This window comes from Serratia sp. HMSC15F11 (assembly GCF_001808215.1).
GTDB classification, from domain to species: Bacteria; Pseudomonadota; Gammaproteobacteria; order Enterobacterales; family Enterobacteriaceae; genus Serratia; species Serratia nevei.
The window spans coordinates 13,392-62,604 of the sequence record NZ_KV792390.1; the positions used below are offsets into that span (position 1 = coordinate 13,392).

40 protein-coding genes and 2 tRNA genes (1 of these 42 running past the window's edge) are annotated in these 49,213 nt (G+C 60.1%); 12 read left to right on the forward strand and 30 right to left on the reverse strand.

The window, feature by feature from the left end:
- The 18 genes from HMPREF3138_RS26925 to rpsB all read right to left on the reverse strand — a co-directional run.
- Positions 1–675: Orn/Lys/Arg decarboxylase N-terminal domain-containing protein (locus HMPREF3138_RS26925; protein ID WP_038882096.1), on the reverse strand; the 675-nt coding region annotated here is incomplete at its 3' end.
- 111 nt (positions 676–786) lie between these two features.
- The gene (gene accA, locus HMPREF3138_RS00920) at positions 787–1,746 is read right to left on the reverse strand and encodes an acetyl-CoA carboxylase carboxyl transferase subunit alpha (protein WP_004931972.1); all 960 of its coding nucleotides are present in this window, start codon (positions 1,744–1,746) and stop codon (positions 787–789) included.
- Between the two features lie 12 nt (positions 1,747–1,758).
- Positions 1,759–5,247, reverse strand: a complete 3,489-nt coding sequence (gene dnaE / locus HMPREF3138_RS00925) for a DNA polymerase III subunit alpha (protein WP_038878792.1) — start codon at positions 5,245–5,247, stop codon at positions 1,759–1,761.
- An 82-nt stretch (positions 5,248–5,329) separates the two neighbouring features.
- On the reverse strand, positions 5,330–5,923 hold the full coding sequence (rnhB, locus tag HMPREF3138_RS00930) for a ribonuclease HII (RefSeq protein WP_019455763.1): 594 nt from the start codon (positions 5,921–5,923) through the stop codon (positions 5,330–5,332).
- Positions 5,920–7,068: a lipid-A-disaccharide synthase gene (gene lpxB, locus HMPREF3138_RS00935; RefSeq protein WP_038878789.1), complete on the reverse strand. Its 1,149-nt coding sequence runs from the start codon at positions 7,066–7,068 to the stop codon at positions 5,920–5,922. The genes rnhB and lpxB overlap by 4 nt, the downstream gene beginning before the upstream one ends.
- Positions 7,069–7,071: 3 nt before the next feature.
- Complete coding sequence (gene lpxA, locus HMPREF3138_RS00940) at positions 7,072–7,860, reverse strand: acyl-ACP--UDP-N-acetylglucosamine O-acyltransferase (protein ID WP_038878788.1); 789 nt, start codon at positions 7,858–7,860, stop codon at positions 7,072–7,074.
- Between the two features lie 3 nt (positions 7,861–7,863).
- Entirely contained in the window at positions 7,864–8,319 is a 456-nt protein-coding gene (fabZ, locus tag HMPREF3138_RS00945; RefSeq protein WP_004931962.1) for a 3-hydroxyacyl-ACP dehydratase FabZ, read from the reverse strand.
- Between the two features lie 160 nt (positions 8,320–8,479).
- Positions 8,480–9,502, reverse strand: a complete 1,023-nt coding sequence (gene lpxD / locus HMPREF3138_RS00950; protein WP_038878785.1) for a UDP-3-O-(3-hydroxymyristoyl)glucosamine N-acyltransferase — start codon at positions 9,500–9,502, stop codon at positions 8,480–8,482.
- Positions 9,503–9,505: 3 nt separating this feature from the next.
- Positions 9,506–10,003 (reverse strand): molecular chaperone Skp, encoded by a 498-nt coding sequence (gene skp / locus HMPREF3138_RS00955; protein WP_004931958.1) that lies wholly within the window; start codon positions 10,001–10,003, stop codon positions 9,506–9,508.
- Between the two features lie 156 nt (positions 10,004–10,159).
- A complete protein-coding gene (gene bamA / locus HMPREF3138_RS00960) occupies positions 10,160–12,586 on the reverse strand; it encodes an outer membrane protein assembly factor BamA (protein ID WP_038878782.1) in 2,427 nt (808 codons plus the stop codon).
- 35 nt (positions 12,587–12,621) lie between these two features.
- On the reverse strand, positions 12,622–13,977 hold the full coding sequence (gene rseP, locus HMPREF3138_RS00965) for a sigma E protease regulator RseP (protein WP_038878816.1): 1,356 nt from the start codon (positions 13,975–13,977) through the stop codon (positions 12,622–12,624).
- Between the two features lie 27 nt (positions 13,978–14,004).
- Complete coding sequence (cdsA, locus tag HMPREF3138_RS00970; protein ID WP_038878779.1) at positions 14,005–14,847, reverse strand: phosphatidate cytidylyltransferase; 843 nt, start codon at positions 14,845–14,847, stop codon at positions 14,005–14,007.
- Between the two features lie 9 nt (positions 14,848–14,856).
- A complete protein-coding gene (ispU, locus tag HMPREF3138_RS00975) occupies positions 14,857–15,615 on the reverse strand; it encodes a (2E,6E)-farnesyl-diphosphate-specific ditrans,polycis-undecaprenyl-diphosphate synthase (RefSeq protein ID WP_038878777.1) in 759 nt (252 codons plus the stop codon).
- 277 nt (positions 15,616–15,892) lie between these two features.
- Positions 15,893–17,089 carry a 1-deoxy-D-xylulose-5-phosphate reductoisomerase gene (gene ispC / locus HMPREF3138_RS00980; protein WP_038878776.1) on the reverse strand — a complete coding sequence of 399 codons (1,197 nt, stop codon included), beginning with the start codon at positions 17,087–17,089 and terminating at the stop codon, positions 15,893–15,895.
- 157 nt (positions 17,090–17,246) lie between these two features.
- A complete protein-coding gene (gene frr, locus HMPREF3138_RS00985; RefSeq protein WP_004931943.1) occupies positions 17,247–17,804 on the reverse strand; it encodes a ribosome recycling factor in 558 nt (185 codons plus the stop codon).
- A 119-nt stretch (positions 17,805–17,923) separates the two neighbouring features.
- On the reverse strand, positions 17,924–18,649 hold the full coding sequence (pyrH, locus tag HMPREF3138_RS00990; RefSeq protein WP_004931940.1) for a UMP kinase: 726 nt from the start codon (positions 18,647–18,649) through the stop codon (positions 17,924–17,926).
- Positions 18,650–18,797: 148 nt separating this feature from the next.
- A complete protein-coding gene (tsf, locus tag HMPREF3138_RS00995; protein WP_033632247.1) occupies positions 18,798–19,649 on the reverse strand; it encodes a translation elongation factor Ts in 852 nt (283 codons plus the stop codon).
- Between the two features lie 129 nt (positions 19,650–19,778).
- Positions 19,779–20,504, reverse strand: a complete 726-nt coding sequence (gene rpsB / locus HMPREF3138_RS01000; protein ID WP_016929891.1) for a 30S ribosomal protein S2 — start codon at positions 20,502–20,504, stop codon at positions 19,779–19,781.
- 345 nt (positions 20,505–20,849) lie between these two features.
- Here rpsB and map point away from each other — a divergent pair, with 345 nt between their 5' ends.
- The 4 genes from map to HMPREF3138_RS01020 all read left to right on the forward strand — a co-directional run bounded on the left by map (position 20,850) and on the right by HMPREF3138_RS01020 (position 25,767).
- The gene (gene map, locus HMPREF3138_RS01005) at positions 20,850–21,644 is read left to right on the forward strand and encodes a type I methionyl aminopeptidase (protein WP_004931936.1); all 795 of its coding nucleotides are present in this window, start codon (positions 20,850–20,852) and stop codon (positions 21,642–21,644) included.
- 73 nt (positions 21,645–21,717) lie between these two features.
- The gene (glnD, locus tag HMPREF3138_RS01010; RefSeq protein ID WP_038878814.1) at positions 21,718–24,381 is read left to right on the forward strand and encodes a bifunctional uridylyltransferase/uridylyl-removing protein GlnD; all 2,664 of its coding nucleotides are present in this window, start codon (positions 21,718–21,720) and stop codon (positions 24,379–24,381) included.
- A 42-nt stretch (positions 24,382–24,423) separates the two neighbouring features.
- Positions 24,424–25,248, forward strand: coding sequence for a 2,3,4,5-tetrahydropyridine-2,6-dicarboxylate N-succinyltransferase (gene dapD / locus HMPREF3138_RS01015; RefSeq protein ID WP_038878773.1), 825 nt, complete (start codon positions 24,424–24,426; stop codon positions 25,246–25,248).
- A 129-nt stretch (positions 25,249–25,377) separates the two neighbouring features.
- The gene (locus tag HMPREF3138_RS01020) at positions 25,378–25,767 is read left to right on the forward strand and encodes a DUF3461 family protein (RefSeq protein WP_004931929.1); all 390 of its coding nucleotides are present in this window, start codon (positions 25,378–25,380) and stop codon (positions 25,765–25,767) included.
- Positions 25,768–25,824: 57 nt separating this feature from the next.
- Here HMPREF3138_RS01020 and HMPREF3138_RS01025 read toward each other — a convergent pair whose 3' ends face one another.
- The 5 genes from HMPREF3138_RS01025 to HMPREF3138_RS01045 all read right to left on the reverse strand — a co-directional run bounded on the left by HMPREF3138_RS01025 (position 25,825) and on the right by HMPREF3138_RS01045 (position 35,989).
- A complete protein-coding gene (locus HMPREF3138_RS01025) occupies positions 25,825–26,277 on the reverse strand; it encodes a flavodoxin (RefSeq protein ID WP_038878771.1) in 453 nt (150 codons plus the stop codon).
- A gap of 34 nt (positions 26,278–26,311) precedes the next feature.
- Positions 26,312–27,082: a tRNA pseudouridine(65) synthase TruC gene (gene truC, locus HMPREF3138_RS01030; protein ID WP_038878769.1), complete on the reverse strand. Its 771-nt coding sequence runs from the start codon at positions 27,080–27,082 to the stop codon at positions 26,312–26,314.
- A 60-nt stretch (positions 27,083–27,142) separates the two neighbouring features.
- Positions 27,143–29,491 (reverse strand): penicillin-binding protein 1C, encoded by a 2,349-nt coding sequence (gene pbpC / locus HMPREF3138_RS01035; protein ID WP_038878767.1) that lies wholly within the window; start codon positions 29,489–29,491, stop codon positions 27,143–27,145.
- Positions 29,492–29,540: 49 nt separating this feature from the next.
- Positions 29,541–35,516: an alpha-2-macroglobulin family protein gene (locus HMPREF3138_RS01040; RefSeq protein WP_070558743.1), complete on the reverse strand. Its 5,976-nt coding sequence runs from the start codon at positions 35,514–35,516 to the stop codon at positions 29,541–29,543.
- Between the two features lie 146 nt (positions 35,517–35,662).
- Complete coding sequence (locus tag HMPREF3138_RS01045; protein WP_033638567.1) at positions 35,663–35,989, reverse strand: YqcC family protein; 327 nt, start codon at positions 35,987–35,989, stop codon at positions 35,663–35,665.
- Positions 35,990–36,167: 178 nt separating this feature from the next.
- Between HMPREF3138_RS01045 and HMPREF3138_RS01050 the strand changes: the two genes are divergently transcribed.
- The gene (locus HMPREF3138_RS01050; RefSeq protein ID WP_038878764.1) at positions 36,168–37,406 is read left to right on the forward strand and encodes an MFS transporter; all 1,239 of its coding nucleotides are present in this window, start codon (positions 36,168–36,170) and stop codon (positions 37,404–37,406) included.
- 609 nt (positions 37,407–38,015) lie between these two features.
- On the opposite strand, the gene syd is transcribed toward HMPREF3138_RS01050, so the two are convergent.
- The gene (gene syd, locus HMPREF3138_RS01055) at positions 38,016–38,564 is read right to left on the reverse strand and encodes a SecY-interacting protein (RefSeq protein WP_038878762.1); all 549 of its coding nucleotides are present in this window, start codon (positions 38,562–38,564) and stop codon (positions 38,016–38,018) included.
- Positions 38,565–38,627: 63 nt separating this feature from the next.
- On the opposite strand from syd, the gene queF reads away from it, so the two are divergent.
- From queF to xni, 3 genes are all read left to right on the forward strand, one after another.
- The gene (gene queF, locus HMPREF3138_RS01060) at positions 38,628–39,473 is read left to right on the forward strand and encodes an NADPH-dependent 7-cyano-7-deazaguanine reductase QueF (protein ID WP_038878761.1); all 846 of its coding nucleotides are present in this window, start codon (positions 38,628–38,630) and stop codon (positions 39,471–39,473) included.
- Positions 39,474–39,665: 192 nt separating this feature from the next.
- Complete coding sequence (ppnN, locus tag HMPREF3138_RS01065; RefSeq protein WP_038878760.1) at positions 39,666–41,030, forward strand: nucleotide 5'-monophosphate nucleosidase PpnN; 1,365 nt, start codon at positions 39,666–39,668, stop codon at positions 41,028–41,030.
- Positions 41,031–41,084: 54 nt separating this feature from the next.
- Complete coding sequence (xni, locus tag HMPREF3138_RS01070; protein ID WP_038878759.1) at positions 41,085–41,843, forward strand: flap endonuclease Xni; 759 nt, start codon at positions 41,085–41,087, stop codon at positions 41,841–41,843.
- Positions 41,844–41,882: 39 nt separating this feature from the next.
- Here xni and rlmM read toward each other — a convergent pair whose 3' ends face one another.
- The 4 genes from rlmM to HMPREF3138_RS01090 form a co-directional block, all read right to left on the reverse strand.
- Positions 41,883–42,986 (reverse strand): 23S rRNA (cytidine(2498)-2'-O)-methyltransferase RlmM, encoded by a 1,104-nt coding sequence (gene rlmM, locus HMPREF3138_RS01075; RefSeq protein ID WP_038878746.1) that lies wholly within the window; start codon positions 42,984–42,986, stop codon positions 41,883–41,885.
- Positions 42,979–43,374: a DUF423 domain-containing protein gene (locus tag HMPREF3138_RS01080; protein WP_004931896.1), complete on the reverse strand. Its 396-nt coding sequence runs from the start codon at positions 43,372–43,374 to the stop codon at positions 42,979–42,981. Before HMPREF3138_RS01080 ends, rlmM begins: the two co-directional genes overlap by 8 nt.
- 51 nt (positions 43,375–43,425) lie before the next feature.
- Positions 43,426–44,343 carry a transcriptional regulator GcvA gene (locus HMPREF3138_RS01085; protein WP_025304049.1) on the reverse strand — a complete coding sequence of 306 codons (918 nt, stop codon included), beginning with the start codon at positions 44,341–44,343 and terminating at the stop codon, positions 43,426–43,428.
- 385 nt (positions 44,344–44,728) lie between these two features.
- Positions 44,729–44,953 carry a YgdI/YgdR family lipoprotein gene (locus tag HMPREF3138_RS01090; protein ID WP_025304050.1) on the reverse strand — a complete coding sequence of 75 codons (225 nt, stop codon included), beginning with the start codon at positions 44,951–44,953 and terminating at the stop codon, positions 44,729–44,731.
- Between the two features lie 196 nt (positions 44,954–45,149).
- Here HMPREF3138_RS01090 and csdA point away from each other — a divergent pair, with 196 nt between their 5' ends.
- Both csdA and csdE read left to right on the forward strand, forming a co-directional pair.
- Positions 45,150–46,355 carry a cysteine desulfurase CsdA gene (gene csdA / locus HMPREF3138_RS01095; protein WP_070558744.1) on the forward strand — a complete coding sequence of 402 codons (1,206 nt, stop codon included), beginning with the start codon at positions 45,150–45,152 and terminating at the stop codon, positions 46,353–46,355.
- 19 nt (positions 46,356–46,374) lie between these two features.
- Positions 46,375–46,809 (forward strand): cysteine desulfurase sulfur acceptor subunit CsdE, encoded by a 435-nt coding sequence (csdE, locus tag HMPREF3138_RS01100; protein ID WP_038878734.1) that lies wholly within the window; start codon positions 46,375–46,377, stop codon positions 46,807–46,809.
- On the opposite strand, the gene tcdA is transcribed toward csdE, so the two are convergent.
- Together tcdA and mltA are read right to left on the reverse strand one after the other, a co-directional pair.
- Positions 46,800–47,606, reverse strand: a complete 807-nt coding sequence (tcdA, locus tag HMPREF3138_RS01105; protein ID WP_004931886.1) for a tRNA cyclic N6-threonylcarbamoyladenosine(37) synthase TcdA — start codon at positions 47,604–47,606, stop codon at positions 46,800–46,802. The genes csdE and tcdA overlap by 10 nt on opposite strands.
- A gap of 84 nt (positions 47,607–47,690) precedes the next feature.
- Entirely contained in the window at positions 47,691–48,827 is a 1,137-nt protein-coding gene (gene mltA, locus HMPREF3138_RS01110; protein WP_038878731.1) for a murein transglycosylase A, read from the reverse strand.
- A 216-nt stretch (positions 48,828–49,043) separates the two neighbouring features.
- Between mltA and HMPREF3138_RS01120 the strand changes: the two genes are divergently transcribed.
- Positions 49,044–49,120: transfer RNA gene (locus HMPREF3138_RS01120), tRNA-Met, on the forward strand.
- Positions 49,121–49,186: 66 nt separating this feature from the next.
- A tRNA-OTHER gene (locus HMPREF3138_RS01125) sits at positions 49,187–49,213 on the forward strand; it runs 62 nt beyond the window's last position.

The window sequence follows — 49,213 nt, forward strand, 5'->3', positions numbered from 1 at the left end:
CTTGTTGGCGGTGGAGGTGCCGTTGGTGACCAGATAGCTCTGCTCGGCGTTGAAGGTGCGCGCGATATACTCTTCGGCCTCCAGGTGCGGCCCGGTGTGATCCAGCAGCGAACCGAGCTCGGTAACCGAAATCGAGATGTCGGCCTTCAGGGTATTGGCGCCGAAGAAATCGTAGAACAGGCAGCCCACCGGGCTTTTTTGAAACGCGGTGCCGGCCATGTGGCCCGGCGTGCAGAAGGTGTACTTCCCTTCGCGCACATAGTTGAACAGCGCCTTGGTCAGCGGCGGCGTAATGGTGTCGATGTATTCCGCAGTGTACTGCTGGATGCGCTGCGCGATATCATCGGCCGCATTCAGGCCATACTCGAAGAAATAGAGCACCATGCGCATTTCATGCAGGCTGACATCGAAGGTGGAGTGGGTATTGATAAAGGCGTACAGCGGCAGGTATTCGTTCAGCTCGTTGATCTCGCTGCACAGCTCCAGGCTGTAGTCGTCCCAGTCGAAGATCACCCCGCAGATGCGGGCGTTGGCTTCAATCAGCTTCAGCAGGTCGCCGCTGTTTTTGGGGTACACCAGCTGGAATCCCATGGAGGCCAGCGCAGCGTGGAGCTCGCGGATCGGCTCATCTTTATAGTAGACGCCCGTCGGGCCCATGATGGCGATGATATTCATCGGCAGCTCCTGTCAGTTAACGGCCAAGTCTCTATAACACCACGAAAATCCGGCGGTGTGTAGCCAAAAAAAAACCGCCCGAAGGCGGTTTCTTGCAGCGAAGAACAGAACTCAGCAGTAGCCGTAGTTCATCAGACGCTGATAGCGGCGGTTGAGCAACTCTTCGTCGTTCAGACCATCCAGATCTTTCAGATCGGCCAGCAGCTGCGCTTTCAGCGCGGCGGCCATCGCCGGCACATCGCGGTGGGCGGAACCCAGCGGCTCCGGGATCACCGAGTCGATCAGCTTCAGCTCTTTCAAACGCGGCGCGGTGATGCCCATCGCTTCTGCGGCCAGCGGCGCCTTGTCGGCGCTCTTCCACAGGATGGAAGCACAGCCTTCCGGCGAAATCACCGAGTAGGTGCTGTACTGCAGCATGTTCACCTTATCGCCCACGCCGATCGCCAGCGCGCCGCCGGAGCCGCCTTCGCCGATAACGGTGCAGATGACCGGTACGTTCAGACGCGACATCTCACGCAGGTTGCGCGCGATGGCTTCGGACTGGCCGCGCTCTTCCGCGCCCACGCCCGGATACGCGCCTGGGGTATCGATAAAGGTGATGATCGGCATCTTGAAGCGGGCGGCCATTTCCATCAGGCGCAAAGCCTTGCGGTAGCCTTCCGGCGCCGGCATGCCGAAGTTACGGCGGATCTTCTCTTTGGTTTCACGACCTTTCTGGTGCCCGATGATCATCACCGGGCGGCCATCCAGGCGCGCAATACCACCGACGATCGCTTTGTCATCGGCGTAAGCGCGATCGCCCGCCAACTCTTCGAAGTCGGTAAAGATGTGTTTGATATAATCCAGGGTATAAGGACGGCGCGGGTGGCGTGCCAATTGGGCAATCTGCCAGGCCCCAAGATCGGCAAAAATCTTGCGCGTCAGCTCAACGCTCTTTTCACGCAGGCGCTGAACCTCTTCGTCCAGATTAATATCTAATTTTTCGTCTTGACGGCTGACTGCAGTCAGCGAGTCAATTTTCGCTTCCAGCTCTGCAATCGGCTGTTCAAAATCAAGAAAATTCAGACTCATAGCATTCCTATTTTAGTCAAATTCCAAGTCCACCTGCTCATTGCCTACCAACGTCCGCAAGTCGATCAACAAGCGGTCGGTGGGCGTCACGCGCCAGGTTGCGCCAAAACGCAGCTTGGCTCGCGCATCTTCCCGTTGATAGTAGAGATGCACTGGAATCGTCCCCGATCGATGGGGTTCCAACGACTGACGGAGACGGTTCAAAAGCTGGTCATCAATTTGCCTGTCAGTCAGCGAGATAGCAAGCCCGCGAGCGTATTTTTCCCGGGCTTCACTGATGTCCATTACCTCGCGGGCCATCATTTTAAGCCCGCCGCTAAAGTCATCAAAGCTGACCTGTCCACTGGCGATAAGGATACGGTCTTTTTCCAACAAATGCTGGTATTTTTCTAACGCTTCGGTGAATAACATCACTTCCAGGCGGCCCGAACGGTCATCCAATGTACAGATACCGATGCGGTTGCCGCGCTTGGTCACCATCACCCGCGCGGCGACCACCAGCCCGACGGCGGTGGTCATTTTGCCCCGATCCGTCGGGTGCATGTCTTTCAAACGCTGGCCACCGGCGTAACGTTCGATCTCCTTCAGGTACTGGGTGATCGGGTGGCCGGTCAGGTACAGCCCCAGCGTCTCCCGTTCACCGTCCAGCACCACCTGCTCCGGCCAGGGGGCGATATTGGCGTAGGATTGCTCCACCTGCTCCGGCGCCTCCGCCAGCACGCCGAACATATCTACCTGGCCAATAGCTTCGGCTTTCGCATGCTGATCCGCCGCTTTCAACGCGTCGCCGAGCGAATTCATCAGCGCGGCGCGGTGCGGCCCGAGGCGATCGAACGCGCCGGACATGATCAGTTTTTCCAGAATGCGGCGATTCAGTTTCTTGATGTCGGAGCGCGCGCACAGGTCAAACAGGTCTTTGAAGTAACCTTGTTCGCCGCTGTTGCGCGCCTCGATAATGGCCTCGATCGGCCCTTCGCCCACGCCCTTGATGGCGCCGATGCCGTAAACGATCTCGCCGTCGTCGTTGACGTGGAAGTGATACAAACCGCTGTTGATGTCCGGCGGCAGGATCTTCAGCCCCATGCGCCAGCATTCGTCCACCAGCCCCACCACTTTGTCGGTGTTGTCCATATCGGCGGTCATCACCGCCGCCATAAACTCGGCCGGATAGTGCGCCTTCAGCCACAGCGTCTGATACGAAACCAGCGCATAGGCGGCGGAGTGCGATTTGTTGAAGCCGTAACCGGCGAACTTCTCCACCAGGTCGAAGATTTTCACCGACAGTTCGCCGTCGATACCGCGCGCTTTCGCGCCGTCTTCAAAGCCGCCGCGCTGCTTGGCCATTTCGACCGGGTTCTTTTTACCCATCGCACGGCGCAGCATGTCCGCGCCGCCCAGGGTATAGCCGGCCAGCACCTGGGCAATCTGCATCACCTGTTCCTGATACAGGATGATGCCGTAGGTCGGTTCCAGCACCGGCTTGAGCGACTCATGCTGCCACTGAATGTCCGGGTAGGAGATCTCTTCGCGGCCGTGTTTGCGGTCGATGAAGTTATCCACCATGCCCGACTGCAGCGGCCCCGGGCGGAACAGCGCCACCAGTGCGATCATGTCTTCGAAGCAGTCGGGCTTCAGACGTTTGATCAGGTCTTTCATGCCGCGCGATTCAAGCTGGAACACCGCCGTGGTTTCCGAGCGCTGCAGCATGTCGAAGCTTTTCTTGTCGTCGAGCGGAATGGCGGCGATGTCGATCGGTTCCAGCCCGGTCTTGGCGCGCCGGGCGTTGATCATCTCCAGCGCCCAGTCGATGATGGTCAGGGTACGCAGACCGAGGAAGTCGAACTTCACCAGCCCGGCGTATTCCACATCGTTCTTGTCGAACTGGGTCACCGGATGGTGCCCTTCGGCGTCGCAGTACAGCGGCGCGAAGTCGGTGATCTTGGTCGGCGCAATCACGACGCCACCGGCGTGTTTACCGGCGTTGCGCGTCACCCCTTCCAGCTTGCGCGCCATGTCGATCAGCGCCTTGACCTCTTCGTCGGCCTCGTAAATTTCCGGCAGCTGCGGTTCGGCGGCGAAGGCTTTTTCCAGCGTCATGCCCGGATCCGGCGGCACCAGCTTGGAAATGCGATCGACGAAGCCGTACGGATGCCCCAGCACCCGGCCCACGTCGCGGATAACCGCTTTCGCCGCCATGGTGCCGAAGGTGATGATCTGCGATACCGCTTCGCGGCCGTACATCTCCGCCACGTGCTCAATTACCTGGTCGCGCTTCTCCATACAGAAGTCGACGTCGAAGTCGGGCATCGAGACACGTTCCGGGTTCAGGAAGCGTTCGAACAGCAGGTCGAATTCCAACGGATCGAGGTCGGTGATTTTCAACGCATAGGCCACCAGCGAACCGGCACCGGAGCCACGCCCCGGCCCCACCGGTACGTTGTTGTCCTTCGACCACTGGATAAATTCCATCACGATCAGGAAGTAGCCGGGGAACCCCATCTGGTTGATCACCTTCAGCTCGACGTCCAGACGCTCGTCGTATTCCGGGCGGCGCTGCGCGCGCACTTCAGGGTCGGGGAACAGGAACTCGAGACGCTCTTCCAGCCCCTCTTTCGATTTGAGTACCAGGAAGTCCTCGGTGCTCATATCGCCGGTCGGGAACTGCGGCAGGAAGTATTCGCCGAGGCGAATGGTGACGTTGCAGCGCTTGGCGATCTCGACGCTGTTCAGCAGCGCTTCCGGGATGTCGGCGAACAGCTCGCACATCTCGTCTTCGCTGCGCATATATTGTTGCGGGCTGTAGTTGCGCGGCCGCTTGGGATCGTCCAGCGTAAAGCCGTCGTGAATGGCGACGCGAATTTCATGGGCGTCGAAGTCGTCTTCCACCAGGAAGCGCACGTCGTTGGTGGCCACCACCGGCAAACCGCGCTCGGTGGCCAGCGCCACCGCCGCATGCAGGTAGTTCTCTTCATCCGGGCGGCCGGTGCGAATCAGTTCCAGGTAGTAACAGTCCGGAAAGTGCTGCTGATAGAAGTCCAGGCACTGATCCACCTGCACCTGGTTGCCGCGCAGCAGAAACTTGCCGACGTCGCCCTGACGCGCGCCGGAGAGCAGAATCAGCCCTTCACGATGTTCAATCAGCCAGTCGCGATCGATGGTCGGGCCGGCGGCCCCGTAGCCACGCTGATAGGCACGGGAAATCAGCAGCGTCAGGTTCTGGTAGCCTTCGTTGTTGCTGGCCAGCACCGTCAACTGAGCCAGTTCGTCGCCCAGTTCTTCGCTTTGCACATGAAAATCCGCGCCGATGATCGGTTTGATCCCGGCGCCGTGCGCGCTGCCGTAGAACTTCACCAGCCCGCACAGGTTGGTGAAATCGGTGATTGCCAGAGCAGGCATGGCTAACGCGGCGGCTCTTTTCACCAGCGGCGCCGTCTTGGCCAATCCATCAATCATGGAGTAGTCACTGTGGACGCGCAGGTGAATAAAACGAGGTTCGGCCATCTCCAGATACCTGATTGAAGGGGCTCAGCAGGCTGAGCCCGGGTTAATGCTATCGTCGAGCCTGGTCAACCAGGCCCGCAGACTACAGCGCCAGCGCCCTTTTCACCGGCGCGAAGCTGCGGCGGTGGTGCTCGGTGGCGCCCAGCGCGGCCAGCCGTTCCAGGTGGAAGGCGGTCGGGTAGCCTTTATGCTGCGCGAAACCGTAGTCCGGGAACTCGCTGTCCAGCTCGGCCATTTCGCGATCGCGCGTGACCTTCGCCAGAATGGACGCCGCGCTGATCTCCGCCACGCGGCTATCGCCCTTCACCACCGCCTGCGAACGCATCGGCAGGCTCGGGCAACGGTTACCGTCGATTAAAACCATGTCCGGCGCGATATGCAACCCGGCCACCGCGCGCTGCATCGCCAACATGGTGGCGTGCAAAATGTTCAGCTGGTCGATTTCCGCCGGTTCGGCGCGCCCCAGGCTCCAGGAAAGCGCCTTGGCGACGATTTCGTCATACAGCGCCAGGCGGCGTTTTTCACTGAGTTTCTTGGAATCCGCCAGCCCGACGATCGGCTGTGCCGGATCGAGGATCACGGCGGCGGTGACCACCGCGCCGACCAACGGGCCGCGGCCCACTTCGTCCACACCGGCAATCAGCGTGGCAGCGGGATAGATAAAGGGTTCAATCATGCTTTCGCCAGCTCCAACACAGCCTGAGCGGCCTGTTCGTCCGCACCGCAACGGATGCTTTGGTGCAAGGTAAGGAAAGTTTGTTTCAGCGCTTCGGTTTCCGGGCTCTCTTCGAGCAGCGGCATCACGGCGGCGGCCAGTTTGTCCGGCACGCAGTCATGCTGCAGCAGCTCGGTGACGATCTCGCGCCCCGCCAGCAGGTTCGGCAACGAGACGTAAGGCGTTTTCACCAGCTTCTGCGCCAGCCAGAAAGTGAACGGCTTCATGCGATAGCCCACCACCATCGGGCACTTGGCCAACATACATTCCAGCGCCGCCGTGCCGGATGCCAGCAGCGCCGCATCGCTGGCGATCATCGCCTCGCGCCCCTGGCCGTTCAGCAGGTGCACCGTCAGATCCGGCGCCACTTCCGCCTTGATGCGCTCAAACTGCTCGCGCCGCTTGGCGTTAACCAGCGGCACCACCACTTCCAGCTCGGGATAACGCGTGCGCAGCAGTTGCGCAGTTTTGAGAAAGTCGGCGCTCAGCATCTCGACTTCGGCGCCGCGGCTGCCCGGCAGCAAGGCCAGACAGCGCGCCTGCGGAGCGATGCCAAGCTGGGCGCGCGCCGCCAGCCGATCGGGCTGCAGCGGCATGGCATCCGCCATGGTATGGCCGATAAACCGGCAAGGCACGTTGAAACGATCGTAAAACGCTTTTTCGAAAGGGAGAAAGGCCAGCACCAGATCGGTGGCTTTGCCAATTTTGAAAACGCGCTTTTGCCGCCAGGCCCACACGGAGGGGCTGACGTAGTGGATGGTGCGAATACCGCGCTGCTTGAGGCGGCCTTCCAGCGTGATGTTGAAGTCCGGCGCATCGATGCCGACAAACACGTCCGGCCGCAGTTCGCCGAAGCGGCGGGTGAGATCCTTGCGGATCTTCAACAGGCGTGGCAAACGCTCAAGCACTTCCACCACGCCCATGACCGCCAGCTCTTCCATTTCGTACCAGGCTTCGCAGCCTTCGGCCTGCATCAGCGGGCCGGCGACGCCAACAAAACGCGCGTCGGGGATCTGCGCCTTGAGCGCGCGGATCAAACCGGCGCCGAGAATGTCACCGGAGGTTTCTCCGGCGACCAATCCGATAGTCAATGGACGATTCGACATAACTCAGCGAATGATGCCGCGGGTAGAACGGGTGAAGAAATCGAGGTACTGCTGCACCACCGGCTGCTCTTTGGCCAGGGCTTCGATTTCCGCTTTCGCTTCATCCAGCGTTTTCTCGCTGCGATACAGGATCTTGTAGGCATTGCGGATCGCCTGCATTTCATCCTTGTCAAAACCGCGACGCTTCAGGCCGACCGCGTTGACGCCGAACGGCGTCGCGTGGTTACCCTGAGCGATGACAAAAGGAGGTACGTCCTGAGCAACGCCGGAGCAACCGCCTACCATCACATGCGCGCCGATAATGCAGAACTGGTGGATCGCCGTCATGCCACCGATGATGGCGTGATCGTCGATTTCCACATGCCCCGCCAGCGTGGCATTGTTGGCCAACACGCAAGAATTGCCGACCACGCAGTCATGGGCAACGTGCACGTTGACCATCAGCAGGTTGTCGCTGCCCACTTTGGTCAGGCCGGTGCCCTGCGCGGTGCCGCGGTGAATGGTGACGCTCTCGCGAATGCGGTTGCGATCGCCTACTTCAACGCGCGTCGGTTCACCCGCGTATTTCAGATCCTGGTTCACTTCACCGATGGAAGCGAACTGATAAATCTGGTTATCGCAGCCAATCTTGGTAATGCCGTTCACCACCACGTGGGATTTCAGCACCGTGCCGGCGCCGATTTCCACCTGGGAGCCGACGTAGCAGAAAGGGCCGATATGCACGTTGGCGCCGATGACGGCGCCCTCTTCGACTATCGCGCTAGGATGGATAAAGGCGGTTTGGTCAATCACGGATTAAGCCTCCCGGCTGCGGGCACACATCATGGTTGCTTCGCAGACAATTTTACCGTCAACGGTCGCTACGCCTTTGAAGCGGGTCAGGCCGCGGCGCGTTTTCTCGAAGGTGACTTCCATGACCATCTGATCGCCTGGTACCACAGGGCGCTTGAAGCGAGCTTCATCGATACCAGCGAAGTAATACAGCTCGCCCGGCTCCAGTTTGCCGACGCTTTTAAACGCCAGGATACCGGTGGCCTGCGCCATGGCTTCCAGGATCAATACGCCTGGGAAAATCGGTTTGCCAGGGAAGTGGCCCTGGAAAAACGGTTCGTTCACCGATACGTTCTTCACCGCACGCAGATATTTGTGCTCTTCAAACTCGAGGACGCGGTCGACCAGCAAGAACGGGTAACGGTGAGGAAGCAGATCCAAAATTTCTGCAATATCCAGAGTATGAGTGTCAGTAGTCAAAATACTCTTCCTGTCTCTAAAAACTGATGGCATCAACAACACGGCCTGCGCTGACCCCAAAAGGAGATCATCATGCAGGCCGCAAATTAACATCTCTTTGCGCTTTTGGTCTTACGACCAACGCGTTTCGTTTTGTACCCACCAAGGCGGGCGGCAATGATTAGTCTTTTCCGACTTTACGTTCGACAGCTTTCAAGCGCTTGCTGATCTCATCGATATTCATCACCAACGCAGCGGTTTTACGCCAAACCTTGTTAGGCTGCAACGGAATGCCCGAAGAGTATACCCCAGGTTCGGTGATTGGTCGCATAACCATTCCCATTCCGGTAACAACAACCTTGTCGGCAATCTCCATGTGACCGTTGATCACGCTGGCACCGCCGATCTGGCAGTAGCGGCCGATTTTCAGGCTGCCGGCCATGATCACGCCGCCGGCGACGGCGGTATTGTCGCCAATCACGACGTTATGTGCAATCTGACATTGGTTGTCGATGATAACACCATTCCCGATTTGGGTGTTATCCAAAGCGCCGCGGTCAATGGTGGTGCAAGCGCCGATTTCGACGCGATCGCCGATAATCACCGTGCCCAACTGAGGGATTTTGATCCACTCGCCGCGCTCATTCGCATAGCCGAAACCGTCCGCGCCGATCACGGTGCCGGACTGGATCAGGCAGCGCTGGCCAATTTCAACCGCATGATAAATTGTGACGTTCGCCCACAGACGCGTTCCCGCGCCGATGCGTGCGTGTTTGCCAATGAAGCAGCCCGGGCCGATAACCACGTTATCGCCCAGCACCGCACCCGACTCGATCACCGCGTTCGCCCCAATGGCGACGTTGTGCCCCAGCTGCGCCTCAGGCGAGATCACCGCGCTTGGCGCGATATCCAGCGCCGGTGCCGGCGTGGTGTCCATCAGCTGCGCCATGCGCGCGTAGGTCAGGTAAGGGTTCTTAACCACCAGCGCCGCAGCACGGCAGTGTGGTAAATCCGCTTCGGTAAGCACCACGGCGCTTGCCTGGCAGGAAGACAGCTGCTCTTGATAGCGGCTGTTTGACAAAAACGTGATTTGGCCAGGCTGTGCCGAATGCATAGAAGCAATGCCGGTGATGACAAGATCGCCATCACCGTGCAATTGTGCATCCAACTGCTGCGCTAAATCAGCCAGTCGAATTGAAAGCATGTGTTATTTAACCTGTTTCAGCACGTCAGCAGTGATATCTTTGGAAGAGTCTGCATAGGCAACGGCGTTAGCGTCGATCACCACGTCATAGCCGCCTTTGCTGGCGACAGATTTCACAGCGTCCTGGATACGGCTCAGGATTTTGTTACGCTCTTCCATCTGGCGACGACGGTTGTCCTGCTCGAAAGCCTGCGCTTTCTGAGAGAACTGCTCGCGCTGTGCCATCACGTCTTTTTCCAACTTGCTGCGGTCACTGGCTTTCATGGTAGCGCCGTCACGCTGCAGACGTTGCATTTTGGTCTGCAGGCTACGTTCCATGTTCTGGAGTTCGCTTGCACGGCCCTTAAACTCGTTTTCCAGCTGTTTAGCGACCGCTTCGCGGGCCGGCAGCTGTTGGAAAATGCTGGAGACGTTAACGACAGCGATCTTATCTGCTGCCTGAACGCCAGCTGAAGCAGCCATTGCTAAACCGAGGCCTGCGGCACACAACCACTTTTTCACTATAAACTCCTTACCATCACCCATTTGTGTCATATGACACTGAAGTACACAATTTGCCAGACTTATCCCACCAAACAATGAGAATCATCTCCCTCTGCCGGCGGGCGCCTGGCCATTGCGATTCTTAATAACTGTTATGCCCAGAGGCGAGACCCGTTACCAGGTCTTACCGATGTTAAACTGGAACTGTTCGGACTTGTCGCCTTCGTATTTCTTGATCGGGTTGGCGTAGGAGAACACCAACGGCCCCAGCGGTGACATCCACTGCAGCGCGATACCGGCGGAGGAACGAATATTGCCCGCTTTACTGTAGTCCGGCACGCCGTACATCAGCGTCTCGTTGGTATTCTTCCACTTGGTATCCCACACGGTACCGGCATCGATGAACAGCGACGTCCGCACGGAGTTGGCGTATTTATCGCTGATGAACGGCGTCGGGGTAATCAACTCCAGGCTGGCAACCGCCATGGCGTTACCGCCCACCGCGTCATTCGAGCTGCAGATGTTCTGACGATCGGTCGTGCTGCCGGCTTTGAACTGGCACCGGTACGAGTTGGAGTTGTAGTACACCGCCTTCGGACCGATGGTGTTGGACTGGAAGCCACGCACGGTGCTCGAACCACCGGCATAGAAGTTCTCATAGAACGGCATTTCCTTGCCGCCCAGCCCATCCGCGTAACCCAGACGGCCACGGCCCAACAGCACCCAGGTGCGATCGTCGTTGATCGGCACGTACTGAACGCTGTCCAGCGTCACCTTATAGTATTCGTTGTCCGAGCCCGGAATGGTGACCTTGCCGTTCAACGTGGTGCGGTTACCCGACGTCGGGAAGTAGCCGCGGTCCAGGTTGTTGTAGGTCCAGCCCAGGTTCAAGGTAAAGTCGTCCGTCGAGTAGCTGGCGCGATCGGTTTTGTTCGCATTCACGCCCATCGAGTCGAGATAACGCCACATGGCGATCTGCGGCTGCATTTTCGACAGGCCGTTGTGGACGTAGCCCAGACCGGTGCGCAACGAGTTGTTTTCGTTGATCGGGAAGCCCAGCGTGCCGTCAACACCGTAACTCTTGTTGGTGTAGTCCGACAGATCCGCGTTATCCGCTTTAAAGTCGTTGTAGAACACGCGGCCGCCCAGGCTCACACCGTCAACGGTGAAGTACGGGTTGGTGACCGACAGTTCGGTATAGGTTTGGTAGTCGTTTTTGGTGCCGCTGATGCCGACCGAGTAGCCGGTACCCAACCAGTTGTCCTGCTGCACGCCGGCCTGGAAGCTGACGCCGCTCTCGGTGCCGTAACCGACGCCGAAGTTGAAGGTACCGGTGTTGCGTTCTTTCACCTTGTAGGTCACGTCGACCTGATCGGCGGTACCCGGCACGCGCTGGGTTTCCACGTCAACCGTTTCGAAGTAGCCCAGACGGTTCAAACGCTCCTTGCCCTGCTCGACCTGTTCGTTGCCGAGCCAGGCGCCTTCCATCTGGCGCATTTCGCGACGCAGTACGGAATCCTTGCTGGTGTCGTTGCCTTCGAACTTGATGCGGCGCACGTAGAAGCGGTTGCCCGCGTCGACGTTGACGTGCAGCTTGACGGTTTTATCCGCGTCGTTGATCTCCGGCTGAGTGCCGACGCGCGGGTAGGCGTAACCATAACGGCCCAACATCGTTTTGATGTTGTCTTCCATTTTGGTCACCTTGCTGCCGTTATACAGCTCGCCCGGTTCGATCTTGGTGATCTGAGCGACTTCCGCCGAGTGGCCGGCCAGGTTGCCGTTCACGACAACATCGGAAAGCTTGTACTGATCGCCTTCGGTGATGTTGATGGTGATGTAGATGCCTTTTTTATCCGGCGTCAGGCTGACCTGGGTAGAATCGATGTTGAAGCGGGCATAGCCGCGATCCAGATAGAAGCTGCGCAGGGTTTCGAGATCGCCCGCCAGTTTTTGCTTCTGGTATTTGCGATCGCCGACCAGGTTCCACCACGGCACCTCGTCACGCAGTTGGAAGCGCGAGATCAGTTCGTCGTTGGTGAAGGCATGGTTGCCGACGATGTTGATTTGTTGAATCTTGGCGGAGACCCCTTCCGTGAACACCAGCTTCAGGTCGACGCGGTTGCGCGGCAGCGGCGTGACTACGGCTTTCACCGAGGCGCTGTATTTACCGACGCTGTAGTAGAAGTCCTCCAGCCCTTTTTCAATGCTGGAGATCGTGGTGCGGTCGAGCGCCTCGCCCACCCGGACGCCGGAGGCTTCCAAGTTCTGCTTGAGCATGTCATCCTTCACCGACTTGTTGCCGGAGAAAGTGATGCTGGCGATGGTAGGACGTTCCTTCACCTGCACGATCAAGGTATTACCATCGCGCAGTACGCGCACGTCCTCGAAGTTGCCGGTGGCAAACAAGGCACGGATGGTATTACTGATGTCATCGTCAGTGACGGTATCGCCGACGCGAACCGGCATGTTGAGTAACGCCGCACCGACGGCGACTCGCTGCAGGCCTTCGAAATGAATATCTTTCACTACGAACCCGTCTGCACCGTATACGGTGGCGCTGCCAAACAGCAGCGACGCTATGAGCAACTTTTTCATCGCCATCGTTGTTATGCGTTCTTCCTAACCTATCCCCGCCCCTAAAGGCGGGAAAAATCATTGAAAAGTGCAAGACCCATCAACAACACCAGCACGATCGAACCTATGCGGTAGCTGTAGTCCTGTACTCGCTCGGAAACCGGCCCACCCTTCAGCTTTTCTATCGCCAGGAAGAGGAGATGCCCACCATCTAACACCGGTAATGGGAACAGGTTGATGATACCCAGATTGACGCTAATCAACGCCAGGAACATCAGATAATACACGAACCCGACTCCGGCTGACGCCCCTGCTCCCTGTGCAATCGAGATCGGGCCACTCAGGTTGTTCAGCTTTACATCACCGGTTATTAATTTGCCCAGCATGTTAACCGTCAGCCGCATCAGCTGCCAGGTCTTGTCGCCGGCCTGATACAGCGCCGGGAACGGTCCATACTGGCGAATCGTCTTATACTCGTCCGGCAGCGGCAGCACCTTTGGAATGATGCCTGCAAAACCCACCGATTTGTCTTTTCCCACCGGCTTTGTATCCGGTATCAGCGTCAAAGACAAGGGGGCGCCGTTTCTTTCAATCTCCAAAGCCAGCGGTTGCCCCGGGCCATCGTGGATACGCTTCACCAGCGTCTGCCAACGACCCAACGGCTGACCATCGACTTTAACGATCCTGTCCCCCGCTTGTAAACCCGCCTTTTGCGCCGCCGAGTCAGGCTGCACTTCCGCCAACACGGATTCAATCTGCGGGCCGCGCGGCATAATGCCCAGCGCGACAACGGGATCCTGCTTGTCCGGCTCAAAGTTCCACTGGCGTAAATCCAGGGTTTTGGTCACTACCTGCGAAGAGCCGAATGGGGCAACGCCGACTTCGGTTTGCGCATCGCCAATCTTCGCCACCAGCGCCAGACGAACTGACTCCCAATCAGGCGTTTCGATGCCGTCAACCGACTTTAGTTCCATGCCAGACGAAATTTCGGCCCTGGCGGCGATGGATTGCGGCGCGATTTCGCCGATCACCGGGCGGAAACTCGGCACGCCGATGATGAACACCAGCCAGTAGGCAAGGATAGCAAACAGGAAGTTGGCGATGGGGCCGGCGCTGATGATGGCCGCGCGCTGCCAGACGGTTTTGTTGTTGAAGGCCTGATGGCGCATTTCCGGCGCCACCGACTCCACGCGCTCGTCCAGCATCTTCACGTAGCCACCGAGCGGAATCAAGGCGATGACGTACTCGGTGCCCTGGCGATCGGTGCGGCGCCACAGCGCGCGACCGAAGCCGATGGAGAAACGTTCAACGCGCACGCCGCAACGGCGGGCAACCCAAAAGTGTCCGAACTCGTGCACGGTTATCAAGATACCGAGCGCAATCAGAAACGCCACCAGGTTCCAAAGCACGCTGACCATCATCCCTCACTTTCCGTCATCGACGGATTAAAACACCAACAGCATCAGGCAGGCAAACACCGGTACCGCCGCGGTCAGGCTGTCGATACGATCCAGTATGCCGCCATGACCGGGGATCAAATGACCGCTGTCCTTGATACCCGCTTCGCGTTTGAACATGCTTTCGGTCAAATCGCCCAGCACCGAAGCCAGCGCGGCGAGCACCGAACAGGCCAACAGGGTGGTCGGCACCACGTTCAGTGGCGCATAGCGGCCGAACAGCCAGGAGATTACCGCCGACGTCAACAACCCGCCGATCAGCCCTTCCCAGGTTTTGCCCGGCGAGACCTTCGGCGCCAGCTTATGCTTGCCGAACAGCTTGCCGAACATGTAGGCGCCGGAATCCGCGCCCCACACCAGCAGCATCACGTACAGCAGCCACCAAGCGCCGGTATACGGGTTTTGCTCGTAGCCGAACTGACGCAGCGCCAGCATACCCCAGAAGAACGGCACGATGGTCAGCAGGCCGAACAGCAAACGCAGCGGGCGCGAATTGCGCCAGATAGCGGCCGAACCGGGGTAGAACAGCACCAGCAGCAGCGCCGCCAGCCACCAGGCCAACGACAGCCACAGTGAACCGCTCACCTGCGGCACGGATTGATGGTACGCGGGGACGCTGAGCATCATCAGCGCCAGCAAGAAACCACACAGTATCGCCAGCCAGATGCGCTGCGGACGGGAGGTAAAACCGGCCAGTTGGCCCCACTCCCAGGCTGCTAACATGCACACGACGAGCGTTACCAGAGCAAAGGCCAGCGGCGGCAACAAGAACAGCGCCGCGATAACGATCGGGATTAAAATCAGAGCAGTTATGAGGCGATACTTCAGCAAAAGTTCTCCCTAGGACGCATCGGCGCCGATAGGTGTTGTTCCCCCGAAGCGGCGCTCACGTTGTGCAAATGCATTCAGCGCACCTTCAAAGACAAGTTCATCGAAATCAGGCCAGAGCACATCAGTAAAGTAAAGTTCAGCATAGGCGATTTGCCACAGCAGGAAGTTACTGATGCGATGCTCGCCACCGGTGCGGATAACCAGATCCACCGGCGCCAGGTCGCTCATGCAAACCCGCTCGCTCAATAATTCCTCGCTGATCTGATCCGGGTGCAACTCTCCCACCCGTACCCGTTCGGCCAGTTCCCTTACTCCCTGAATGATATCCCAACGGCCGCCGTAGTTGGCAGCGATATTGAGCGTCAGGCCATCGTTATTTTCCGTCAGTGCTTCAGAACGGCGGATCCGCTCCTGCAAACGCGAGCTGAACCGGCTGATATCGCCGATCACCCGCAGCCTGACGTTATGTTTATGCAGGCTTTTTACTTCACTATCCAGAGCACGGACAAAAAGCTCCATCAGGGCGGAGACTTCCTGCACCGGACGATTCCAGTTTTCGCTGCTGAAGGCATAAAGCGTGAGTGCATCTAAATGGTTGCTGGCGGCAAAGCTGACCGCGCGGCGAACCGATTTCACCCCTGCTTTATGACCGAAGACACGTAACTTGCCCTGACGTTTGGCCCAGCGTCCGTTACCGTCCATGATAATGGCGACATGGCGCGGCCCCGGGGAAGATGGATTAGCCTCTTGTTGGTTTGCGGACGACATAACTCGTACTTATTTCCTCAATAGAAATATAACTGCCTTTCCGGAACATCAGGCCCTTACGCGCAAAAAAAGCCGTGTGCCCGACACGGCTTTCAGCCTGCCCTCGCGATACCCGGCACAGCCGGGTCGCCATTGGCGCACAGGGCACCAATCGGGCCATAATTCAACGGTATAACCGCTGACAGGTGGCGCAGACTATACCACCTCAGCGGGGCATGAACAAACGGCCCCGCTGCGGCATACGCGAATTACGAGCAAAATCGGATAATCGCCGTGCTCAACCGCGCAGCGCGCGAACGCGCTCCTCGGCGGCAGCGCGCGCCTGGCGGTCAATGTCTAAGACCGCTTCGATGCACGTCGGTTCCTGCAGCGCAAGGCGCTCCACCACCTGGCGGTTGACCGCGGCGATATCGGTAAAGCGAATCTGCTGCTGCAAAAATGCCGCCACGGCGATTTCATTCGCCGCGTTCAGTGCGGTGGTCGCCGCCTGGCCGGCGTCGAACGCTTCGATCGCCAAATACAGGCAAGGATAGCGCTCGCGCTCCGGTTCGGCGAAGGTCAGCGAACCGATGCGGCAGAAGTCCAGCGCTTCCACGCCGGAGTTTACGCGCTGCGGATACGCCATCGCATGGGCGATCGGCGTGCGCATATCCGGCGTACCCAGCTGCGCCAGTACGCTGCCGTCGGCATAGCGCACCATCGAGTGAATCACCGACTGCGGGTGCAGGATCACTTCCATTTGCTCGGCCGAGGCGTTAAACAGCCAGCGGGCCTCAATATATTCCAGACCTTTGTTCATCATGGTGGCGGAGTCCACCGAGATCTTGCGGCCCATCGACCAGTTCGGATGGGCGCAGGCTTGATCCGGCGTCATCGCGGCGAACTGCTCCAGCGGCGTGGTGCGGAACGGGCCGCCGGAGCCGGTAAGCACGATGCGCGAAACGCCATGACTGTCCAGTGAAGAGTATCCCAACTGACGCTGAATGCTCTCAGGCAAACTCTGAAAAATCGCGTTGTGCTCGCTGTCGAGCGGCAGCAGCTGCGCCTGACTTTGCCGCACTGCATCCATAAACAGACGGCCACAGGTGACCAGCGACTCTTTGTTGGCCAGCAGCACCTGCTTGCCTGCGCGGATCGCCGCCAGCGTCGGCAACAGCCCCGCGGCGCCGACGATCGCTGCCGTCACTTGATCGACGTCATCCAACGCCGCCAGTTCGCAGGCCGCTTGTTCTCCTGCCAATACCTCGGTAGCGACGCCGTTTTCCGCCAGAATGGCGCGCAGTTCGCGCGCGGCGCTTTCATCCGCCATCGCGGCAAAGGCGGGCCGGAATTCCATGCATTGCTGCGCCATGACCGCGACGTTGCGGCCGGCCACCAGTGCTTTGATCACAAAACGGTCGGGATTCGCCCTGACCACGGCCAGGGTGCTGGTCCCTACCGAGCCGGTCGAGCCAAGAATGGTCAGTTGCTTCATGAGTTCACTCTGAATAACTGTCTGATGAGATCGGAGGTGCTCCAGTGTGGAACCTTGGACACCGCTTGTCCATGATCTTTCAGTACGATGAAACGGGATCTGCGCCACAAAAAACAAAGCGCCGCCCAGGCGACGCTTTGTTTCTGCGCGATGTTGATTAGAAATCCATCAGCTCTTTTTCTTTCTCTGCCAGCGCGGCATCGACCAGCTTGATGTAAGCGTCGGTCATTTTCTGAATCTCGTCTTGTGAACGACGCTCTTCGTCTTCGCTGATCTCTTTGTCTTTCAGCAGCGCCTTGACCTTATCGTTAGCGTCGCGACGCACGTTACGCACCGCTACACGGCCCTGCTCGGCTTCGCCGCGTACGATCTTGATCAGATCCTTACGACGTTCTTCGGTCAGCGGAGGCAGCGGAACGCGAATGTCAGAACCGGCGGAAGACGGGTTGAGGCCCAGATCGGAGCTCATGATCGCTTTCTCAACGGCCTGGCTCAGGCTGCGGTCGAACACGTTGATTTTCAGCGTGCGGGAGTCTTCCACGGTCACGTTGGCCAGCTGGCGCAGCGGCGTAGCGGCGCCGTAGTATTCCACCATGATGCCGTCCAGAATGCTTGGAGAAGCGCGGCCGGTGCGGATCTTGCTGATTTGGTTTTTGAATGCTTCTACGCTTTTTTCCATGCGTGAATCAGCATCTTTTCTGATTTCATTAGTCACGTTGCAAACCCTTGGAAGCTGGTTACTTGGCAGGCGATACTCAAGTATAGCCCGTAATCGTACTCGGAGAGCGCGCAGCGCCTGGCGTCGCGCGCACCGAAAAAGGGGTGTGAACAGCCTTATTTGCTGATCAGCGTACCTTCGTTCTCACCCATCACCACGCGGCGCAGCGCACCAGGCTTGTTCATGTTGAACACGCGGATCGGCAGACCGTGATCGCGGGCCAGCGTAAACGCCGCCAGATCCATCACTTTCAGCTCGCGCTCCAGCACGTCCTGATAGGTTAATTGTTCATACAGCGTCGCATCCGGGTTTTTCACCGGATCGGCGGAATATACGCCATCCACTTTGGTGGCTTTCAGCACTACGTCCGCTTCGATCTCGATGCCGCGCAGACAAGCGGCGGAATCGGTGGTGAAGAACGGGTTGCCGGTACCGGCGGAGAAGATCACCACGCGGTTGTTGCGCAGCAGGCTGATAGCCTCTGCCCAACTGTAATTATCACATACGCCGTTCAGCGGGATCGCTGACATCAGGCGGGCGTTCACATAGGCACGGTGCAGTGCATCACGCATAGCCAGGCCGTTCATCACGGTAGCCAGCATTCCCATGTGGTCGCCCACTACGCGGTTCATGCCGGCTTGCGCCAGGCCCGCGCCGCGGAACAAGTTCCCGCCGCCAATAACTACACCGACCTGAATTCCCAGTTCGACCAGCTCTTTTACTTCCTGAGCCATGCGATCCAAAACGCTGGCGTCGATACCAAAACCTTCTGCACCTTGCAGGGCTTCGCCACTCAGTTTAAGCAGAATACGCTGATATACGGGTTTTGCATTGGTTGCCATGGTGTTCTGTCCTAAGAAGCAGTATTAGTATTGGGGATTTCAGCCGATGAAACGCGCCTGAGGTGAGTATCACGCTGCAGGGCCTGCCACCGGTGTAATTCTGGCTGGATAGTATGGAACCGCCAGACGGCGGTTCCATCGACAGTCATTAAGACTGTTTGCTCATCGCGGCAACTTCAGCAGCGAAGTCGGTTTCGACTTTCTCGATGCCTTCGCCCACTTCGAAGCGAATGAAGTTGGTCACGTCAGCATTGTGCTCTTTCAGCACCTGAGCAACGGATTTGCTCGGATCCATAACGAAAGGCTGACCGGTCAGAGAAACTTCGCCGGTGAATTTCTTCATGCGGCCTTCAACCATTTTCTCTGCGATTTCTTTCGGCTTGCCGGACTGCATGGCGATGTCCAGCTGAACCTGGTACTCTTTTTCTACCACTTCAGCAGACACGTCTTCTGGCTTCACGAACTCTGGCTTGCTTGCCGCAATGTGCATTGCGATTTGCTTAACCAGCTCTTCGTCAGCGCCTTTAGCCGCAACCAGTACGCCGATACGCGCGCCGTGCAGGTAGCTGCCCAGCACTTCGCCTTCCAGGGAAGCAACGCGACGAATGTTGATGTTTTCGCCGATTTTTGCCACCAGCGCTACGCGCTCTTCTTCGAACTGTGCTTTCAGCACGTCAACGTCAGTGATTTTGCCGGCAACAGCGGCATCCAGCACTTTGTCAGCGAACGCCTGGAAACCGGCGTCTTTTGCTACGAAGTCAGTCTGGCAGTTAACTTCCAGAATGATGCCGTAGTTGCCTTCGATCTTGGTTTTGATCACGCCGTCAGCAGCCACGTTGCCTGCTTTTTTAGCGGCTTTGATCGCACCGGACTTACGCATGTTTTCGATTGCCAGTTCGATGTCGCCGTTGGATTCAACCAGCGCCTTCTTGCAATCCATCATGCCAGCGCCGGTACGCTCGCGCAGTTCTTTTACCAGGGCAGCGGTAATATCAGCCATTTATTTTTCCTCGGTTATCTCGCGTGGAGACAGTTCTCATTCAGATAAGCAAAGGGGGCCTTTACAGGCCCCCCTAACCAACATATGTCAATACCTGGTTAATAAGGGCTCAGTGATGAGCTTGCCTTATTATTCAGCTTCTACGAAGCCTTCTTCCGCCTGAACGGCCAGATCTTGAGAACGACCTTCACGCACAGCGGCAGCAACGGCAGTCAGGTACAGGTTTACTGCACGGATTGCGTCGTCGTTACCAGGGATGATGAAGTCAACGCCGTCTGGGTTGGAGTTGGTATCAACGATAGAGAATACCGGGATACCCAGGTTGTTGGCTTCTTTGATCGCGATGTGCTCGTGATCGGCATCGATAACGAACAGTGCGTCTGGCAGACCGCCCATATCTTTGATACCGCCCAGGGAGTTTTCCAGCTTGGCCAGTTCACGAGTGCGCATCAGCGCTTCTTTCTTGGTCAGCTTGTCCAGGGTGCCGTCTTGAGACTGGATTTCCAGATCTTTCAAACGCTTGATGGACTGACGAACGGTTTTCCAGTTAGTCAGCATGCCGCCCAACCAGCGGTGGTTCACGAAGAACTGGTCACAGCTGTTAGCAGCGTCTTTTACCGCTTCGCTTGCTGCGCGCTTGGTACCAACGAACAGGATCTTGCCTTTACGGGAAGAGATCTTGCTCAGTTCAGCCAGAGCGGCGTTGAACATTGGTACGGTCTGCTCCAGGTTGATGATGTGAACCTTGTTACGAGCGCCGAAGATGAAAGGCTTCATTTTCGGGTTCCAGTAACGGGTCTGGTGACCGAAGTGAACACCAGCCTTGAGCATGTCGCGCATGGAAACAGTTGCCATGATTAAACCTCTATAGATTAATTGGGGTTATGCCTCCACGTATCCCATAACGCCGACCCTGGCGGCGACAAGTCACCTCAGGGCACCCCGGCGGATGTGCCGATACGTGTGTGTTATTTACACAAAATGAGTGCAGTTAAAGTATTTTCGGCCAATTCCTGCCAGGTCACAAGAACCAAGTCGCGGATCGCCGGCGCGCTTTATACCATAAACCCGCCGCCGACACCAACTTTTGTTGCTTTGCGCCGGGCATCGGGAAATGAAATTTGGCAGCCTCCGGCCGGGCTGATACCATAAGTCACTGCTTCTTATTGTCGACGATAACGACACCTGCGGACGAATTTCATGGCAATCTCAATTAAAACACCTGATGACATCCAAAAAATGCGCGTGGCCGGCCGCCTGGCCGCCGAAGTGCTGGAGATCATCGAGCCGCACGTCAAACCTGGCGTGACCACCGGCGAACTGGACCGTATCTGTCACGAGTACATCACCAACGAGCAGCAGGCCATTTCCGCCTGCCTCGGCTATCACGGCTTCCCGAAATCCGTGTGCATCTCGGTGAACGAAGTGGTGTGCCACGGCATCCCGAGCGACGACAAAACGCTGAAGGACGGCGACATCGTCAATATCGACGTGACCGTAATTAAAGACGGCTTCCACGGCGACACCTCGAAGATGTTCATCGTCGGCAAACCGACCATTCTGGGCGAGCGCCTGTGCCGCGTCACTCAGGAAAGCCTGTATCTGGCCCTGAAGATGGTCAAGCCGGGTATCCGCCTGCGCACTCTGGGCAAGGCTATCCAGCAATTCGTCGAGGCCGAGAAGTTCTCCGTGGTGCGCGAGTACTGCGGCCACGGCATCGGCGAAGTGTTCCACGAAGAGCCGCAGGTGCTGCATTATGATGCCGATGACGGCGGCGTGGTACTTCAGGCGGGCATGGCCTTCACCATCGAACCGATGGTCAACGCCGGTGACTACCGCATCCGCACCATGAAAGACGGCTGGACGGTAAAAACCAAAGACCGCAGCTTGTCGGCGCAGTATGAGCATACTATTGTGGTCACTGATAACGGCTGCGAGATAATGACGTTGCGCAAGGATGACACCATCCCCAACATCATTACGCACGAGATGTAAGCACCGCGGCGAACGCCGCGTGCAGAATATCACCAGGCCGGCTTTTGCCGGCCTTTTTTATGGGCTGCGCACTATGTCTGACAATCTCCTTCAACAAGCGGCCCCGGCCGTGCCGATGCCGCCCGCCTCCCCCAGCACCTACGGCAACGACGAGCTCACCTGTCCGGTGCTGAAACAGCGGCTGGAGCAGTTCCAGCTGTGGCTGGCGGCAGCGTTCGACGCCGGCGCCAGCGCCGAAAGCCTGGTGGCGGCGCGCAGCGACTTCATCGATCGCCTGCTGCGCCGGCTGTGGACCTTCTACGGCTTCGAAGATATCCCGGAAACCGCGCTGGTGGCGGTCGGCGGCTACGGCCGCGGCGAGCTGCACCCGCTGTCGGACATCGACGTGCTGGTGCTCAGCCAGCGCCGGCTGACGGAACAGCAGTCGCAGCGGGTCGGCGAATTCATCACCCTGCTGTGGGATCTCAAGCTGGAAGTGGGCCACAGCGTGCGCACCCTGGAAGAATGTCTGCTGGAGGGATTGGCGGATCTGACCGTGGCCACCAACCTGATCGAGTCGCGCATGATCTGCGGCGACGTCGCGTTGTTCCTGCAGATGCAAAAACATATCTTCAGCGACGGCTTCTGGCCTTCGCCGCAGTTTTTCCACGCCAAGGTCAACGAACAGCAGGAGCGCCACCAGCGCTACCACGGCACCAGCTATAACCTGGAGCCGGATATCAAAAGCAGCCCCGGCGGCCTGCGCGATATCCACACCCTGCTGTGGGTAGCGCGGCGCCACTTCGGCGCCACCTCGCTGGACGAAATGGTCGGTTTCGGTTTCCTCACCCAGGCCGAGCGTAACGAGTTGAACGAATGCCAGAGTTTCCTGTGGCGCATCCGTTTCGCGCTGCACCTGGTGCTGCCACGTTACGACAACCGCCTGTTGTTCGATCGCCAGCTCAGCGTGGCACAGCTGCTGCGCTATGAAGGCGAAGGCAACGAGCCGGTCGAGCGCATGATGAAAGACTTCTACCGCATGACGCGGCGCGTCAGCGAGCTGAACCACATGCTGCTGCAGCTGTTCGACGAGGCCATCCTGGCGCTGGATGCCACCGAAAAGCCGCGCCCGTTGAACGACGATTTCCAGCTGCGCGGCGATCTGATCGATCTGCGCGACGAAACGCTGTTTATCCGCGAGCCGCAAGCCATCATGCGCATGTTCTACCTGATGGTGCGCAACCGCGAGATCAAGGGCATTTATTCCACCACCGTGCGCCAGCTGCGCCACGCGCGCCGCCATCTGAAACAACCGCTGTGCACCATTCCGGAAGCGCGCGATCTGTTTATGGCCATTCTGCGCCACCCCGGCGCGGTCTCGCGCGCGCTGGTGCCGATGCATCGTCACAGCGTACTGTGGGCCTACATGCCGCAGTGGGGCAAGATCGTCGGCCAGATGCAGTTCGACCTGTTCCACGCCTATACCGTCGATGAACACACCATCCGCGTACTGCAAAAGCTGGAGAGCTTCGCCGATGCGCAAACCCGGCCGCGCCATCCGCTGTGCGTGGAACTGTACCCGCGTCTGCCGCATCCGGAACTGCTGCTGCTGGCGGCGCTGTTCCACGATATCGCCAAAGGGCGCGGCGGCGATCACTCGATCCTCGGCGCGGAAGACGTGGTGGAGTTCGCCGAACTGCACGGCCTCAACTCGCGCGAAACCCAACTGGTGGCCTGGCTGGTGCGCTGGCACCTGCTGATGTCGGTCACCGCACAGCGCCGCGATATTCAAGACCCGACGGTGATCCAGCAGTTCAGCAGCGAAGTGCAGAGCGAAACCCGCCTGCGTTACCTGGTATGCCTGACGGTGGCGGATATCTGCGCCACCAACGAAACCCTGTGGAACAGCTGGAAACAGAGCCTGTTGCGCGAGCTGTACTTCGCCACCGAGAAGCAGCTGCGCCGCGGCATGCAGAACAGCCCGGATCTGCGCGAACGCGTGCGTCATCACCGCCTGCAGGCGCTGGCGCTGCTGCGCATGGACAACATCGACGAAGAGGCGCTGCACCGCATCTGGAGCCGCTGCCGCGCCGACTATTTCCTGCGCCACTCACCGAACCAGCTGGCCTGGCACGCCCGCCACCTGCTGGCCCACGACTCCATCCAACCGCTGGTACTGGTCAGCCGCCAGGCGACGCGCGGCGGCACCGAGATCTTTATCTGGAGCCCGGATCGCCCCTACCTGTTCGCCGCCGTCGCCGGCGAGATGGATCGCCGCAATCTGAGCGTGCACGACGCGCAGATCTTCACCAACCGCGACGGCATGGCGATGGACACCTTTATCGTGCTGGAGCCGGACGGCAGCCCACTGGCGCAGGATCGCCACGCGGCGATTCGCCAGGCCTTGCTGCAGGCCATCACCCAGCGGGAGTACCAGCCGCCGCGCGTGCGCCGGCCTTCTTCCAAGCTGCGTCACTTCAGCGTGCCGACCGAGGTGACCTTTCTGCCGACCCACACCGATCGCCGCAGCTACCTGGAGCTGATCGCACTCGACCAGCCCGGCCTGCTGGCGCGGGTGGGTGAAGTGTTCGCCGATCTGGGGCTTTCGCTGCACGGCGCGCGCATTACCACCATCGGCGAGCGGGTCGAGGACTTGTTTATCCTGGCCGACGGCGAGCGACGCGCGCTCGATCAGGAAACGCGCAGAAAGTTGGAGCAACGGTTGACAGAGGCCCTCACCCCAAACGATAAAATGTGATACAAGTAACTTTTTACCGACAACATCAGGAAAGAGAACAGCATGCAGCAATTACAGAACGTTATTGAAAGCGCCTTCGAGCGCCGTGCGGACGTCACCCCGGCGAACGTAGACACCGTAACGCGCGAAGCGGTAAACCAGGTGATCGGCCTGCTGGACAGCGGCGCCCTGCGCGTCGCCGAGAAGATCGACGGTCAATGGGTCACCCATCAGTGGCTGAAGAAAGCCGTGCTGCTCTCTTTCCGCATCAACGACAACAAGGTGATGGACGGCGCGGAAACCCGCTACTACGACAAGGTGCCGATGAAGTTCGCCGACTACGACGAAGCGCGCTTCCAGAAGGAAGGTTTCCGCGTCGTGCCGCCGGCCACCGTGCGCCAGGGCGCATTCATCGCTCGCAACACCGTGCTGATGCCGTCTTACGTTAACATCGGCGCCTACGTCGACGAAGGCACCATGGTCGACACCTGGGCCACCGTCGGTTCTTGCGCGCAGATCGGCAAAAACGTTCACCTGTCCGGCGGCGTCGGCATCGGCGGCGTGCTGGAACCGCTGCAGGCCAACCCGACCATCATCGAAGACAACTGCTTCATCGGCGCGCGCTCCGAAGTGGTGGAAGGCGTGATCGTGGAAGAAGGCTCGGTGATTTCGATGGGCGTATACCTCGGCCAGAGCACCCGCATCTATGACCGCGAGACCGGCGAAATCCATTACGGCCGCGTGCCGGCGGGTTCGGTGGTGGTTTCCGGCAACCTGCCGTCGAAAGACGGTTCTTACAGCCTGTACTGCGCGGTGATCGTCAAGAAGGTCGACGCTAAAACGCGCGGTAAAGTCGGTATTAATGAGTTATTGCGCACTATCGACTAAATTGAAATAGCGGGTGATTCACCCGCTATTTTTTTGTCTGCGTTTCGCTGGCAGTCACAGTCGCAGATCTCGCTTTCCGCCATAATCGCAGTCGTGGAATATAACGATCACATCTAAAGAGGGCGCAGTATGTACGATAACTTGAAGAGTTTGGGCATCAATCAACCGGAAGACGTCGATCGCTATAGCCTGCGTCAAGAGGCCAACAACGACATCCTCAAGATCTATTTCCGCAAGGACAAGGGCGAGTTCTTCGCCAAGAGCGTGAAGTTCAAGTACCCGCGCCAGCGTAAAACCGTGGTGGCGGACAACGCCGGCCAGGGCTACAAGGAAATTCACGAGATCAACCCGAACCTGCGCTACGTGATCGACGAACTGGATCAGCTGTGCCAGCGCGATCAGGTGGAAGTGGATCTGAAGCGTAAAATCCTCGACGACCTGCGCCATCTCGAAGGAGTGGTGTCGCACAAGATTGCCGAGATCGAAGCCGATCTGGAAAAACTCACCCGCGGCAAATAATGCGGATCGGTTGACCCGCATCATCGCCAAGGCGCCCTTTCGCGGCGCCTTTTTACTTTACGATTGCAGCAGCGTGCCCCACTGCTCGACCCACGGGCAGGCGGCCACTTCCGGCTCCGGCTGTTCCATCGCATCGATCTCCAGCACTTCGCCAACGCGGGTGGCGCCCTGATCTTGCAGCAGCGCGTCGAATGCGCGCCCGGCGCCGCAGAAGTTGTCATAGCTACTGTCGCCGAGGGCGATCAGCCCGTAGCGCAGCTCCGGCTGGTAGCCGACCTGATCGCGAATGGCGTGGAACAGCGGCGCGATGCTGTCCGGCAGATCGCCCTGCCCGGTGGTGGAGGTGATCACCAGCGCGTAGTGCTGACGATAAAACTGCCAGGCCTCCAGCGTGCCCTCTTCGAACAGTTTGACCTCATGGCCCTGCTCGCTGAGGATGTTTTGCGCCTCTTCCGCCACCAGCAGCGAATTGCCGTAGACCGTTCCCACGAAGATACCAATCTGAGCCATGGCTCCTACTCCCTTCATTACCTTTTAAAAATTGTCAGCTATCCTGACCGTTAGCCGCGCTAAACTCAATCCCGGCAAGTTCAGGGAATACCCCCGCCCAGCCGAACTGCGCCATCACCCCTTGCCAGTCTTCGTCCCAGCGCGCCGTCACCCGCAGCGGTTCGCCGGTCACCGGATGCGTCAGCTGCAGATGGCTGGCGTGCAGCATCAGGCGCGGGCAGCCGAAATGCTGCGCCATACCGCGGTTCTGCCGCAGATCGCCGTGCTTGCTGTCGCCGATGATCGGATGGCGAAGATGCGCCATGTGGCGCCGCAGCTGGTGCTTGCGGCCGGTTTCCGGCTGCAGCTCCACCAGGCTGTAGCGCGCGCTGTCGTAGCGGCCGACGGCCACCGGCATCTCTACCTGTGCCAACGGCCGGTAGTGCGTCACCGCCGGCTGTGGCCCCTTGTCGGCATCGGCATGTTTATCGGCGATTTTGTCCAGCTCCGCCGTCAGCGGGTAATCGAGGGTCGCCCCCTCCTGCACGTAACCGCGCACCACCGCATGGTAGGTTTTCTGCACCTGATGCTGCTCGAACTGCTGCGACAGCAGGCGCGCCACCTCGCTGGAGAGCGCCATCAGCAATACGCCGGAAGTCGGGCGATCGAGACGGTGCACGGTAAAGACGTGCTGCCCGAGCTGATCGCGCACCGTCTGCATCATAAAGCGAGTTTCATGACGGTCCAGCCAACTGCGGTGCACCAACCAGCCCGACGGCTTGTTCACCGCCACCAGGTGTTCATCCTGATACAAAATCTCAATCACATCGCTTTCCCAGGTAAATAGCCGTTTCGGGCGCGAGTATAACAGGCGTGCGGCTCAGCGCTAGTTCACCCATTCGATGGTCACCAGACGCGTATCGGCGCGGCCGCGATCGTCCACTGCCCGAATGCGATAGCGCCCGTTGTTGATCGGCCGCCAGTCGATCGGCTTTTTGCTGGCGCTGCTGCCGAGATAGATATCGTCGACGAACCAGTACACCGTCTTGCTGTCGGCGTCCGTCACCGCGTTGAAGGCGATTTTATCCCGCCCCTGCTGCGATTGGCGCAGGGTATAGGTGGTATTTTTCAGTGGCGAAGTGATGCGCGGCGCGTTGCCGCCGACGGCGACGCCGTTGTCCTTGCAGCGGTTGACCGGCGGCGCCCGCTTCGGCAGCCCGGCCTGGGCAAATACGTTGGCCAGATCGGAAGGCCAGAACTCAAAGATTTCGGTGCGGGTCTGCGCCGCGTCATACGGCGGGCAGACGACCTCACCGCTGTGAATATCCAGCACCACCGGGCGGTAAACGCTGTCGACCTTGATCGGCGACTTGCCGGGAATAAACCAGGTCTTGCCCTTCTGCTGGCACCACGGCGTCGGCAGATCGCCGCTGGCGAGGCAAATGTCCACCCGCCGCAGCCGTTGGGGGAACGGGTGCTTCGGTTCCCGCAGGCCTGGGTAGCTGGCGTTGACGCTGTCGATGATATTGAAGAACAGCGGCGCGGCCGCCTCGGCGCCGACCAACGCATTGTTGCCGCGCCCGTCGAAGTTGCCTTCCCACACCACCAGCACGTAAGGGCCGAAAATCCCGACGCTCCAGGCGTCGCGAAAGCCCCAGGAGGTGCCGGTCTTCCAGTACACCGGCAGCGAAGAAGAACGCTGTGCCAGCGTATCGCCCGGCCGCCGATGCTGGCGCAGCATATCCAGCGTAATGAAACTGGCCTCCTCGCTCAGCAGCCGAACCGGCGTCGATTCAGTCTCGTTCAGCTGCATACGAAGCGGCCGCAGCTCGCCGCGGTTCGCCAGCAGCGCATACAGCTTCGCCAATTCCTGCGCCGTCACCTCGCCACCGCCCAGCACCAGCGACAGCCCGTAGTGGCTCTCGCTGGCCATATTGGCCACGCCGGTCAGACGCAAAAACTGATAAAAGGTCGGCTGGCGCAGCTGCGAGGCGACATACACTGCCGGAATGTTGCGGCTGAAATTCAGCGCATCGGTGGCGGTCACCGGGCCGAGAAAGCGCCGGTCGAAGTTTTCCGGCGCATAGGCGCCGAACGACGAAGGCACGTCTTTCAGGATGGTCATCGGATGCAGCACGCCCTGCTCCATGCCCAGCGCGTAGATGAACGGCTTCAGCGTCGAACCCGGCGAGCGCTTGGCGTTGGTACCGTTCACCTGCCCTTGGATCGGCCGATTGTAATAGTCCGCCGATCCCACCAGCGCACGCACCCCCATATCGCGGCTGTCCACCAGCAGCACCGCGGCGTTTTGGATGCCGCGGCTGCGGTTGCGGGCGATAAACGCGTTGACCTGCCGCTCGACCAGCCGCTGCAACCCGGCGTCCAACGTGGTATCGACGCGCGTATCGCGCTGCACCAGTTGCTGCGTCTGCTGGCGCAGCTGTTCGATAAAGTGCGGCGCGATATAGGGCACTTGCTCAGGCTGCCGCAGCGCCAGCGGCAGGCGGAACAGCGTTTGCTGGCTGGCGTCGGTGGGGTAAACCCGCTGCCAGCGCTGGAACAGACGGTTGCGCGCCTGCGTCAATGCAGCGCCGAGCACGCCGGTTTTCGGCTCCAGACGGTAGCTGGGCGACTGCGGCAGCACCGCCAGCGTCAGCGCCTCCGGCAGGGTCAAATCCTTCGGCGACTTGGCGAAATAGATCAGGCTGGCGGCGCCGATGCTTTCGATGTTGCGGCCGTAGGGGGCATAATTCAGGTAGGCTTCCAGGATATCGCGCTTGGAGTAGCTGAGCTCCAGCTGCACCGCGCGCAGCACCTGCAGCAGCTTGCCGCCCGGCGTGCGGGTGTTGAGATGCCAGCGCATGCGCGCCAGCTGCATGCTGATGGTCGATCCGCCCTGCATTTTGCCGCCGGCGACATAGCTGCGCCAGAAGCCGCGCATCAGGCTGACGGGGTTAAAGCCGGGGTTGTAGTAGAACCAGCGGTCTTCGTGCAGCAGCAGCCCGCGCACCGCCAGCGGCGACACCTGCTCCAGTGGGGTCCACAGCCGGTAGCGGTCGTCGTTGGCCAACGTGATGCGCAGCAGCGCGCCGTGCCTGTCGTAATAGACGGAAGACTGCGGCAGCCCCTGCCACAGGGGCGGATGCGGCCACAGCCGAATCGCGGTCAGCAGCAGCGCCAGTAAAAACGCCGCCATCAAGCCGTTTTGCAGCACGCGCCCGGTCAGGATCTTCATACGTTCTCACCACCCCGGCGCCAGACGCTGGCCTGGCGCCGGATCCGGCCTAGTCGTTGCCCGCCGGCACCACCACCAGCTTGCCGCCGCCGGCCGACATCGCCTGTACTTCACGGTCGTACATGGCTTCGCCGTAGGCCGGTGGAACAATAAAGCTGCCGGTATTGGTGGCCTTGATCTGATAGACGAACTCCTGCACCTCGGTGCCGGCGCTGCCGTAGATAATCACCCGATCTTCACGGATATCGCTGTAATCCGGCGCCCAGGTGGAGCCGGTAGCGGCCAGCGGCGACTGCCAACCGCCGCGGTCTTCGCTCTCCTCGCCGGCGTCGGCCGGTTCCGGCGGCGTCTGCTGCACCACTTCGAACCCGCCCGGCAGCAGATCGACGATCGCCAGGTTGCTCTGCCCCTCTTTCGAGTTGGCGCGCACCTTCAGATGGACGTTGATCTTCTGCCCCAGCGTCACCTGCGTCACCGGTTTGCCCTGTTCGTCGGTGTAATCGCGAACGATCTCAATCCCGCGCGACAGCGCTTTTTGCGGCGCATTCAGGTCGTAACCGGCCTGCGTCACCACATACCAGGCCGGCGCATTGCCGCCGTTGGTGAAGCGCACGACGGTAGCATCGGCGTTGAACTGCCCCTGCACGAACAACCCCTGCAGCTCACTGATGCGCTGCGGCTCGCCGCCGGCTTTGCCTACCTGCACGATGCCCAAGGCATCCGCATTGGCGGATTGCGCCGCCACCTGGGTCGAGTAGCTTTCCAGCGCCAGAATGCTCATTGCGGAGGAGTAGGTGGTGTAACGCTCTTCTTTCAGCGCCTTGACCATATTCTCCAGCGCCTGCGGCGGGATCGACGCCACCTTCTCAGGGAAGTGACGGGTAATCAGATACAGCCGCGTCGCATCCTGCACCAGCGGATCGAAATAGTTCTGCGTCCACCAGGCGCTGTCATACGCCTTGCTCAGCTGCTGCCAGCTGGGTTGCAACAGCGCGGCGGCTTCGTCGTCCATCTTCAACAACCGATAAGAAGAGGCCAGATACAGCGCGCTCAGATCGGTTTTCCACCCTTCGCCATAGCGTTTTTGCAGCGTATCCTGCACCGCCGCCAGCGAGTTGGTGGTCACTTCGCCCTGCAGCGTCAGCAGGTAAACCGCCCAGCTGCGCAGGCGCAGCAGATACAGATCGTCGAATCCGCTGGCCGCCAGCTCGCGCAACGCGCCGTTGGCCTCGTCCAGCATGCCTTCCGGCAGGGCGTAGCCCGCCGCTTTGGCTTCGAGCAGATACTGCACCACATAAGGCGTGACGAAAGGATCGGCATCCGGCGACGAACGCCAGGCGCCGATCGCCCCGCTGTCGTTCTGGCGCGCGCGCAGCACGCCAAGCAGGTTGCGCAGCTGCTTGCTGACTTCCGCCTGGCTCAGGCTGCTTTTCATCTCTGGGTGGCGGCTCTGCAGCATCAGCGGAATGGAGCGGCTGACGATCTGCTCGGAACAGTAATACGGATAATCCGCCAGGTATTGCGCCAGCCCGCGGGTCAGCACCAGCGGCGAATTCGACACCGCCGCCCGGCGCTGCGCGAAAGCGTCGAACATCTGGCGCAGGCCATCGACGTTCTGGCTGCTGCCGCTCATGCGCCCCATCACCGACTGGGTGCGGTACGGCGCCGCCGGCCGCACCGAGGTGCTGACGGTGCGGCGGCTGGCCTGGTCGCCGTAACGGGCGTCGAACACCAGCGGTGCATCGCCCAGCGCGGATTTGGCGCGCAGACGGAAAGCGATCACACCCTCGCGTTTTTCCGCCAGCGTCAGGCTTTGCGTCGCGTTGCCCACCACTTCCAACTGCGGCGGCGGCGTCAACAGAACGTTGATGGCCACCGACTGGCCGTTCAGCCCTTCGAGGTTGTTGCTGACGCCCACGCTGACGTCGAACTCGTCGCCCGGCGCTACCATCGCCGGCACGTTCGGCGTCATAATGAAGTTGTCGCGCACCGTGGCGGCGGTTTGCGCCTTGCCGATTTTCTCCGGCGTCACCGAAATCGCCATCACGCGGATCTTACCGTTAAAGTAGTCCGGCACCGGGTAGACGAACTGCTTCTCGCCGCTGACCTCGGTAATGCCGGACCAATAGGCCACCGGCTTGTCGCGTTTGCGCTTGAACGGGTTGAGGTTGAGATCCAGCCCTTCGCCCGCATCGCCGCCCGGCGCCGCGGTCAGCGCCATCAGCTTGCTGAACTCCGGCAGGATCAGGTCGAGGATCTGCGAGCTGCTCACGTTCAGTTCACGCTTGCTGAAAAAGAACTCCAGCGGATCCTTCAGGCGGTAGCGCGCCACCTGCAGAATGCCCTCATCGACGGCAAACAGCGCCACCTGCTGCGGCGCGTCGGTCTTGACCGTCATCGTCAGGTTTTCACCCGGCTTGATGACCTCCGGCGCCGTCACCTCAAGGCTGTTTTGGCGCGCCTGTGTGCTGATCTTGAACGGCATCACGCCATAGCTCAGCGGGCTCATGAAGATTTCGCTGGAGTTGATGTCGCGCACGAACTGCACGTTGATGTAGCCGTTGCCCTCCATGCCGGCCGGCACGCGGATCTTCTGCACCGAGCTGGTAGTGTCGCTGTGGAACCACTGCCAAGCGTAAACCTTGTCCTTCTCGATGGTGATCAAGCCGCTACCGGTATAAGGCGCGTTGATCGCCACCTCGATCTCCTCGCCCGGCTGATATTCCGCCTGGTTCAGTTTCAGCTTCAGTTCGGCGTTGCGATCCAGCGAACGGCTCAGGTTGGCGTTACCGGCCACGCTGTAGGCGACGCGGTTGAGCGTCTTGCCCTGCGCATCTTCAATCACCAGCACGAAGTCGCCCGGCTTATCGGTCGCCAGCCGCAGATCCGCGCCCTGCTCGCTCAGCGCCAGCGGCTGTTCCGACAGCTGCACTTCCTTCATCTTCGACTGGTATTTGTAAACGCCCGAATCCTGTTTGGTCAGCACCGAAATGTATTTCTGCTCGATCAACACCTGCTTCAGGTTCGGCATGGCGATCTGTTTCAGGTCCGGATCGATGGCGATCACGTTCAGATGCCGCTCCGCGTCGCGGTTGATGTAGCCCAGATCGCCGTCCGCCTTCACCCCAATCAGGTAATCGTAAGGCGAGACCAGCGTGCGGGCGGTAGCTGCCACCGAGCGCCCGCCGCCGGCGACGAACGCCTCCGACAGCAGCTGCAGCTGATAGGTCGCGTCGGCATAGGATTTCAGATCGAGCGGAATATCGGCCACACCATGCTCATCGGTGGTGCGATCTTCCAGCTCGGTTTCGAACCCGTCGCTGTTTTGCCGGTTTTCATAGAACGCATAATCCGGGAAGCGATCGAAGCTCGGATACATCGGCCGCAGCGTCAGCCTGGTGGTCACGCGGCGATCCTGCGCCGGGGTACCGAACAGGTTCTGCACATCGATGCTGGCCTTCAGCTCGGACGGTTTGACCCAGCCTTGCTGGCGATTCGGCGTCAGCGCCAGCTTCACTTTCAGCTGATCCGGCTCGAACTCCTTCACATTGACCGCGGTATGGCCGAGCAGCGTGGAGGTATCGTTGTTTTTGCCGATCAGATACAGATAGACGTTCCACTCGCCGGTGGGCGAGTTTTCATCGGTGGTATAGCTCAGCTCGTTGAAACCGCTGGCGCCCAGCGTCAGCGGCACGGTGGTCATCAGCTTGTCGCGCGGATCGCGGACTTCGGCGCGCACCGGCACGCCGGCCAGGCCAACGCGCCAGTCGGCGGCGCGGGTGATCAGGCCAATATTGAAAGTATCCCCCGGTCGATAAACGCCGCGATCGGAGAACAGGTAGCTGCCGAGCGTGCGCGGATCGGTCGGCGTTTGTTCACCGGCGACATCGAAGCGCGAGAAGTCCAGCCCGCGATCGTTATAGCTGCCGGTCGGCAGGAAGGAAACATCCCCTTCCTTTTCCACCAGGAACATCACCGGCTGGCGCTCGTTGGTGTACACGTCGAGCGCCGGGAAACGCACGTGGCCGTCGGCCCCGGTGGTTTGGCTGAGCAGCGTCACGCCGTTTTTGGCCACTACCGACACGTTGGCGCCGCTGACCGGCGCGCCGCTTTGAATCGACTGCACGAAGACGTCGCGCGTCTTATCCTGCGAGCTCTTGGCGACAATGCCCAGATCGGTCACCACCACAAAGCGCGAATCGCCGACGTCGGGCTGATCATCCCCGGTGCTCTCGTCCGGTTCCTGTTCTGGTTCGGCGCCCGCCTCTTCCGCCGCCGGTTTCCGGTTCGGCTGCCATTCAGACAGCGTCAGCAGGAACACCCCGCGATGGGAACTGGCGTTGGTGGAGAGATAACGGGAAAGATCGATGCCCTGATAGTTCACTTCCCCCGGCCGCTCGTTATTGAGCGCCGTCTGGTATTTGAAATGCTCGGTGAAATACTCATCGTTGAGCCGGTTGAATTCCGTGGACGAATATTCCCGGCTTTTGAAGGAGACGATGTGCTGCAGCTGGCTCGGGATCCCCCGCTTGATGTCCAGCCGCAGGCCCGCCACGTTGCGCGCCGCCACGCTGATCTGTTTGTCGCCGTTGACCGACAGCAGCGAGCCTGCGGACATGAACTGCAGCGATTTCGGGAACTCCGGCACTTCGACCACCCGATAAACCTTCTTCGGCATTTTGTAACCGCCGACGGAGACCAGCTGGTTGTCTATCTCGATCAGCACGAAGCGGTGCGCCGGAGCTTCAAAGCGGAAGCTGAACTGCGGTTGATAGGCCTCTTCCGCCTCGTTAAGCGTCAATGGCAATGCCGTCGCCTGCGCCAGCACGTTTTTACCGACGCTGTCGACCGTCCATTGATAGAAGTCTTCGGCATCGTTGGCGGTCTCGGCATCGCTCGGATCGTGCTGCGGCAGCAGCCAGGCTTTGGTGGCTCGCGCCAGCTCTTTATCCTTCACCGCATCGCTGAAGCCGACCACCAGCGCACGCTGCCCTTGGCCGCCGTCGGTATCCACAACCTGTGCACTGGCGTCGCTCAGCGCCAGGCTGTACAGCGTCGGGACTTTAACCCAGTTGCTTTTCGCCTCTTCGACCGCATTGCCGGCCGCCGTCGATTTGACGCCCTTGCCGACGGTCAGATGCACAGCGCCGCCCTGATCCAGCGCCTGCAGCGGTTCGGAATGCACCCAGGCGTTCAGTTTTTTCTCGTCATAGACCAGAGAGAAGTTCAGCTTTTTCTCGGAGGAAGTGCTGCCTTCTTTCAACCCCAGCGAAATCTGTTTTTCAAAGCTGGCGACGTCGACCGGCGCGTTGAACTGCAGATTGAAAATCGCGCTGCGTTTCTGCGCATCTTGCGGATCGCGGTAATACTCGGCCTGCCCCAGGCGGTAATCGAACGCGGGCACGGTGAAGGCATAGCGGGTTTTGGCCAGTTTGATCTGCGGCGCCAGCAAGGTGGCGGGCTCAAGGGTCACGTCATACTTCGCGCCCATCGGCAGCGGCTTTTTCGGCGTGAACAGCAGCGTCGACTCATTGATCCATGCCCACTGCCCTTCCGCCGTCGGCTTCAGAATGATGCCGGCGCTCACGGTTTTACCCACTGCGGCGATCGGCGCGACCGACCCGCTGAAGGTCAGGCTCACCGTTTGCGGCACCTGCCGGGCGGCGGCGTAATCTATCGGCTCGGGGTTGGCAAGCGATGCGCTGACCTCCTGAACCACCATCGGCGCAGGCTCGATAGGCTGAGGCCGGTTTTGCCACCAGTGCCAGCCGTAAAATGCGCCGCCTGCGGCGCCAGCCAACAGCAACAGGCCTAAACCGATCGCTTTCGGGTGTTTATCCACGCCGCTTTCGAGCCGCATGAAACCGCGCGGCAGCGCAGCCCACCAGGCCGGCGCACGCCAGCTGAGGTTACCGACCAGCGGTCTCAGCAGCCGCCCCAACAGCGACAACGCCCCACCCAGCAGGCGACAGACGCCCTTAACCAGGGTAAAAGGCAAACGCAGGATAAACCTTAATAAATCCATTATTGCAGCACCTCATCATCCTAATGCAGCCCCCGGTCAACCGCCGTGGTTCAACCGAGCCGAAAGACGCCGTCGGCTCTCCTGCCCGGCATCCGCGCGAGTACTCTACACTGCCGGGCGGCAAAAATCTGCGCGCCGCCGGCGAATTACGGCTCTTTATTCAACATCAAATCCAGCTGTTGCAGCAGCACCAACAGCGGCAGGCTGCTCGGTTCACGATCTTTCAACGCCTCTTCGAAATAAGGCGTGATGGCGAAGCGCGTCGGCAGCGGCGCTTCGGCGTCCAGCAACGCATACATGCGCGGCAAGAACACCCACTGCAGCCAGGCTTCGGCCGACATGCTGTCGATGCAGAACGGCTCGGTGCTGGAGAAAGCCTCATGATCAGGCGGCGCGGCCTGCCACAGCGCCAGATCGCGCATGGATTGTTCAATCGCCTGCAAACTGCGGCGCACCTGGTTATGTATACTCATCTGCATTCCCGATCTCTTTTCATCATGGTATTCAGCGCGCTGGCTGAAAGGCGGCAAAGCATAGCATTTTTATAGCCCAAATTCGGCGCGCCTGAGACAGTCCGCCGTTTTTATCTGGTGGCGTTCGCCGCCGCGCGGCACAATAGGCCCACCGAGTTCACCACACAGATAAAGATTCATGTCCGTAATAACAGAGAAAAAAAACCACGCGACGCCCGGTAAAGCCATGCTGGCTTCGGTCACCGGTTATGCCATGGACGGGTTTGACCTGCTGATCCTCGGCTTTATGCTGCCGGCCATCAGCATCGAATTGGGATTAACCTCATCGGCCGCCGGTTCTCTGGTCACCTGGACGCTGATCGGCGCGGTGCTGGGCGGCGTGATTTTCGGCCACCTCAGCGATCGTTTCGGCCGTATCCGGGTGCTGACGATCACCATTCTGATGTTCTCCCTGTTCACCGGCCTGTGCGCCGTGGCGCAAGGGTATTGGGATCTGCTGGCCTATCGCACCCTGGCGGGCATCGGGCTGGGCGGCGAATTCGGCATCGGCATGGCGCTGATCGCCGAAGCCTGGCCGGCGGAGAAGCGCAACCGCGCTTCGGCTTACGTCGGCATGGGCTGGCAATTGGGCGTGCTGGCGGCCGCCTTCCTGACGCCGCTGCTGCTGGAACACATCGGCTGGCGCGGCATGTTTTTGGTTGGCCTGCTGCCGGCGCTGGCGTCATTCCTGATCCGCCGTACCCTGGGCGAGCCGGAGGCGTTCGTGCGGCAGAAAGAGGCCGGGCAACCGCTCTCCTTCCTGCAGCGTTTGCGCCTGCTGTTTAAGGATCGCGCCACCAGCAGGGCCAGCATCGGCATCTTCATTCTCTGTTCGGTGCAGAACTTCGGTTACTACGGCCTGATGATCTGGATGCCGACTTACCTGGCGAAAAACTTTGGCTTCTCGCTCACCAAGTCCGGCCTGTGGACGGCGGTGACGGTGGTCGGCATGACGTTCGGCATCTGGCTGTTTGGCATGCTGGCCGACCGCTTCGCCCGCTGGAAGATCTTCGTGCTTTATCAGATCGGTGCCGTGGTGATGGTGATCGGCTACGCCCAGTTGAGCGACCCGACGCTGATGCTGTTCGCCGGCGCCGTGATGGGCATGTTCGTCAACGGCATGATAGGCGGCTACGGCGCGTTGATTTCCGATACCTATCCGGTGCAGGCGCGCGCCACCGCGCAGAACATCCTGTTCAATCTGGGGCGCGGCGTCGGCGGCCTGGGGCCATTGGTGATCGGTGCGCTGGTGACGCAGGTGTCGTTTACCGCGGCCATCAGCCTGCTGGCGGCGATTTACCTGCTGGATATCTACGCCACGCTGTTCCTGCTGCCGAAAAAACAGGGCGCAGGCGATACGCTGGGCGCGATTGGTTAACGCTGAAGAGGGATTAAGGCGGGGCGCACGCGCAGCGGGATAAAACAAAAAGTTGGGGGCACTGCGTTAACAGTGCCCCCGGTTCGTTTTATAGCTATCCCGCTACACAGCGTGCTCCCTGCTCAATCCTTGAAAACTTTTCCTGCGGCCATCCTGACCAAGTGGTCCTTGCATCATCCTGCAGCATCATCCTGACGCGGTTCCTCAGCCTTCCTGACCCGCCGACAGTCCTGTGCCGGCTCTCAATCTCCGTCCTGGAGGTGTCCCTGGTTTCTATCCTGAAACATCCTGGGCATCTCCTGACGCCATCCTTCGCTCTTGCCTGAGCGCATCCCTTTCTTCTTCCTGAAGCTGCATCATCCTGATGCTTTCCTGCTCCGCCGGTTCCGTTCCGGTAACGATAAGATCGCTTAAATTCCCCGGAATCACAAGGGTTTGGGAGGTGTCTCACACTAAATCAAGACTAAGAGTTATCCTAAAGAAATTCTAACCAATTGATCTGGATAACAATAATCTCATAGCCTGGAGAAAGGCGGGAAAAATTAAGAGCGATCTCTCACAGGCCGTGTGAGAGATCTCTCACACGGGCGACGGCGAATCCGTCGCGATTCAGTCCAACACCGGGCGCAGCGCATCGAGGAAATTCCCCAGCGTCGCCGCCAGCAGGGTGCGTTTATCGCTGCCGAACTGTTCCAGCACCACGTTGCCGCTGACGTTGCACAACGACACCATCGTCATCTCGGATTCGGTGGTCGCCAGGAACAGCGTTGGCGACAGCTTGAGACGTTTTTGCGTCACCAGATGGCCGATCAGGTTCTCCTGCAGGCGGATAAAATCCTCTTCGCTCCAGACCTGCAGCAGGCTCAGGCGATGCTCGCCGAACTGCGCGCTCATGTCGCCGGCGTATTGCTGCGTGTAGAAGCGGTGCGCATCCGGCTGCAAACGCAGCTCCAGCGCGGTTTCTACCTTTTCCAGCGTCGCCGCCGGTTCGAAAGGCCGCGGCAACCACAGCACTTCGTCCTCGCGGTTCTCCACGATGCAGGGCGACGGCACGCCGTACAGCGCCTGGCTGGCCGGCGCGTGGCCGCGCTCTTGCTGCCACAACTCGACATAGCGTTGAGTGAATTCACGCAGAGCGTGCGATACATCATGGTCCATATTCTTTCTCGCATACGTTAAACTGACGGCCATTGTACCTATCTCTGACCGAGGTGACAGCAGATGTCCTCATATCAAGACCACCAGGCCCTGTCGGGGCTGACGCTGGGCAAACCCACCGCCTACCGCGATCGCTACGACGCCACGCTGCTGCAGGCGGTGCCGCGCAGCATGAACCGCGAGCCGCTGGGCTTGTATCCCGATAACCTGCCCTTCCACGGCGCGGACATCTGGACGCTGTACGAGCTCTCCTGGCTGAACGCCAACGGCTTGCCGCAGGTAGCGGTTGGTGAAATCAGCCTCAACGCCGACAGCCTGAACCTGATCGAATCGAAAAGCTTCAAGCTGTACCTCAACAGCTTCAACCAAACCCCGTTCGCCGATTGGGAAACGGTGCGCAGCACCCTGCAGCGCGATCTGTCCGCCTGCGCCCAGGGCGAGGTCAGCGTCACCCTGTTCAGCGTCGAGCAGCTGGAAGACACGCCGATCGCCCGCCTGGCCGGCGATTGCATCGACCAGCAGGATATCCGCATCGACAATTATGAGTTCAACGCCGACTACCTGCTGAACGCCGCCGGTGAAGAGGTGGTGGAAGAGCGCTTGGTCAGTCACCTGCTGAAGTCCAATTGCCTGATCACCCATCAACCGGACTGGGGCTCGGTGCAGATAAGCTACCGCGGCGGCAAGATCGATCGCGAAGCGCTGCTGCGCTACCTGGTTTCCTTCCGCCACCACAACGAATTCCACGAGCAGTGCGTCGAGCGCATCTTCAACGATCTGATGCGCTATTGCCGGCCGCAAAGCCTGACGGTCTACGCTCGCTATACCCGCCGCGGCGGGCTGGATATCAACCCGTGGCGCAGCAACGTCGCGTTCGCCCCCGAGCACGGCCGCCTGGCGCGCCAATAAGTGCGAAACATTGCTCAACAACTGAGCTAACGAGCGGTTTGTGTTGGTAAAAGCACAGGGACGGCGGTAAGGTTAAAACGAGGCTGCGGCCGGGCAGAGCGCCCGCTTCGCCGCAGCACGCCAACCATAACGAGATGCTGTTTTGCTGCGTATGGATTACTACCGCCCCGCACCGGGTGCAAAGGAGTTACCTTGATTACACACATCAGCCCGCTTGGCTCTATGGATTTATTGTCGCAGCTGGAAGTAGACATGCTGAAGCGCACCGCCAGCAGCGACCTGTACCGCCTGTTCCGCAACTGTTCGCTGGCCGTGTTGAACTCCGGCAGCCAAACCGACAACAGCAAGCAGCTGCTGTCGCGCTATGAAACCTTCGACATCAACGTGCTGCGCCGCGAGCGCGGGGTGAAGCTGGAGCTGGTCAATCCGCCGGAAGAGGCGTTCGTCGACGGCCGCATCATCCGCTCGCTGCAGGCCAACCTGTTCGCCGTGTTGCGCGACATCCTGTTCGTGCATGGCCAAATCGCCAGCGCCGGCCGCTTCCAGCACCTGAACCTGGAAAACTCGGCCCACATCACCAACCTGGTGTTCTCGATCCTGCGCAATGCACGCACGCTGCATCTGGATGAAGATCCCAATATGGTGGTGTGCTGGGGCGGCCACTCGATCAACGAAAACGAATACCTGTACGCGCGCAAGGTCGGCAGCCAGCTGGGCCTGCGCGAGCTGAACATCTGCACCGGCTGCGGGCCGGGCGCCATGGAAGCGCCGATGAAAGGCGCGGCGGTCGGTCACGCGCAGCAGCGCTACCGCAACAGCCGCTTCATCGGCATGACCGAGCCGTCGATCATCGCCGCCGAGCCGCCTAACCCGCTGGTCAACGAGCTGGTGATCATGCCGGACATCGAAAAACGCCTGGAAGCCTTCGTGCGTATCGCACACGGCATCATCATCTTCCCGGGCGGCGTCGGCACCGCCGAAGAGCTGCTGTACCTGCTGGGTATCCTGATGAACCCGGAGAACAGCGAACAGGTGCTGCCGCTGATCCTGACCGGGCCGAAAGAGAGCGCCGACTACTTCCGCGTGCTGGACGAGTTCATCATGAACACGCTGGGCGACGAAGCACGCCGCCATTACACCATCATCATCGACGATCCGGCGGAAGTGGCGCGGCAGATGAAGCAAGCCATGCCGCTGGTGAAGGAAAACCGCCGCAACACCGGCGACGCCTACAGCTTCAACTGGTCGATCCGCATCGCGCCGGATCTGCAGCTGCCGTTCGAGCCGACCCATGAGAACATGGCGAACCTCAATCTGTATCCGAACCAGCCGCCGGAGCAATTGGCCGCCGCGCTGCGCCGCGCGTTCTCCGGCATTGTGGCCGGCAACGTGAAGGAAAACGGCATCCATGCCATCGAGCAGTTCGGCCCGTACAAGCTGCACGGCGAACCGCAGATGATGAAGCAGATGGACAGCCTGCTGCAGGGCTTTGTCGCCCAGCACCGCATGAAGCTGCCGGGCAGCGCCTATGTGCCCTGCTACGAAATCGTAGCCTGACCCTCAATCCCGGGCGGCGTAACGGCCGCCCTGTTTTTTCTGACCTTGCCGCCCATGATGATACACCTACTGATTGTCGACGCCCTGAACCTCATCCGCCGCATTCACGCCGTGCAGGGCTCCCCTTGCGTCAACGCCTGCCGCCACGCGCTGCAGCAGCTGATCCAACACAGCCGCCCGACCCACGCGGTGGCGGTCTTCGACGAGGACGATCGCCGCGACAGCTGGCGCCACCAAATTCTGCCGGACTACAAGGCCGGGCGCTCGCCGATGCCGGAAAACCTGCAGCAGGAGATGCCGCAGCTGCGCGAGGCCTTCGCCGAATTGGGCGTCGCCAGCTGGCATTCTCCCGGCAACGAGGCGGACGATCTGGCGGCTACGCTGGCGGCCAAGGTCGCCGGCGGCGGCCATCAGGTGACCATCGTCTCCACCGACAAAGGCTACTGTCAGCTTTTGGCGCCGAACGTGCAGATCCGCGATTACTTCCAGAAACGCTGGCTGGATATGCCTTTCGTGCAACAGGAATTCGGCGTACAGCCGCAGCAGCTGCCGGACTATTGGGGGCTGGCGGGGATCGGCAGCAGCAAGATCCCCGGCGTGGCGGGTATCGGGCCAAAAACCGCCGTGCTGCTGTTGCAGCAGTCGGGCAGCCTGGACGGGCTCTATCAGCACCTGGAGCAGGTGCCGGAGAAATGGCGCGGCAAGCTGGAGCAGCACCGCGAGCTGGCCTACGTCAGCAAACAGGTGGCCACGCTGCGCACCGATCTGTCGTTGGACGGTAACCTGCAGCAGCTGCGCCTGCCGATACAATAAGGGCGCTGCAAGCAGCGCCCTTTATCAGGCTTAACGCGATTAATCGCGCTCGTCGCGCCGGCCCGGCACCGCCGACCACATGCGGCGCACGTGTACGGTGATCTCTTCGCGGTCGTGATACAGCTGCTTGGCGTGCACTTCGACGCTGATACCGGCGGCGCCCAGCGCTTCGCGGATGCTCGTCAGGTTTTGCGACACTTCCTCATAGCGCTTTTTCATCGGCAGCTTGAGGTTAAAGATCGCTTCGCGGCACCAGCCTTTCACCAGCCACTGAATCATCAGGCTGGTCACCTTCGCCGGTTTCTCCACCATGTCGCACACCAGCCAGTAGATCTTGCTGCTGTTCGGCTCGAACTTGAAGCCGTCGGCGCGGTGGTGCGTCACCTGGCCGGTTTCCATCAGGCTCGGCGCCATCGGGCCGTTATCCACCGAATGCACCATCATACTGCGTTTCACCAGCTGATAGGTCCAGCCGCCCGGGCAAGCGCCCAGATCGACCGCGTGCATGCCGCTGGCCAGGCGTTCGTCCCACTCGTCGGCGGGGATGAATACGTGGAACGCTTCTTCCAGCTTCAGCGTCGAACGGCTCGGCGCATCGGCCGGGAAGCGCAGACGCGGAATGCCCATGTAGAACGGCGAGTTGTTGTTGCTGTAGGAGTAACCAACGTAGCAGCAGCCCGGCGCGATGAAGAACACGTGCACCACCGGGCGAGTCGGGTTCTCGCGCGCCATCAGCACCTTCTGCTCGCGCATCGCGCCGCGCAGCGGCACCGTCAGCTTGCGGCAGAACTTCATCAGCTCTTTGCTTTCGTTGGTGTCCGGCACTTCCACCCGCAGCTCACCGCCACGGTCAACCACACCGATCAGCATGCCGACGATCGGCGATACCCGATCTTCCGGCGGCAGATCGCGCAGCAGCTCACCCACCACGATCATCTGGCGGGCGAAAATCAGTTCGCGGAACGGAATTTCCCGCGCCAGGCGGTCGGCATCGTCCGGCTGATAGCATTCGAACAGCACGTAACCGCTGTGCTCTTTTACCCGTGCAAAGCCGTAAATCTCCCGCTGGGCGGCTTTGTCGGTGATCTCCGCCGCACACTCTTTTTCAAAGCCGGGGCGGCAGTACAACGCAATCTTATTCATGGCGCTCGGCCTTTTTCCTCAGACGCAAAGCGCCAATCAACATCAATATCCAGCCGATCAGGAAGCACACGCCGCCAACCGGCGTGATATAAACCCAGACCTTCAGGTGCGACAGCGCCAGGCAATAGAGGCTGCCGCTGAACAACACGGTGCCGAACGCCAACAGCGCTCCGCTCCAGTAAAACCACAGGCTCACGCGGCGCTGCATCGCGACCGCCAGCGCCAGGATGGCCAGGGTGTGGAATCCCTGATATTCCAGCCCGGTGCGGATCCAGGCCATTTCGTTGGCGCCGAGCGTACCGCTTAGCACATGCGCGCCGAATGCGCCCAACGCGACAAACACAAAGCCGCTGATAGCGGCGAAAACCAGCATGGAACGGCTGCTCATCGTGATCTATCCCATTAAAAATCACCGGCCGCGGCAAGGCGGCGGCCGGCCTTATTGTTCGTAGCGGAAGCGGAACTTCTCTTGTTCGCTGGCGGCACGCGCCAGGATCCACTGCCGGAAGGCGGCTATTTTACCCAGTTCTGCCTGGCTGTCATGACATACCAGATAAAAAGCGTTTTTACTGACCAGCACATCGTTGAACGGGCACACCAGGCGACCGGCTTCAATCTCGGTTTGCGCCATCACGTTGTTCACCAGCGCCACGCCCTGGCCGTGTACCGCCGCCTGCACCACCATGGCGCTGTGGCTGAAGATCGGCCCCTGCTGCACGTTGATGTGCTGCAGCCCCAGCTGGCGCGTATAGGCCAGCCAGTCGCGGCGTGAAACGTCGTGCAGCAGCGTATGATAAGCCAGATCCTCTGCGGTTTTCAGCGGATGATCGCCGGTCAGCAGGCTCGGCGAACACACCGGCAGCAGATATTCCGCATACAGGCGCTCGGCGCGCAGCCCCGGCCAGTTGCCGCGGCCGTAGAAAATCGCCACGTCGACGTCGTCCGCCAGCTTGTCTTCTTCGCGGTCCACCGCCTGGATGCGCACGTCGATCCCCGGATAAGCTGAGTTAAAACCGGACAGGCGCGGCACCAGCCACTGAATGGCGAAGCTCGGCGGCAGGCTGACGGTCAATGCCCCCTTGGCGCTGCGCGCCTGCAGCTTGCGCGTCGCCTCGTTGATCGAAGAGAAGATCTCCTTGATATCAAGGTAGTAACTTTGCCCCTCTTCGGTCAGCAGCAGCGAGCGGTTGCGCCGACGAAACAGCTTCAGCCCGAGGAAGTCCTCCAGCGACTTGATCTGGTGGCTCACCGCGGCCTGAGTCACGAACAGCTCTTCCGCCGCCTTGGTGAAACTCAGGTGGCGAGCGGCCGCATCGAACACGCGCAGCGCATTGAGGGGAGGTAAGCGTTTAGACATTAAATTAGCTACTTTTGTGTAACATTAATCCGAATGATTCGGCGCCGAAAATCGGGCGGCTTTGTGTGGCAAGCCATCGGTAAACGCTAACGGCGTATTGCCATTAGTTTTTTTAATCCGAGCCATTATAATTTGTCCGTTGAGGATGCGCCAGCAAATACCTATAGTGGCGGCACTTCCCGGGCCGGAACGAAAAGGGAGTGGGTGTCGAGGACGCCGATGAACTTTTGGCTTGTGGTTGTGATGTTGTGTTTGCAAATTGTCCGGCGATTCCGGACATGGTAGCTAGGCTACTGTTTTTTCACTTCCTGTACATTTACCCTGTCTGTCCATAGTGATTTTATGCAGCACCGCAAAACTTGCGGTGCTTTTTTTTGCCTGACGATTACTGGTTGCTTTCAACCATCTCTTTCACATCGGCACGGTTGATCTGCTGCTCGACGCCGTTGGCGTCTTTATAGCTGATCATGCCGGTATCGTTGTCCACTTTAGGCTTGCCGTCAGCGACAATGGTGCGTCCGTCATTGGTATGCATCACGTAGTTGCTGGAACAGGCGGCCAGGGTGAACGTAAGCATCAGAGCAGAGAGAACTGCGGCTGTTTTCTTCATTGAGGACTCCTTTGTAGTTTTAAATGCTGATAAATACCTTTTATCTGTATAGATGCGATTAATTAGCGCACATTTAATAGCATAACAAACTTTCCCAATTTTGCCAGGCGATAAGTCCTAATAGGCAGGATCGCTTGTCTCCGGCGGCAAAATAGGACAGGATCACCCATCGACTCAAGCCAGTGACAATCAGGGTATGACGCCTTTTAACCCCAGCCTTTTTCGCCAACAGTTTCCCGCGCTCGCGCAGGACGGCATCTATCTGGACAGCGCCGCCACCGCGTTGAAACCGCAGGCGGTGATCGACGCCACGCAGCAATTTTATCGCGATGACGCCGCCACCGTGCACCGCAGCCAGCATCGGGCGGCGCAGGATCTGACCGCCCGTTTCGAACGAGCGCGCGGCCAGGTGGCGCAGCTGATCAATGCGCCGTCGGCCGACGACATCGTCTGGACGCGCGGCACCACCGAGGCGATCAACCTGGTGGCGCAGAGCTACCTGCGTCCGCGCCTGCAGCCGGGCGATGAAATCCTGGTGAGCGAAGCGGAACACCACGCCAACCTGATTCCCTGGCTGATGGTGGCAGAGCAAACCGGCGCGCGAGTGGTGAAACTGCCCATCGGCGCCGATCGGTTGCCGGATTTGACGCAGCTCCCCCCCCTGCTCAACGACAAAACCCGCCTGTTGGCGCTGGGGCAAATGTCCAACGTCACCGGCGGCTGCCCGGATCTAGCGCCGGCTATCGCGCAGGCGCATGCCGCCGGCGCACGCGTGATGATCGACGGCGCTCAGGGCGTGGTTCATGGCCCGGCCGACGTACAGCGGCTCGACATCGATTTCTACGCCTTCTCCGGCCACAAGCTGTATGGCCCGACCGGCATCGGCGCGCTGTACGGCAAAGCCGAGCTGCTGGCGCAGATGGCGCCGTGGCAAGGCGGCGGCAAGATGCTGACCCAGGCGTCGTTCGACGGTTTTACCCCGCAAAAACCGCCTCACCGCTTCGAAGCTGGCACGCCGAACATCGCCGGCGTGCTGGGGTTGGCCGCAGCGCTCACCTGGCTCAACGAGCAGGACATGGCGGCGGCGGAGCGCTACAGCTGCAAGCTGGCGGACCAGGCGGAACAGCGGTTGGCGCAGCTGCCGGGCTTTCGCAGCTTCCGCAGCTCCGGCTCCAGCCTGCTGGCGTTCGATATCGCCGGCGTACACCACAGCGACATCGTCACGCTGTTGGCGGAGCAAGGCATTGCGCTGCGCGCCGGCCAACACTGCGCGCAGCCGCTGATGGCGGCGTTAGGCGTCAGCGGCACGCTGCGCGCATCGTTCGCCCCCTACAATACGCAACAGGACGTCGATACGCTGGTCAGCGCGTTGACTCACGCTCTCAATCTGCTGGCCGACTGACTTGACTCCCGGAGACGCTATGCTCGCCCCCCATCCTTTTGGCCGAGAGGTCACCGCCGAAGCGTTGATCGCCACCTTCAGCACGCTGAAACAGTGGGAAGACCGCTACCGCCAGCTGATTATGCTCGCGAAACGGCTGCCGCCGCTGCCGGAGGCCTTGCGCAGTGAAGAAATAGCGTTGAGCGGGTGTGAAAACCGCGTCTGGTTGGGGCACCAGTTGCTGGAAGACGGCACGCTGCACTTCTATGGCGACAGCGAAGGCCGCATCGTGCGCGGCCTGTTGGCGGTGCTGCTGACCGAAGTGGAAGGGAAAACGCCGCAGCAGATCGCCGCATTGGATCCGCTGGCGCTGTTCGACCGCCTGGCATTGCGCGCGCAGCTGAGCGCCACCCGCGCCAGCGGCCTGGCGGCGCTGGCCGCCGCCGTAAAGGCGATCGCCGCCCGTTACGCCTGACGCGCCGCCTTCGCCACCATCTTTTTCAGCGCGTGCGACACGGCGACGAAGCCGAAGGTCGCGGTGACCATGGTCGCCGCGCCGAATCCCGCGCTGCAATCCATTCTTTTCGGCCCTTCCGCCGTGCTGCGCGAAGCGCACACCGAACCGTCCGGCTGCGGGTAAACCAGCGGCTCGCTGGAGAAGACGCAGTCGATGCCCAGCTTGCCCTTGCCGTTTTTCACCACGTTGAAATCGTGCTTCAACCGCTCACGCAGCTTGGCGGCCAGCGGATCCTGGATGGTTTTCGCCAGATCGGCCACTTCGATCTTGGTCGGGTCAATCTGCCCGCCGGCGCCGCCGGTAGTCACCACCGGGATCTTGAAGCGGCGGCAGTATGACAGCAACGCCGCCTTCGGCCGCACGCTGTCGATCGCGTCGATGACGTAGCTGAAGTTATGGTCCAGCAGCTCGGCGACGTTGTCCGGGGTGATGAAATCGTCGATGCAGGTCACCCGGCATTCCGGGTTAATCGCCAGGATACGCTCCGCCATCACCTCGGTTTTCGACTGTCCGACGTGTTGGCGCAACGCGTGGATCTGGCGGTTGGTATTGGTGACGCAAACATCATCCATGTCGATCAGGGTGATGGCGCCGATGCCGGTGCGCGCCAGTGCCTCAGCCGCCCAGGAACCCACGCCGCCGATGCCGATCACGCAGACGTGCGCCTGCGCGAACACCGCCAGCGCCTGCTGGCCGTACAACCGCGCCGTGCCGCCGAAACGCTGCAGATAGGCTTCCGAATAAGCTGTGCTCATAACGCTTTAATTACCTTCGTAATGCAAATGATAAGGGCCGGAAAATCCGGCCCTTGCGGGTCACTCTTTTCACGCCGTATGCGTTTAGCGGGTGGCCAGCAACGAACCGCCGCCGTTTGACTGATTGGCGCTGAACAGCTGGCCACCGCCGTTGTTCTTCAGCACCCAGACGCGGCCATAGTGGTTGTAGTATCCCGCCGAGTGGCCGGCTTCCGGCCCGATGCCCTGATACATGTCAAAATGCTGGCCCTTGATGGCGCCGCCCACGTCGAGCGCGACCATCAGGCGCATCTCGTATTTTCCCGTGAATTTGCCCTTGTTGTCCAGCAGCGGCACTTCGGCCAGCAGCGTGGTGCCCGCCGGGATCAGCGAACGGTCGGAGGCCACCGAGGCTTTGGCGATCAGCGGCACCGCGCTGGCGCCCTTCACCGGCGCAAAAGCTTCCGGGCGGAAGAACACGAACGACGGATTCTGCTCCAGCAGCTCACGCACCTCTGCGGCGCTGTGGGTATCCGCCCACTGACGGATCGCCTGCATCGACATGTCCGCCTTGGCCACTTCGCCGCGATCGATCAGCACCTTGCCGATGCTGCGATAGGCGTGGCCGTTCTTGCCGCCGTAGCCGAAGAACACCAGCGGCTGGCCGTTGCCGTAGTCGACGTAGCCACTGCCCTGGACTTCCATCATGAAGTTGTCCATCAGCGAGTTGGTGTAAGCGATGATATAGCGATCGTCGAGCGCGCCGGAATAGATGCCCGCGCGATCCGGCAAGCGGCCTCTGCCCTTCGGCGGCATGCGGTACAGCGGATAGCGGAACTCGCCCTGTTGGGTATAGCGCGCCTGCACCACCGGCGTGTAGTAGCCGGTAAACTGCACGTTGCCGTAATTGTCGACGCCTTCCATCTGGTAAGCGCTGAGGCCGTACTGGCTCAGCATGCGCGTGTCGGCGCCGGACGCCATCCAGCTTTGCACCGCCTGATAGGTGCTGCTGTTGCGGTTAAACAGCGAAGGCGACGCGTACTTGATCTCCATCAGCTGATCCGAGTAGTCCTTGGCGTTGACCGGCGAACCTTTGGCGTTGGGCTGATTGACCAGCTCCAGCGATTGATCCAGACGGCCGTCTTTATATTGCTGACCCCGATCGGTCGGCTTGGACGAACAGCCCGCCAACACCGCCACCATCAACCCGCCCAGCAGGTATTTGCCCCAACGTCCTTTCATCGCGCACACTCTCAAACTGATATGATCTACCGGCTGAACGATAACAAACGCTCATTGATAAAGGAATCGCTGCAAATAAAAAAAGCCGCATGGAGGATGGTGATGAAAAAGAAGGCAAATTGCGGGCAAATCCAGCAGAAAAACGGGTTTAGGCCAATAAAATGCAAAAAGGGTTTGCAACAAAACGCATGGAGAGTATAGTGCGCATCCATCGGACGCGGGGTGGAGCAGCCTGGTAGCTCGTCGGGCTCATAACCCGAAGGTCGTCGGTTCAAATCCGGCCCCCGCAACCAACCGAATGCCGTACCAGCGGCATACCATGAAACGGTGGTTTCGTAGTAATACAGCATCAAGACGGACGCGGGGTGGAGCAGCCTGGTAGCTCG

What these genes read in the sequence shown, in the direction of transcription:
- queF (WP_038878761.1), top strand. Translation starts at nt 38,628, where the DNA reads ATGTCCTCATATCAAGACCACCAGGCCCTGTCGGGGCTGACGCTGGGC.
- HMPREF3138_RS01085 (WP_025304049.1), bottom strand. Translation starts at nt 44,343, where the DNA reads ATGTCTAAACGCTTACCTCCCCTCAATGCGCTGCGCGTGTTCGATGCG.
- accA (WP_004931972.1), bottom strand. Translation starts at nt 1,746, where the DNA reads ATGAGTCTGAATTTTCTTGATTTTGAACAGCCGATTGCAGAGCTGGAA.
- dnaE (WP_038878792.1), bottom strand. Translation starts at nt 5,247, where the DNA reads ATGGCCGAACCTCGTTTTATTCACCTGCGCGTCCACAGTGACTACTCC.
- mltA (WP_038878731.1), bottom strand. Translation starts at nt 48,827, where the DNA reads ATGAAAGGACGTTGGGGCAAATACCTGCTGGGCGGGTTGATGGTGGCG.
- HMPREF3138_RS01025 (WP_038878771.1), bottom strand. Translation starts at nt 26,277, where the DNA reads ATGGCTCAGATTGGTATCTTCGTGGGAACGGTCTACGGCAATTCGCTG.
- HMPREF3138_RS01050 (WP_038878764.1), top strand. Translation starts at nt 36,168, where the DNA reads ATGTCCGTAATAACAGAGAAAAAAAACCACGCGACGCCCGGTAAAGCC.
- csdE (WP_038878734.1), top strand. Translation starts at nt 46,375, where the DNA reads ATGCTCGCCCCCCATCCTTTTGGCCGAGAGGTCACCGCCGAAGCGTTG.
- HMPREF3138_RS01080 (WP_004931896.1), bottom strand. Translation starts at nt 43,374, where the DNA reads ATGAGCAGCCGTTCCATGCTGGTTTTCGCCGCTATCAGCGGCTTTGTG.
- HMPREF3138_RS01040 (WP_070558743.1), bottom strand. Translation starts at nt 35,516, where the DNA reads ATGGATTTATTAAGGTTTATCCTGCGTTTGCCTTTTACCCTGGTTAAG.
- tsf (WP_033632247.1), bottom strand. Translation starts at nt 19,649, where the DNA reads ATGGCTGATATTACCGCTGCCCTGGTAAAAGAACTGCGCGAGCGTACC.
- ispC (WP_038878776.1), bottom strand. Translation starts at nt 17,089, where the DNA reads ATGAAGCAACTGACCATTCTTGGCTCGACCGGCTCGGTAGGGACCAGC.
- csdA (WP_070558744.1), top strand. Translation starts at nt 45,150, where the DNA reads ATGACGCCTTTTAACCCCAGCCTTTTTCGCCAACAGTTTCCCGCGCTC.
- HMPREF3138_RS01045 (WP_033638567.1), bottom strand. Translation starts at nt 35,989, where the DNA reads ATGAGTATACATAACCAGGTGCGCCGCAGTTTGCAGGCGATTGAACAA.
- ispU (WP_038878777.1), bottom strand. Translation starts at nt 15,615, where the DNA reads ATGTCGTCCGCAAACCAACAAGAGGCTAATCCATCTTCCCCGGGGCCG.
- glnD (WP_038878814.1), top strand. Translation starts at nt 21,718, where the DNA reads ATGTCTGACAATCTCCTTCAACAAGCGGCCCCGGCCGTGCCGATGCCG.
- xni (WP_038878759.1), top strand. Translation starts at nt 41,085, where the DNA reads ATGATGATACACCTACTGATTGTCGACGCCCTGAACCTCATCCGCCGC.
- map (WP_004931936.1), top strand. Translation starts at nt 20,850, where the DNA reads ATGGCAATCTCAATTAAAACACCTGATGACATCCAAAAAATGCGCGTG.
- syd (WP_038878762.1), bottom strand. Translation starts at nt 38,564, where the DNA reads ATGGACCATGATGTATCGCACGCTCTGCGTGAATTCACTCAACGCTAT.
- lpxB (WP_038878789.1), bottom strand. Translation starts at nt 7,068, where the DNA reads ATGTCGAATCGTCCATTGACTATCGGATTGGTCGCCGGAGAAACCTCC.
- rseP (WP_038878816.1), bottom strand. Translation starts at nt 13,977, where the DNA reads ATGGTCAGCGTGCTTTGGAACCTGGTGGCGTTTCTGATTGCGCTCGGT.
- HMPREF3138_RS01020 (WP_004931929.1), top strand. Translation starts at nt 25,378, where the DNA reads ATGTACGATAACTTGAAGAGTTTGGGCATCAATCAACCGGAAGACGTC.
- tcdA (WP_004931886.1), bottom strand. Translation starts at nt 47,606, where the DNA reads ATGAGCACAGCTTATTCGGAAGCCTATCTGCAGCGTTTCGGCGGCACG.
- HMPREF3138_RS01090 (WP_025304050.1), bottom strand. Translation starts at nt 44,953, where the DNA reads ATGAAGAAAACAGCCGCAGTTCTCTCTGCTCTGATGCTTACGTTCACC.
- pyrH (WP_004931940.1), bottom strand. Translation starts at nt 18,649, where the DNA reads ATGGCAACCAATGCAAAACCCGTATATCAGCGTATTCTGCTTAAACTG.
- pbpC (WP_038878767.1), bottom strand. Translation starts at nt 29,491, where the DNA reads ATGAAGATCCTGACCGGGCGCGTGCTGCAAAACGGCTTGATGGCGGCG.
- rlmM (WP_038878746.1), bottom strand. Translation starts at nt 42,986, where the DNA reads ATGAATAAGATTGCGTTGTACTGCCGCCCCGGCTTTGAAAAAGAGTGT.
- bamA (WP_038878782.1), bottom strand. Translation starts at nt 12,586, where the DNA reads ATGGCGATGAAAAAGTTGCTCATAGCGTCGCTGCTGTTTGGCAGCGCC.
- dapD (WP_038878773.1), top strand. Translation starts at nt 24,424, where the DNA reads ATGCAGCAATTACAGAACGTTATTGAAAGCGCCTTCGAGCGCCGTGCG.
- rnhB (WP_019455763.1), bottom strand. Translation starts at nt 5,923, where the DNA reads ATGATTGAACCCTTTATCTATCCCGCTGCCACGCTGATTGCCGGTGTG.
- lpxD (WP_038878785.1), bottom strand. Translation starts at nt 9,502, where the DNA reads ATGCTTTCAATTCGACTGGCTGATTTAGCGCAGCAGTTGGATGCACAA.
- rpsB (WP_016929891.1), bottom strand. Translation starts at nt 20,504, where the DNA reads ATGGCAACTGTTTCCATGCGCGACATGCTCAAGGCTGGTGTTCACTTC.